53 protein-coding genes (2 of these 53 cut by a window edge) are annotated in these 57,267 nt (G+C 68.3%); 26 read left to right on the top strand and 27 right to left on the bottom strand.

Annotation, left to right across the window (positions count from 1 at the left end):
• The 3 genes in view from ACFXMV_RS06540 to ACFXMV_RS06530 are tightly spaced (at most 3 nt apart) and all read left to right on the top strand, a layout consistent with a single transcriptional unit that may run on beyond the window.
• Positions 1-653: the 3' portion of a cysteine desulfurase gene (locus ACFXMV_RS06540; RefSeq protein WP_378499913.1), read on the top strand. Its footprint begins 643 nt before the window's first position; the window shows 653 of its 1,296 coding nt (coding positions 644-1,296); its start codon lies off the left edge, out of view; its stop codon occupies positions 651-653.
• Between the two features lie 3 nt (positions 654-656).
• Positions 657-1,166: a Fe-S cluster assembly sulfur transfer protein SufU gene (sufU, locus tag ACFXMV_RS06535; RefSeq protein ID WP_378499914.1), complete on the top strand. Its 510-nt coding sequence runs from the start codon at positions 657-659 to the stop codon at positions 1,164-1,166.
• Positions 1,163-1,585 carry a metal-sulfur cluster assembly factor gene (locus ACFXMV_RS06530; RefSeq protein ID WP_378502777.1) on the top strand — a complete coding sequence of 141 codons (423 nt, stop codon included), beginning with the start codon at positions 1,163-1,165 and terminating at the stop codon, positions 1,583-1,585. The genes sufU and ACFXMV_RS06530 overlap by 4 nt, the downstream gene beginning before the upstream one ends.
• Before the next feature lie 72 nt (positions 1,586-1,657).
• Here the strand turns inward: ACFXMV_RS06530 and ACFXMV_RS06525 are convergent, their stop codons facing one another.
• The 6 genes from ACFXMV_RS06525 to ACFXMV_RS06500 form a co-directional block, all read right to left on the bottom strand.
• On the bottom strand, positions 1,658-2,128 hold the full coding sequence (locus ACFXMV_RS06525) for a hypothetical protein (protein ID WP_378498874.1): 471 nt from the start codon (positions 2,126-2,128) through the stop codon (positions 1,658-1,660).
• A 158-nt stretch (positions 2,129-2,286) separates the two neighbouring features.
• Positions 2,287-2,661 carry a fumarate reductase subunit FrdD gene (frdD, locus tag ACFXMV_RS06520; protein WP_378498873.1) on the bottom strand — a complete coding sequence of 125 codons (375 nt, stop codon included), beginning with the start codon at positions 2,659-2,661 and terminating at the stop codon, positions 2,287-2,289.
• Positions 2,658-3,068, bottom strand: a complete 411-nt coding sequence (locus tag ACFXMV_RS06515) for a fumarate reductase subunit C (protein WP_378498872.1) — start codon at positions 3,066-3,068, stop codon at positions 2,658-2,660. Before ACFXMV_RS06515 ends, frdD begins: the two co-directional genes overlap by 4 nt.
• Positions 3,065-3,817, bottom strand: a complete 753-nt coding sequence (gene sdhB / locus ACFXMV_RS06510; RefSeq protein ID WP_378498871.1) for a succinate dehydrogenase iron-sulfur subunit — start codon at positions 3,815-3,817, stop codon at positions 3,065-3,067. Before sdhB ends, ACFXMV_RS06515 begins: the two co-directional genes overlap by 4 nt.
• 6 nt (positions 3,818-3,823) lie before the next feature.
• Positions 3,824-5,581, bottom strand: a complete 1,758-nt coding sequence (gene frdA / locus ACFXMV_RS06505; protein WP_378498870.1) for a fumarate reductase (quinol) flavoprotein subunit — start codon at positions 5,579-5,581, stop codon at positions 3,824-3,826.
• A gap of 3 nt (positions 5,582-5,584) precedes the next feature.
• Complete coding sequence (locus ACFXMV_RS06500; protein WP_378498869.1) at positions 5,585-5,818, bottom strand: hypothetical protein; 234 nt, start codon at positions 5,816-5,818, stop codon at positions 5,585-5,587.
• Between the two features lie 207 nt (positions 5,819-6,025).
• On the opposite strand from ACFXMV_RS06500, the gene ACFXMV_RS06495 reads away from it, so the two are divergent.
• The gene (locus ACFXMV_RS06495; protein ID WP_378502776.1) at positions 6,026-7,126 is read left to right on the top strand and encodes an NAD(P)-dependent alcohol dehydrogenase; all 1,101 of its coding nucleotides are present in this window, start codon (positions 6,026-6,028) and stop codon (positions 7,124-7,126) included.
• 25 nt (positions 7,127-7,151) lie between these two features.
• Positions 7,152-7,619, top strand: coding sequence for a DUF4334 domain-containing protein (locus ACFXMV_RS06490; RefSeq protein WP_378498867.1), 468 nt, complete (start codon positions 7,152-7,154; stop codon positions 7,617-7,619).
• Between the two features lie 22 nt (positions 7,620-7,641).
• Here the strand turns inward: ACFXMV_RS06490 and ACFXMV_RS06485 are convergent, their stop codons facing one another.
• Positions 7,642-8,529 (bottom strand): Ku protein, encoded by an 888-nt coding sequence (locus ACFXMV_RS06485; protein ID WP_378498866.1) that lies wholly within the window; start codon positions 8,527-8,529, stop codon positions 7,642-7,644.
• Between the two features lie 65 nt (positions 8,530-8,594).
• On the opposite strand from ACFXMV_RS06485, the gene ligD reads away from it, so the two are divergent.
• Complete coding sequence (gene ligD, locus ACFXMV_RS06480; RefSeq protein ID WP_378498865.1) at positions 8,595-10,505, top strand: non-homologous end-joining DNA ligase; 1,911 nt, start codon at positions 8,595-8,597, stop codon at positions 10,503-10,505.
• Here the strand turns inward: ligD and ACFXMV_RS06475 are convergent.
• Positions 10,502-11,206: a TioE family transcriptional regulator gene (locus tag ACFXMV_RS06475; protein WP_378498864.1), complete on the bottom strand. Its 705-nt coding sequence runs from the start codon at positions 11,204-11,206 to the stop codon at positions 10,502-10,504. The two genes, ligD and ACFXMV_RS06475, sit on opposite strands and share 4 nt — an antisense overlap.
• 114 nt (positions 11,207-11,320) lie before the next feature.
• Between ACFXMV_RS06475 and ACFXMV_RS06470 the strand changes: the two genes are divergently transcribed.
• A complete protein-coding gene (locus tag ACFXMV_RS06470) occupies positions 11,321-12,532 on the top strand; it encodes an erythromycin esterase family protein (protein ID WP_378498863.1) in 1,212 nt (403 codons plus the stop codon).
• Positions 12,533-12,555: 23 nt separating this feature from the next.
• On the opposite strand, the gene ACFXMV_RS06465 is transcribed toward ACFXMV_RS06470, so the two are convergent.
• Complete coding sequence (locus tag ACFXMV_RS06465; protein ID WP_378498862.1) at positions 12,556-12,954, bottom strand: hypothetical protein; 399 nt, start codon at positions 12,952-12,954, stop codon at positions 12,556-12,558.
• A gap of 188 nt (positions 12,955-13,142) precedes the next feature.
• On the opposite strand from ACFXMV_RS06465, the gene ACFXMV_RS06460 reads away from it, so the two are divergent.
• Positions 13,143-13,952: a metal-dependent hydrolase gene (locus tag ACFXMV_RS06460; RefSeq protein ID WP_378498861.1), complete on the top strand. Its 810-nt coding sequence runs from the start codon at positions 13,143-13,145 to the stop codon at positions 13,950-13,952.
• Here the strand turns inward: ACFXMV_RS06460 and ACFXMV_RS06455 are convergent.
• Both ACFXMV_RS06455 and ACFXMV_RS06450 read right to left on the bottom strand, forming a co-directional pair.
• Complete coding sequence (locus ACFXMV_RS06455) at positions 13,915-15,078, bottom strand: lycopene cyclase family protein (protein WP_378498860.1); 1,164 nt, start codon at positions 15,076-15,078, stop codon at positions 13,915-13,917. The genes ACFXMV_RS06460 and ACFXMV_RS06455 overlap by 38 nt on opposite strands.
• 41 nt (positions 15,079-15,119) lie before the next feature.
• Positions 15,120-15,890: an SDR family oxidoreductase gene (locus ACFXMV_RS06450; RefSeq protein WP_378498859.1), complete on the bottom strand. Its 771-nt coding sequence runs from the start codon at positions 15,888-15,890 to the stop codon at positions 15,120-15,122.
• A gap of 138 nt (positions 15,891-16,028) precedes the next feature.
• Between ACFXMV_RS06450 and ACFXMV_RS06445 the strand changes: the two genes are divergently transcribed.
• Both ACFXMV_RS06445 and ACFXMV_RS06440 read left to right on the top strand, forming a co-directional pair.
• Positions 16,029-17,660 (top strand): ABC-F family ATP-binding cassette domain-containing protein, encoded by a 1,632-nt coding sequence (locus ACFXMV_RS06445; protein WP_378498858.1) that lies wholly within the window; start codon positions 16,029-16,031, stop codon positions 17,658-17,660.
• 82 nt (positions 17,661-17,742) lie between these two features.
• Positions 17,743-17,967 (top strand): helix-turn-helix domain-containing protein, encoded by a 225-nt coding sequence (locus tag ACFXMV_RS06440; RefSeq protein WP_378498857.1) that lies wholly within the window; start codon positions 17,743-17,745, stop codon positions 17,965-17,967.
• 13 nt (positions 17,968-17,980) lie between these two features.
• Here the strand turns inward: ACFXMV_RS06440 and ACFXMV_RS06435 are convergent, their stop codons facing one another.
• Positions 17,981-18,547: a TetR/AcrR family transcriptional regulator gene (locus ACFXMV_RS06435; RefSeq protein WP_378498856.1), complete on the bottom strand. Its 567-nt coding sequence runs from the start codon at positions 18,545-18,547 to the stop codon at positions 17,981-17,983.
• 172 nt (positions 18,548-18,719) lie between these two features.
• Positions 18,720-21,524 carry an aconitate hydratase AcnA gene (acnA, locus tag ACFXMV_RS06430; protein WP_378502775.1) on the bottom strand — a complete coding sequence of 935 codons (2,805 nt, stop codon included), beginning with the start codon at positions 21,522-21,524 and terminating at the stop codon, positions 18,720-18,722.
• Between the two features lie 361 nt (positions 21,525-21,885).
• Between acnA and ACFXMV_RS06425 the strand changes: the two genes are divergently transcribed.
• From ACFXMV_RS06425 to ACFXMV_RS06390, 8 genes are all read left to right on the top strand, one after another.
• Positions 21,886-22,392 carry a DUF6676 family protein gene (locus tag ACFXMV_RS06425; protein WP_378498978.1) on the top strand — a complete coding sequence of 169 codons (507 nt, stop codon included), beginning with the start codon at positions 21,886-21,888 and terminating at the stop codon, positions 22,390-22,392.
• 414 nt (positions 22,393-22,806) lie between these two features.
• Entirely contained in the window at positions 22,807-24,321 is a 1,515-nt protein-coding gene (locus tag ACFXMV_RS06420) for an NlpC/P60 family protein (protein ID WP_378498979.1), read from the top strand.
• A gap of 63 nt (positions 24,322-24,384) precedes the next feature.
• The gene (locus ACFXMV_RS06415; protein WP_378498977.1) at positions 24,385-25,518 is read left to right on the top strand and encodes an AAA family ATPase; all 1,134 of its coding nucleotides are present in this window, start codon (positions 24,385-24,387) and stop codon (positions 25,516-25,518) included.
• Positions 25,515-26,483: a DUF58 domain-containing protein gene (locus ACFXMV_RS06410; RefSeq protein ID WP_378498976.1), complete on the top strand. Its 969-nt coding sequence runs from the start codon at positions 25,515-25,517 to the stop codon at positions 26,481-26,483. Before ACFXMV_RS06415 ends, ACFXMV_RS06410 begins: the two co-directional genes overlap by 4 nt.
• A complete protein-coding gene (locus ACFXMV_RS06405; RefSeq protein ID WP_378498975.1) occupies positions 26,480-27,460 on the top strand; it encodes a VWA domain-containing protein in 981 nt (326 codons plus the stop codon). Before ACFXMV_RS06410 ends, ACFXMV_RS06405 begins: the two co-directional genes overlap by 4 nt.
• A 60-nt stretch (positions 27,461-27,520) precedes the next feature.
• Entirely contained in the window at positions 27,521-28,258 is a 738-nt protein-coding gene (gene fabG1, locus ACFXMV_RS06400) for a 3-oxoacyl-ACP reductase FabG1 (RefSeq protein WP_378498974.1), read from the top strand.
• Positions 28,259-28,310: 52 nt separating this feature from the next.
• Positions 28,311-29,144 carry an NADH-dependent enoyl-ACP reductase InhA gene (gene inhA / locus ACFXMV_RS06395; protein WP_378502774.1) on the top strand — a complete coding sequence of 278 codons (834 nt, stop codon included), beginning with the start codon at positions 28,311-28,313 and terminating at the stop codon, positions 29,142-29,144.
• Between the two features lie 4 nt (positions 29,145-29,148).
• On the top strand, positions 29,149-30,195 hold the full coding sequence (locus ACFXMV_RS06390) for a ferrochelatase (RefSeq protein WP_378498972.1): 1,047 nt from the start codon (positions 29,149-29,151) through the stop codon (positions 30,193-30,195).
• 35 nt (positions 30,196-30,230) lie between these two features.
• Here ACFXMV_RS06390 and ACFXMV_RS06385 read toward each other — a convergent pair whose 3' ends face one another.
• Both ACFXMV_RS06385 and dapA read right to left on the bottom strand, forming a co-directional pair.
• Positions 30,231-31,784, bottom strand: a complete 1,554-nt coding sequence (locus ACFXMV_RS06385; protein WP_378498971.1) for a hypothetical protein — start codon at positions 31,782-31,784, stop codon at positions 30,231-30,233.
• A gap of 184 nt (positions 31,785-31,968) precedes the next feature.
• Entirely contained in the window at positions 31,969-32,862 is an 894-nt protein-coding gene (gene dapA, locus ACFXMV_RS06380; RefSeq protein WP_378498970.1) for a 4-hydroxy-tetrahydrodipicolinate synthase, read from the bottom strand.
• Between the two features lie 70 nt (positions 32,863-32,932).
• On the opposite strand from dapA, the gene ACFXMV_RS06375 reads away from it, so the two are divergent.
• The gene (locus tag ACFXMV_RS06375) at positions 32,933-33,853 is read left to right on the top strand and encodes a LysR family transcriptional regulator (protein WP_378498969.1); all 921 of its coding nucleotides are present in this window, start codon (positions 32,933-32,935) and stop codon (positions 33,851-33,853) included.
• On the opposite strand, the gene ACFXMV_RS06370 is transcribed toward ACFXMV_RS06375, so the two are convergent.
• Entirely contained in the window at positions 33,850-34,230 is a 381-nt protein-coding gene (locus ACFXMV_RS06370; protein WP_378498968.1) for a VOC family protein, read from the bottom strand. The genes ACFXMV_RS06375 and ACFXMV_RS06370 overlap by 4 nt on opposite strands.
• A gap of 94 nt (positions 34,231-34,324) precedes the next feature.
• Positions 34,325-35,137: a hypothetical protein gene (locus tag ACFXMV_RS06365; protein ID WP_378498967.1), complete on the bottom strand. Its 813-nt coding sequence runs from the start codon at positions 35,135-35,137 to the stop codon at positions 34,325-34,327.
• 67 nt (positions 35,138-35,204) lie between these two features.
• On the opposite strand from ACFXMV_RS06365, the gene ACFXMV_RS06360 reads away from it, so the two are divergent.
• The 4 genes from ACFXMV_RS06360 to ACFXMV_RS06345 all read left to right on the top strand — a co-directional run bounded on the left by ACFXMV_RS06360 (position 35,205) and on the right by ACFXMV_RS06345 (position 40,315).
• On the top strand, positions 35,205-36,035 hold the full coding sequence (locus ACFXMV_RS06360; protein ID WP_378498966.1) for a DUF3097 domain-containing protein: 831 nt from the start codon (positions 35,205-35,207) through the stop codon (positions 36,033-36,035).
• Positions 36,036-36,058: 23 nt separating this feature from the next.
• Positions 36,059-36,490 (top strand): NfeD family protein, encoded by a 432-nt coding sequence (locus ACFXMV_RS06355; RefSeq protein WP_378498965.1) that lies wholly within the window; start codon positions 36,059-36,061, stop codon positions 36,488-36,490.
• Complete coding sequence (locus ACFXMV_RS06350; RefSeq protein WP_378498964.1) at positions 36,491-37,672, top strand: SPFH domain-containing protein; 1,182 nt, start codon at positions 36,491-36,493, stop codon at positions 37,670-37,672.
• Between the two features lie 102 nt (positions 37,673-37,774).
• Positions 37,775-40,315 carry an NB-ARC domain-containing protein gene (locus tag ACFXMV_RS06345; RefSeq protein ID WP_378502773.1) on the top strand — a complete coding sequence of 847 codons (2,541 nt, stop codon included), beginning with the start codon at positions 37,775-37,777 and terminating at the stop codon, positions 40,313-40,315.
• A gap of 213 nt (positions 40,316-40,528) precedes the next feature.
• Here ACFXMV_RS06345 and ACFXMV_RS06340 read toward each other — a convergent pair whose 3' ends face one another.
• From ACFXMV_RS06340 to ACFXMV_RS06325, 4 genes are read right to left on the bottom strand one after another with little or no spacing between them, the layout of a single operon-like run.
• A complete protein-coding gene (locus ACFXMV_RS06340) occupies positions 40,529-41,068 on the bottom strand; it encodes a hypothetical protein (RefSeq protein WP_378502202.1) in 540 nt (179 codons plus the stop codon).
• Positions 41,065-41,646 (bottom strand): hypothetical protein, encoded by a 582-nt coding sequence (locus ACFXMV_RS06335; protein WP_378502203.1) that lies wholly within the window; start codon positions 41,644-41,646, stop codon positions 41,065-41,067. The genes ACFXMV_RS06340 and ACFXMV_RS06335 overlap by 4 nt, the downstream gene beginning before the upstream one ends.
• A gap of 60 nt (positions 41,647-41,706) precedes the next feature.
• Entirely contained in the window at positions 41,707-42,384 is a 678-nt protein-coding gene (locus ACFXMV_RS06330; RefSeq protein WP_378502772.1) for a TVP38/TMEM64 family protein, read from the bottom strand.
• Positions 42,365-43,249, bottom strand: coding sequence for a PaaI family thioesterase (locus ACFXMV_RS06325; protein ID WP_378501770.1), 885 nt, complete (start codon positions 43,247-43,249; stop codon positions 42,365-42,367). Before ACFXMV_RS06325 ends, ACFXMV_RS06330 begins: the two co-directional genes overlap by 20 nt.
• A 124-nt stretch (positions 43,250-43,373) precedes the next feature.
• Here ACFXMV_RS06325 and mutA point away from each other — a divergent pair, with 124 nt between their 5' ends.
• The 3 genes from mutA to meaB are packed head-to-tail and all read left to right on the top strand — an operon-like array spanning position 43,374 to position 48,524.
• Positions 43,374-45,257: a methylmalonyl-CoA mutase small subunit gene (gene mutA, locus ACFXMV_RS06320; protein WP_378501771.1), complete on the top strand. Its 1,884-nt coding sequence runs from the start codon at positions 43,374-43,376 to the stop codon at positions 45,255-45,257.
• Complete coding sequence (gene scpA, locus ACFXMV_RS06315; protein WP_378502771.1) at positions 45,254-47,542, top strand: methylmalonyl-CoA mutase; 2,289 nt, start codon at positions 45,254-45,256, stop codon at positions 47,540-47,542. The genes mutA and scpA overlap by 4 nt, the downstream gene beginning before the upstream one ends.
• Positions 47,532-48,524: a methylmalonyl Co-A mutase-associated GTPase MeaB gene (meaB, locus tag ACFXMV_RS06310; RefSeq protein WP_378502770.1), complete on the top strand. Its 993-nt coding sequence runs from the start codon at positions 47,532-47,534 to the stop codon at positions 48,522-48,524. Before scpA ends, meaB begins: the two co-directional genes overlap by 11 nt.
• Positions 48,525-48,585: 61 nt before the next feature.
• Here the strand turns inward: meaB and ACFXMV_RS06305 are convergent, their stop codons facing one another.
• The 6 genes from ACFXMV_RS06305 to ACFXMV_RS06280 all read right to left on the bottom strand — a co-directional run.
• Entirely contained in the window at positions 48,586-49,356 is a 771-nt protein-coding gene (locus tag ACFXMV_RS06305; RefSeq protein WP_378502769.1) for a BPL-N domain-containing protein, read from the bottom strand.
• The gene (locus ACFXMV_RS06300) at positions 49,353-50,600 is read right to left on the bottom strand and encodes a heparan-alpha-glucosaminide N-acetyltransferase domain-containing protein (protein WP_378499421.1); all 1,248 of its coding nucleotides are present in this window, start codon (positions 50,598-50,600) and stop codon (positions 49,353-49,355) included. The genes ACFXMV_RS06305 and ACFXMV_RS06300 overlap by 4 nt, the downstream gene beginning before the upstream one ends.
• Before the next feature lies 1 nt (position 50,601).
• Positions 50,602-51,279: a BPL-N domain-containing protein gene (locus tag ACFXMV_RS06295; RefSeq protein ID WP_378499420.1), complete on the bottom strand. Its 678-nt coding sequence runs from the start codon at positions 51,277-51,279 to the stop codon at positions 50,602-50,604.
• Positions 51,276-55,277 (bottom strand): Pls/PosA family non-ribosomal peptide synthetase, encoded by a 4,002-nt coding sequence (locus ACFXMV_RS06290; protein ID WP_378502768.1) that lies wholly within the window; start codon positions 55,275-55,277, stop codon positions 51,276-51,278. The genes ACFXMV_RS06295 and ACFXMV_RS06290 overlap by 4 nt, the downstream gene beginning before the upstream one ends.
• 105 nt (positions 55,278-55,382) lie before the next feature.
• Positions 55,383-56,156, bottom strand: coding sequence for a BPL-N domain-containing protein (locus ACFXMV_RS06285; RefSeq protein WP_378499418.1), 774 nt, complete (start codon positions 56,154-56,156; stop codon positions 55,383-55,385).
• Positions 56,157-56,253: 97 nt separating this feature from the next.
• On the bottom strand, positions 56,254-57,267 hold the 3' portion of the coding sequence (locus ACFXMV_RS06280) for a nucleoside hydrolase (protein ID WP_378499417.1). 48 nt of this gene lie beyond the right edge of the window; 1,014 of the gene's 1,062 nt are visible here — the last part of the coding sequence; its start codon lies off the right edge, out of view — the gene reads right to left on this strand; its stop codon occupies positions 56,254-56,256.

Here is a 57,267-nt window from a genome sequence, read left to right as displayed (position 1 = left end):
TGCCGGTCGACTTCCATGCGCTCGACGTGGACTACGCGGCGTTCTCCGGGCACAAGATGCTCGGGCCGTCCGGCGTCGGCGTGCTCTACGGCAAGCGTGAGCTGCTCGCGTCGATGCCGCCGTTCATCACCGGCGGCTCGATGATCGAGACCGTCACCATGGAGGCGACCACGTACGCGCCGCCGCCGCAGCGTTTCGAGGCGGGCGTGCCGATGACCTCGCAGGTCGTCGCGCTCGGGGCGGCCGTGCACTACCTGAACGAGCTCGGCATGGACTCGGTCGCGGCGCACGAGCACGAGCTGACGGCACTGGCGCTCGAACAGCTCAGTGCCATCGAGGGGGTACGGATCATCGGTCCGGCCACCCCCGAGAACCGGGGCGGCGCTGTGTCGTTCGTGGTGGACGGCATCCACGCGCACGACCTCGGCCAGATTCTCGACGACGAGGGCATCGCGATCCGGGTCGGGCACCACTGCGCCTGGCCGCTGCATCGGCATTTCGGTGTCGCGGCGACCGCGCGCGCGTCGTTCGCGGTGTACAACACCGTCGACGAGGTGTACGCGCTGGCGGCGGCGATCCGTCGGGCGCAGGACTTCTTCGGTACGCACCCCTCGCCGGGTGGTACCGACGACTCGATCGACGGGGCGTCGTAGACCATGCGGATGGAGCAGATGTACCAGGAGGTCATCCTGGATCACTACAAGCATCCGCACGGCCGGGGGTTACGGGAGCCGTTCGGTGCCGAGGTGCATCACGTCAACCCGACCTGCGGCGACGAGGTGACGCTGCGGGTGGCGTTGACCGAGGACGGCCGGGTGGCGGACATCTCGTACGACGGTCAGGGCTGCTCGATCAGCCAGGCGTCGACGTCGGTGCTCACCGATCAGGTGGTCGGGCTGAGCGTGCTGGACGCCCTCGCGACGGTGGACTCGTTCGACGAGATGATCACCAGCCGCGGCAACATCGAAGGCGACGAAGACGTTCTGGGCGACGGAATCGCCTTCGCAGGCGTCTCGAAGTACCCGGCCCGCGTGAAGTGCGCGTTGCTGGGATGGATGGCATTCAAGGATGCCGTTGTTCAAATAGTTGACGGCGCCGACGTTGCGCCGACAAAGAATGTCATCGGCACCGTTGTGCCGGTCCAGACCGGAGGATCGACATCATGACCGAGACCCAGGCAACCGCCGAGTCCACCGAGGTCCAGGCCGTCGCGGAGGCGCAGGCCCCCGCCGTCGAGGAGCAGGCCGTGGTTGAGCTGACCCCGGACCAGCAGGCCGTGGTGGACGAACTCGAGGAGGCGATGCGCGACGTGGTCGACCCCGAGCTCGGGATCAACGTGGTCGACCTCGGACTCGTCTACGGCATCAGCGTCGACGCCGAGGACGTGGCCACCGTCGACATGACCCTGACCTCCGCGGCCTGCCCGCTGACCGATGTCATCGAGGAGCAGGCGCGCGGCGCGCTGGTCAAGAGCGGCCTCGTCAACGACCTGAAGATCAACTGGGTCTGGATGCCGCCGTGGGGCCCGGACAAGATCACCGAGGACGGCCGCGATCAGCTCCGCGCACTCGGCTTCACCGTCTGACCCGATCGCACAGAAAAAGGCGCCGGACCCGTTGAATTGGGTCCGGCGCCTTTCCTTGTGGTCACTACTGGATCAGTTGACGCGCACCGTTCCGGTGCAGGCCGTGGTGGGAATGGCCCACAGCGCGTTGCGGTTGACCGCGCTCCTGGTGATCTCGACCTCGCCGGGGCCGCTGTTCATCCGGAGGTTGACCGCGTTGCCGAGCGCGATCGGTGTGGTGCCCGCGAGCGTGCCCCTGGCCCCGGTCGTCTTGTTGTGCCAGTCGAGCCGGGCGTCGGACAGGTACGGCCCCGCGAAGAACCCCACCACGCTCGACACGTCGGCGAGGGTGACGGTGCCGGTGCCCGGCCCGTCCTGATAGAAGAATGCCCGGCTGGCGATGTAGGGCTGGTCGACGATGTACGGGCTCAGGCCGAAGCAGGTGCTCATGGGAACTTCCACCGTCTGCGCCGCTGCCGATCCCGCGCCGGCCGCGAGGCCCCCCGCGACTGCGGCCGAGACGATGGCCGTGGTCGCCATGCGTCGAAAGGTCTTGCCGTTCATATGCGTTTCTCCCCTGTTTGACGAAATCAACGGTTCCAGAGCATGCCGGGGCGCCGAGTCGATCGGGGACGCCGACACCCGGATATCGAAAGAAACCGACAATTCGTTACGTGGAAGGCCGGAAAGGTATGGGGCCGGGACCGCGATGCCGCGACCACTCAGCCTCTGATCAGCAGATACGCGGCCACAATCGACGCCGCTGCCGCGCCGCCGTAGCAGAACACGGCGATGACGCCCCTGCCGCGGGCGAGCCGCAGTCCGTGCTGGAGGGTGAAGCGGAATCGGTGCGCCGCGTGCAGCAGTGCCAGCGCGCAGAGGCCTATCAGCACCACCACCGTCAGCGGGTGACGCAGCACCGCGTGCAGGTGGTCGTACTCGGGTGCGGCGACCGCGCCGAGCGGGATCGCGACGCCGAACAACAGCAACAGCACGGGAATCAACAGTGCGGCGACCATCCCGCCCGCACTGAACAGCAGCCACGCCAGCGGCTCGGCGGTTGCCCCGCCGCGACCCCTCCGGTGCGCGGTCGTCATCGCAGGATCACCCAGGCCGCGATCGCCGAGCACACGGCCCACAGCGCGTAGTGCGCCCCGGCCACCGCGACCGGCGGGATCTGCCGACCGCGCAGTCGGACCACCATCGCCTTGGGCGCCAGGTTGAACCACGTCACCGCGTGCAGCAGCACGAAGGCAAGCGCAAGGACGTTGAGCGTGATCACCCACGGGCGGGCGCTCCAGTCGAGGAAGTCCCGGTAGGCCCCTGGGCCGGAGCCGACGGCGTCGACCAGCATCAGCAGGAAGACCACGAACCACGCTATGAAGACGCAGGACAGCTCGCGCAACATGAACAGCAGGTACGACCTGCGCCGCAGCCACCACAGCCGGGGGACCGGCTGCCGGTAGGGGCGGACCGGAACGGTGCCTGTGCCTGCGGAGGTCATCGTGCGCCCCTGGGCAGCAGGAACTCCTTGAGTGAGCGCGTGGCCGCGGTCAGCTTGTAGCGCTGGATCGCGCCGGCGGGATCGACGCCCTTGGGGCACGCGACGCTGCACTCGCCGACGAGGGTGCAGGCCCAGGCGCCCTCCGCGGAGGCGAGCACATCGCGACGGTCCTCGGCGCCCTCGTCCCGCGAGTCCAGGTTGTAGCGCTGACCCAACGCGATGGCGGCGGGGCCGAGGAAGGTGGGTTCGAGCGCGTACACCGGGCAGGCCGAGTAGCAGAGCATGCAGTTGATGCACATGCTGTACCGCTGATAGGCCTCCATCTGCTCCGGTGTCTGCAGGTACTCGCCGTCATCGGGTTGTTCGGCGTCCTCCGAGCGGATCAGCCAGGGCTTGACCTTGGGCAGCTTCGCCATGAAGTCGGTGATGTCGACGACGAGGTCGCGGATCACCGGGAAGTTCCGCATCGGCTCGACCCGGATCGATCCGGGGGCGTAGTCGGTCAGGAACGTCGAGCACGCCAGCCTGGGCTCGCCGTTGACGGTCATGCCGCAGCTGCCGCAGATGCCCATTCGGCAGGACCATCGGTAGGACAGCGTGCCGTCCAGCCGGTCCTTGATGTGGTTGAGTCCGTCGAGGATCGTCCACTCCTTGCGCAGCGGTACCCGATAGCACTGTGGCGCAGGCGAGTCCTCCTGCTCAGGCCGGTAGCGCGTGACCTCGACGTCGATCGTGTCGTGGTCGGGCATCACAGCTCACCTCCCGTAGACCCGTCGGCCGGGGGGCCAGCGGGTGATCGTCACCGGCAGGTACGAGACGCGGTGCTCGCCGCCCGGCTGCCGGTGAATCAGCGAATGCGCCAGGTAGTTCTCGTCGTCGCGGCCAGGGAAGTCGGTGCGCTGATGAGCACCACGGGACTCCTGCCGTCGCAGGGCGCTGCCGACGATGCACTCGGCGACATCCAACATTCCCGAAAGTTCCAGGGTGGCGATCAGCTCGGTGTTGAAGGTCCGGCTGTGGTCGTCGATGACGGCGTAGGCGTAGCGCTGCTGCAACTCCCGGATCCTGTCGATCGCGGTCCGGAGGGTGCCCTCGTCCCGATAGATGCCCGCACCGGCCTCCATCGCTTCCTGCATACCGGTTCGGATGTCGGCGATCCGCTCGGGCTTGTGGCCGCCCGCGCCGTCGTGGCGGGCGAGTTCGCGTTCGAGCCTGCGCTTTTCGTCGCGTCCCTGCGCCTCGAGCGCCGCGGTGGGGCCGGATCCGCCGGACTCCCGCACGTGCGCCGCCGCGGCCTGCCCGGCCCGCGCGCCGAACACCAGCAGTTCCGGCAGCGAGTTCGAGCCGAGCCGGTTGGCCCCGTTGATGCTGACGCAGGCGACCTCGCCCGCGGCGTACAGGCCCGCCATGTCGGTGGCGCCGTGGATGTCGGTGTGGATCCCGCCCATCATGTAGTGCACGACCGGGCGCACCGGGACGAGTTCGTGGACCGGGTCGATGTTTTGGTAACTCGCGCAGAGCTCGCGCACGAACGGCAGCTTGGCGTCGATGAGCTCGGCGCCGAGGTGCCGCAGGTCCAGATGGACGATCGGCCCGTCGGGGGTGTCGATCGTCCGGCCCTTCTCCTGCTCGTGCACGAAGGCCTGGGAGAGCCGGTCGCGTGGCCCCAGCTCCATGCTCCGGAGGACCGGTCCCGGTGTGGGTGTGCCGAGGTCGTAGTCCTGCAGGTAGCGGTAGCCGTCCTTGTTGATCAGCCAACCGCCCTCGGCGCGGGCGGCCTCGGTGATCAGGATGCCGGTGAAGGGCAGTCCGGTCGGGTGGTACTGGACGAACTCCATGTCCTTCAGCCCGGCACCCGCCCGGTAGGCCAACGCCATCCCGTCGCCGGTCTTGATGGTGGCGTTCGTGGTGAACGGGAAGACCCGGCCGCAGCCCCCGGTGCAGACGATGACGGCGTCGGCCAGGATCGTCTCGATCCGTCCGGTCGCCAGTTCGATGGCCACCACACCACGCACCCGGCCGTCGTCGACCAGCAGCGTGGTGGCGAACCACTCGTCGTATCGGACGATGTCCGAGTAGGACAGCGCCGTCTGAAAGAGCGTGTGCAGCAGGTGAAACCCGGTCTTGTCTGCGGCGAACCAGGTGCGCTTGTTCTTCATGCCGCCGAACGCGCGAACCGCAATGTGCCCGTCCGGTTGCCTGCTCCAGGGGCAACCCCAATGCTCCAGCCGGAGTAGCTCTTTCGGGGCCTCCGCGATGAAGGCCTCGACGGCGTCCTGGTCGGCGAGCCAATCGCTGCCCGACACCGTGTCGTAGGCGTGCTCGTCCAGGGTGTCGTCAGCTGCGACGACCGCGGCGGCGCCACCCTCCGCGGACACCGTGTGGCTGCGCATCGGGTAGACCTTCGACACGATCGCCACGCTCAGAGTCGGATCGCTCTCCGCGATGGCGATGGCCGCGCGCAGTCCGGCACCGCCACCGCCCACGATGACGACTGAGTGGAAGGCGGTCATCGCTCAGGCCTCGTGGTTGCCGCTGTGCTCATCGGTCAGGACCTTGCCGTCATGCCGAATCGTCTTGATGCGGACGGAACCGTCGTGGTACTCGTGGCGAATCACGCGGCACCCGCACGCGTAGGTGCGGTCGTCGATGCGCAGGCCCTCGTCGTCGTTCTCCTGGTGTCGTCGCCCGGCTTCGAGGTGCCCGCAGGGGGCCTTCTCGGCGGCGAACGGTGAACTCGTACTGACCATCGCCCACCTCCGTGTTCGGCGGACGGCCACACCGACGTTCGGTCTCCTCGGCCGGATCGTCGGGCCAGGCGCCAACAAGCTGTGTGATCTAGTTCACAGGGAACGATACGCCGATTCGCCCTTGGCGGATTCCGTCGAGCGGGGGACTCGGTCTACTGTGCCCAGGTAAGTTAACCAAAATTCGCATCACGGACGGGGGGAAGGCAGTTGGATCATCCGGCGAGCGCAGCGGTTCTCACGGCGTACGGCGAACCCGTCGAGATCAGGCAGATCCAGCCCGGTGTCCTGCGGGACCAGGAGATCCTGGTCCGGATGGCGGGCGTCGGCATCTGTCACACCGACCTGACGGCTGCCGCGGGGGCTGTGCCCTTCCCGTTGCCCGCGGTTCTCGGTCACGAGGGCGCCGGTGTGGTCGAGTCGGTCGGCCCCGGTGTCGACGCGCTCCGCCCCGGCGACCACGTCGTGCTCAGCTTCGCGTCGTGCCGGGCCTGCCGAAACTGCATCGCCGGTCATCCCGCGTACTGCACGCATTTCGCGGAGCTCAACTACTCGGGGCGTCGGCGCGACGGCAGCACCACCCTGCGCTCCGGATCCGAGGACGTGCACGGCGGCTGGTTCGGGCAGTCCTCGTTCGCGACGCATGCCGTCGCGAGCGCCGCGGGCGCGGTCAAGGTTCCGGCCGACCTCCCGCTCGCGCTGCTCGGGCCGCTCGGCTGCGGCATCCAGACCGGCGCAGGCGCGCTGCTGCGGGTGCTGCGGCCCCGGCCGGGGTCCTCGGTGATCGTCTTCGGTGCGGGGGCGGTCGGGTTGGGTTCGGTGCTGGCCGCGGTCGTCGCCGGGTGCTCGGCGATCGTCGTGGTCGACCCGGTGCCGGGTCGCCGGGAGCTGGCGCTGCGGCTCGGCGCCACCGCCGCGCTGGACAGCGCGACCCAGGGGATCGGCCGCGAACTGCGGGGACTCACCGGCGGCGGCGCCGACCACAGCGTGGACACCGTCAGCACCGAGGAGGTGCTGAACCTGGCGGTGTCGACGCTCCGCTCGCCCGGCAGCTGCGCCACCGTCGGGCTGCGGGGGCAACGCAATCCGGTCATGCTCGACCAGTCGAGCCTGCTGATGGGGCGCAGCGTCACCGGCGTGATCGAGGGCGACGTCGACCCGCAGACGTTCATTCCCGAGCTGATCGAGCTGTGGCGGGCCGGCCGGTTCCCCTTCGACCAGATGATCACGACGCTCCCGTTCCAGGAGATCGGGGCGGCTCTCGCCGCGGCGGCGAGCGGTGCCGTGGTCAAGCCGGTGCTCACCTTCTGAAAAGCCGCTCGACGAAGGAAAAGCCGTGACCGGTCAGCCGAGGTTCTTTGAACTGCTCGAGAGCGAGGGACCCGTGGACCCGCGCGCCCTCGACGAGGTGTGGGCCGCCCTGCCGACCGTGCACATCGACGAGCTGTCGGGCCGGTGGCGGGGGAGCGGCTTCCAGACGGGTCATCGCACCGGCCGACTGCTCGCCAAGTCCGGTTGGTACGGCAAGAACTTCGGATCGCGATTCGATGTGCAACCGATGCTGTGCCTCGGGGCGGACGGCGTCCTGTACTCCGACCTCGAGGCAGGCAAGGGCGAGGCGAGCCTGTGGATGGTCGAGTTCCGGGGCGAGTGCACCGCGACGATGATCTACGACGGGATGCCGGTCTTCGACCATTTCAAGCGTGTCGACGAGCGGACCCTGATGGGCATCATGAACGGCAAGGCGGTGCTCGACGGCGGTGAGCACTTCTACTTCGCCCTGATGAGGGACGAATCAAGCTGATACTGATGCGGGACGAGCCGAGCTAGCCGGTCTTCCTGGCGGGGGCCCGTTTGGCCGGTGCCTTCTTGGCCGCGGCCTTCTTCGCGGGCTTGGCCTTCGGGGATTCCTCCGCCGTCGTGGCCTTGCCCGACTTCGCCGCGTCGACGCTGCGCTGCAGTGCGGCGACGAGGTCCACCACCTCGGCGTCCTCCCTGTGCGCGGTGACCTCCTCCGGCGGGGTGACCTTCTTGCCGCCGTTCTTGATCGCCTCGTCGAGCATCTTCTGCAGCTGGATCTGGTACTCGTCGGTGTACGAGTCGGGCTCGAAGTCCTCGGACATGGACTCCACCAACGACTTTGCCATCGTCAGTTCCTTGTCCGTCGGAGCGGTCGCCTTGTCGAGGGTGTCGAACTCGGCCGCCCGCACCTCGTCGGGCCAGAGCAGCGTCTGGATCACCAGCACGCCGTCGCGCACCCGGAGGGCGGCGAGCCGGGTGCGCTGGCGCAGCGTGAAGTGCACCAGCGCGGTGCGGTCGCTGTCCCGCAGGGTCGAGGCGAGCAGTTGGTACGCCTTGGGTGAGGCGGAGTCCGGCTCCAGGTAGTAGCTCTTCTCGAACAGGATCGGATCGATCTGTTCGGAGGGCACGAACTGAAGGACCGGGATCTCGTGCTTCTCGGCGGCGGGCAGTTCGTCGAAGTCCTCGTCGGTGAGGATCACCTGCGTGCCGTCCTCGGATTGGTACGCCTTGTCGATGTCGGCGAACTGGATGGTTTTGCCGCATTCCGAGCAGACCCGGTGGTATTTGATGCGGCCGCCATCGGCGCCGTGGACCTGATGGAACTTGATGTCATGGTCCTCGGTCGCGGTGTAGACCTTCACCGGGACGTTCACGAGCCCGAACGCGATGGAGCCTTTCCAAATAGACCGCATGAAACCATGATGGTGCACAGAACGGGATCAGGCCAGGGATGTACCCGAAACTGGGTGGGCGGAAGATGACTCACAACACCGCGGTGATGGTGGAGGGAAAGCGCCTGTCCCTGACCAATCTGGACAAGGTTCTCTACCCCGCGACGGGCACCACCAAGGCGGAGGTCCTGCAGTACTTCACCACGGTCGGTCCGCTGATGGTGCCGCTGCTCGCCGGCCGTCCCGTGACGAGAAAGCGCTGGCCGGACGGGACGTCCGCGACGCCGTTCTTCCAGAAGAACGTCGACGCGTCGACCCCGGACTGGGTGGATCGCCGGACCATGACGCACACCTCCAAGACGATCACCTATCCGATCGTGGACGATCTGGCGGCGCTGGTGTACTTCGCGCAGTCGGGCTCGCTCGAGTTCCATGTACCGCAATGGAGATTCGGTGCGGGTGGCGAGCCGATGGACCCGGATCGGTTGGTGATCGACCTCGACCCTGGTCCGGGCGTGACCCTCGAGGAGTGCGCCGAGGTGGCACTGCGGGTTCGCGATCGGCTCGCGGACCGGGGTCTCGGCGCGCTGCCGGTGACCAGCGGCAGCAAGGGAATACACCTCTACGCGGGGGTCGGGGAGGGGTGGACGGCGGCGCGGTGTGTGGAGCTGGCGAAGAAGATCGCCGTCGAACTGGAACGGGAGACGCCGAAGTCGGTGATCTCCAGGATGGCCAGGGCCGAGCGGGCAGGAAAGGTGTTCGTGGACTGGAGCCAGAACTCGGCGTCGAAGACGACGGTGTCGCCGTACTCACTCCGAGGCACCGCCGAGCCGAACGTGGCTGCCCCGCGAACCTGGGAGGAGCTGACCGGTCCGGGGCTGCGGCAGTTGGACTTCCGTGAGGTGCTCGAGCGCATCGCAGGCGCTGCGCAGCCCGGGATTCCGCCCGCGCCGGAACCCGAGCGGACGGGTGCCTCCCGGCGATCCCGCGGCGCCACCTCCGACGAGTTCACGCCGATGCTGGCGTCCGCTGCGACCGTCGAAGACTTCGCCACGCGGGCCGATCCCGAGGTGTGGGCCCTGGAGCCGAAGTTGGACGGCATCCGCGCCCTGGTGCACTTCGACCACGACCCCGACAGCGGGCTGTCCACCGTGCGGCTGGTCAGCCGCAACGGGCTGGACCTCACCGCCGGCTACCCCGAGCTGCTAACCGTTCCCGAAGGGCTGCACGGTCATTCGGGAGTGCTGGACGGGGAGGTCGTGGTCCTGGGCGACGACGGCGCGCCCAGCTTCGGACGGCTGCAGCAGCGGATGGGCCTGACCAAGCCGCGCGACGTGCGGGCGGCGGCCGAAAAGAATCCGGTGCTCCTGGAGATCTTCGATGTCCTGCAGCTCGACGGGACATCCCTGCGCGCCAAGGTGTATCGGGACCGGCGCCTGGTGCTCGATGCGATCCGCCTGGACTTCGACGCAACCTGGCGGGTGCTCGCACTGGCCCCGGCCGACCTCGGCGAGGCTCTCGAGTCCAGTCGAACGGCCCGCATGGAGGGGCTGGTGGCCAAGCGCTGGGATTCGACCTACCGAGGCGGTCGGTCCGCGTCCTGGCTCAAGCTCAAGCATTTCTCGGACCTCGAGGTGGTGGTGGGTGGCTGGCAGCCGGGGGAGGGCCGTCGGTCCAAGGGCATCGGGTCGCTGCTGCTCGGTGTGCCGGACGGTTCCGGACGACTCCGGTACCTGGGCAAGGTCGGAACAGGGTTCAGCGACGCCGCACTGGCGCGGCTGGCAGCGCTGATGGGGGACTCGTCCGTGGATGTGTCGCCGTTCCACGACACGGTTCCCGCGGCGGACGCGCGGACCGCCCATTGGGTGCGTCCGGAACTCGTTGGGGAGGTGCGGTACTCGGAGCTCACCGGCGATGGACGGCTTCGGCACCCGAGCTGGCGCGGGCTGCGGCCGGATAAGAGCCCCGACCAGCTGACGGAGCCGAAACAGGATTAGCCACACCGCGCCTGATCGAGCATGGTGAGGTAGGAATCGAGCTGGGCCGCGCCTGCGAGAAGGTTGCGGCTGCGTGTGGTCAGCCGCCCCTGCCAGGAGTCGAGGAAGGCGGTCAACGCGTCCGCCCCGCCCGCTTCGCGCAGCGACTCGATGAACTGGGCGACCTGGCGCAGCGGGTAGCCGCCCCGGCGCAGCTGCCGAGCGATCTCGGCGTCGCGCACGCAATCCGGCCCGTACTCGCGATAGCCCGTTGCCCGGTCGCGTTCGGGGCGCAGGATGCCCTCGGTCTCCCATGTGCGCAGCGTCGCCGGGTGCACGCCGAGTCGGCGCGCGAGTTCGCCCACGGTCAGCGGTGGGCCGATGACAGGGGTCGGTGTCGTGGCGGACAGGCTGCCGAGGGCCGCGGCGACCTCGGTGCGGGTGTCGCGTTCGGCGAGCAGCGCGACGTGCGCGGCGTCGATGAGCCGGTAGGCGGACTCGGTGTCGCCGCGGTTGGTCGCGCGCATGATCCCCATCGCCTGCTGGTGCCCGAGGCCACCGCGCAACGCGAGAAAGGCGCGCAGGGCCTGCGCGTGTAGGGCCGTGTAGCGCCGGTAGCCGGTCTCGCTGCGCTCGGTCGGCGGGAGGATGCCCGCGTCGTCGTAGTTGCGGATCGCCTGGGCGGACAAACCGTGTTCCCTGGCGAGGTCGATGGGTCGCACCGGTGCACCTCCGATTGAGACTTTGGCTCTGTCAACCCAGGCAAATCCCGCTCAACCCTCACTCGAATCTTCAACGATACTGTCGATAGCGGTTCAATTCCGGAAGGGGTGTTCATGTCTACTGCCACGTCACTGCGTGAGATCGGCCGCCAACTCGACGACCCGGCAAGCCTGGGCCGTGCCGTCGACGACCTGCTCGCCGCGCGGACCGAGCCGCCTGCCCTGCTCGCGCTCGGCGAGCCGACCCACGGGATCGAGGCGTTTCCGCTGCTGCGCAACGAGCTCCTCGCCCACCTCGTCGAACGGGGATACCGGTCGATCGTGCTGGAGATCGACATGTTCGCGGCGTCCGTTGTCGACGACTACGTCAACGGTGCGAGCGCGGATATCGATACGGTGCTCGCGACCGGGTTCAGCCACCGCTTCGGTGGCGTCCCGGGCAACCGCGAACTCGTCGAATGGTTGCGCGCGCACAATGCCGACCGGGCGCCGCAGGATCGGGTTCGCTTCCACGGCTTCGACTCACCGGGCGATCAGACCGACATACCGAGCCCGCGGCCTGCACTGTCCGCGGTCGAGGGCTACCTGCCCGCGCCGCTTCGGCCGGAGTCGGCACGCGATCTGGAGGCGTTGCTCGGCGACGATGCCGACTGGACCAACCAGGCCGCCATGTACGAGGCCTCCATCGGCGACTCCGATCGCGCTCGCGCCCTGCGTATCGTCGCCGACGACCTTGCCAGCGCGTTGCGCCGGGCGGCGCCCGGCCTGCGGGCAGCCGACCCGACCGGCTACGACCACGCCCTCGCGCACGCGCGCACGGCCAAGGGACTGCTGCGCTATCACGCCGCGATGGCCATTTCCGGGCCCGATCGCATCGGGACCCTGCTCGGCCTGCGGGCCGAGATGATGGCCGAGAACCTGCTCGCGATCGTTGCGCAAGAGCAGCGACGCGGGCCCAGTCTGGTGTTCGCGCACAACGTCCACCTGCAGCGCGCGCCGTCCAGCATGCAGGCCGGCAAGGGTGAGGTGAACTGGTGCAGCGCGGGCTCGATCGTGGGGCTCGACCTGGGCGAGCGCTATGTGTTCATCGCAACCGATGCCAACCCGGCCAGCGATCCGGGCACGCTCCAGGGCGTGCTGGCCGAGGCGACGGCCCGACGCGCCCTGTTCCCGGCGCAGGCCCTGCGCGCCGCGCTCGACCCGTCGATCGGCGCTGGCACACCGATCGTGCCCGGTCACATCCCGCTTGGCCCGGCAGACTTGGACGGCGCCGACGCGGTCATCTTCGTCGCCGACACCGACGGAAATCGGCATCAGTACTGGTAGCCGACGGGATTCTCAACGACTGGTCACAAATCGTCTGGAATACAGGCTAACAGCGGCTCGCCGGTGAGCAGCCTGCACAGCAAATCAAACGGAGCCAAGGCCACAGCGTTCGCGAGGTCGGTCGATCCGGAGTTTTGGCCAGGGGCTGCGTGGAAGAAGTTGCTGCTGCCGGAATCGGCGACATCAGCCGGACTTTCGAGGTTGACGGGCGCGGCCGATGCCGAAGCCACGGTGCCGAGGGCGATGGTTGCGCTGGCCAACGCAACGATGATTGAACGCTTCAAGATGATCCTGTCCGCTAGTGCTGTTTCGACGCCGAGCGACGTCGTGGAAACGATATATGTGCTCGTCCGGTTGGTGCCTGATTCGATCGCATCGGTGGCATCGAGAATCCCGTTGTCCCGGTGTCGGTTTCTCTGCATAGTGATCGCTTTCGCGAGCCCTGAGTTCTCGTGGTTCAGTCGGATGGTCCGGCGGCAAGCCTGCCGACCTGGTTCCCCACCTGCTCGTAACCGCTCCAGCCACAACCATGTCGGGGAGGCTTGCTAGTTTTGGGTGGGCTGCTCCGTCGGGCACTGCTCGACGGTTGCTGCGAAAGGCGTTCTCTTCCATGGTGATGGGTGCCACCCATGCTGTCTCCGGTGCGGTTGCGGGTCTGCTTGCCGCGCAGGTTCTTCCGCCAGAGTGGGGCGGACCGACCTCGACCGCGGAGATGTTCACCTTCGCCGGGGTGTGTGCGGGCGCCGCGCTGCTGCCCGACCTCGACACGGCACAGTCCACGGTCGCGAGGTCGTTCGGCCCGGTCAGCCAGCTGTTCGCCCGCGGTATCGACGAGGCCTCGCTGTGGTACTACCGGCTCACCCGCGGCCGACGCGATCCCAAACGTCGCGGTGGGCACCGGACCCTCACGCACACAGCGTTGTTCGCGATCGCGCTGAGCGTGGGCGTCTCGGCGCTGGTGATCGAGTTCGGACGCCCCGCGATCGTCGGCACCCTGTTCGTCACCCTCGGCCTGGCACTGCGCGGGCTGGCGGGGAGTTGGGCAAAGCGCAACGGCTGGATCGCGGTCACCGTCGTCGCCGGGGTGCTCTCGGCGTTCACCTGGACCTGGTATCCGGACGAGGTGGGCTCGAGGGCTCTCGGCGTCGCGGTCGGTCTCGGATGTGCGGTGCACTGCCTCGGCGACGCGATCACCAAGGAGGGCGTCCCCTTCCTGGCGCCCCTGCTGCCCTGGGGTCGCAGGCGCTGGTGGGAACTGCGCCTGCCGTCGTTTCTCTCGATCCGGGCGGGCGGCACGGTCGAACGGGTGGTGCTCGGCCCACTGCTCACCGTCGCGGCGGTTGGTTTGGCGGCATGGGCGATCGACGGCGTCCCCGGCGCGGTCACCGAAGTGGTGGCAGAAATCCGCGCACGGGGCTGACCCTCGGCAGCAGCGCACCCGCCAGTGTTCGCCGAACCCGGCTCGGGGCGCGGCGGAACACCGCGGCCATCGCCGCGCTCACCGCCAACGGGTCGGCCCGCGCGGAGAGATAGGCGCGCTGACGGCCCGCGGGGAGGTCGAAGAACGCCTCGAAGAAGTCCCCGGTCAGCGGCGGCGGCAGCCGAAGCAGAGCGCGCAACCCGACCTCGCGCAGCCCGCGCACCGCCCGGGCCGACGGCGGCCACAGCGCGGCCATCGGGTCGCCGCCCGCGACGATCGCACGCGCCACCTCGTCGGCCGCGGACAGCGATGCGGCGACGCTGTACCCGGTGCCGGGGTGCATGAGTCCGGCCCGCGCCCCGAACGCGGCCACCTCGGCTGCGCCGCGCGGGACCTGAACGGGAAACCGCACCCGTTCGCGGTCGGCGTGGGCGGACACCGGCACGCCGCGCGCGTGCAGCCGGGCCTCGAGGCGTCTGCGCAGCACCGCCTGGGACAGCGCCGGCCTGCCCGCCAGGCAGGTCTCCTCCAGCAGCATCCGGTCGCCGCCGAGCGGCACGGCGTAGAGGAACGACCGGGGCTCGTCGGGCGGGGCGCCGTTGTCGGTGCGCCAGTCCATGAACCATGCCTCGCCGTCCGCGACCACCGGACTCGCGGCTTCGCCCGACACCACGACTCCGTACGCGGTCTGCTCGGCCAGTCCGTGAGTGTGCCCGGCGCCGCGCGCATCGATCACCTGCCTGGCGCGTATCCGGGTGCCGTCCTGGAGGATCACCCGGTCGGTCTCGACGGTCGCGGCGGTACCGGCGAGCACCCGGGCGCCGCCGAGATCCAGCGCGGCCAGCAGCCCGTCGTTGTCGAACACGCAGTACGGCCGGCTCAGCACCCGCTCCCGGGTGGTCCACACCCGAGGCCGCTCGACCAGGGCAGCGATCACCGCTTCCCGGTCGAGCCAGGCAGGCAACTCGTCGGACCACGCCGCGTAGGTGGGCGTCCAGCGTCGGTCCGGGTGCGGATCGACGGCGATGACGTCGAGCCCGGCTGCCGCAGCCCGGTGGGCCAGCACCCGCCCGGCAGGCCCCAGCCCGACCACCACGAGGTCGGCTGCCGGTTCGCTGGTCGTCACCCTCGACCCCTTCTCGCACTCGGCTACATCGAAACGCTCGGCTACATCGAACCCGTCGAGAGCAGGCCGCCGTCCACGCGGACCGTCTCGCCGGTGATCCAGGACGCCGCGTCCGAGACCAGGAACCCGACCAGGTTCGCGACGTCCTCAGGCGAGCCGAGTCGCTTCATCGGATAGCCGGCGGCGGCCTGGTCCTCACCGGCCGCGACCAGTGCGGCCGCGAACTGCGTCTTCACGATGCCGGGCGCGACCGCATTCACCCGGATCTTCGGGCCGAGCTGCCAGGCCAGTTCCTCGGTCAGGCGGATCAGCGCCGCCTTGGAGGCCCCGTACGCGGCGATCACCCCGGTCGAGCGCAGGCCGCCGACGCTGGCGAGGTTGACCACCGCGCCGCCGTGCTCGCCCATCCAGGCCTTGTGCGCCTGCTGGATGTAGCCGAGCGCGGCGACGACGTTCACGTCGAAGATCTTCCGGACCGCGTCGAGATCGGCGTCCATCAGCGAACCGAAGACCGGGTTGATGCCGGTGTTGTTGACCAGGATGTCGAGCGAGCCGAGCTCGGCGACGGTGCGGCTGACGGCGTCGGCCCGCGCATCGGCGTCTCCGGCGTTACCCGCGATGGTCAGCACCTCGGCGCCGGCCACTGCGGACCGCAGCTCCTGCGCGGCCGCCTCCAGCGGCTCCGGCTTGCGTGCGGTGATGGCAACCTTGGCGCCGCGCGCCAGGAATTCGGCGGCGATGGCCTTGCCGATGCCACGGCTCGCGCCCGTGACCAGCGCCGTCTTTCCCTGCAGATCATTCGCGAGAGTCATCCGGGCAACGTTAGCCGAATCACAACGGCGTGCAACTCTCGGCGGGAATGTCACGGTAAAGTGGAGCGTTCTTGTGTCTCGTGTGCCGTCGGCGTTTGCCCGGATTCGCGATTCTTCCGTGTCATTGAGGAGTTCTTGTTGATTACCGCCACCGACCTCGAAGTTCGTGCCGGTGTGCGGACCCTCCTCTCCGCGCCCGGCCCCGCGCTGCGCGTGCAGGCGGGCGACCGGATCGGTCTGGTCGGCCGTAACGGCGCCGGGAAGACCACGACGCTGCGCATCCTCGCGGGCGAGGGCGAGCCGTACGCAGGCGCGGTGATCCGCACCGGCGACCTCGGGTACCTCCCGCAGGACCCCAAGGAGGGCGACCTCAGCGTGCTCGCCAAGGACCGGGTGCTCTCCGCCCGCGGCCTGGACACCATCCTCCGGGACATGGAGAAGCAGCAGACGCTGATGGCCGAGTTGGTCGACGGCGCCGAGCTGGACAAGGCCGTCCGCAAGTACGGAGCGCTCGAGGACCGGTTCTCCTCGCTCGGTGGCTACGTTGCCGAGAGCGAGGCCGCCCGGATCTGCAACAGCCTCGGGCTGGCCGACCGGATCCTCGCCCAGCCGCTGCGCACCCTGTCCGGTGGTCAGCGTCGCCGCGTCGAGCTGGCCCGCATCCTGTTCGCCGCCTCGGACGGCAGCGGCGGCCGGTCGGACACCACGCTGCTGCTCGACGAGCCCACCAACCACCTCGACGCCGACTCGATCACCTGGCTGCGCGGATTCCTGCAGAACCACGACGGCGGGCTCATCGTGATCAGCCACGACGTCGAGCTCCTCGGCGACGTCGTGAACCGGGTCTGGTTCCTGGACGCGGTCCGCGGCGAGGCCGACATCTACAACATGAACTGGAAGAAGTACCTCGACGCCCGCGCCACCGACGAGCAGCGTCGGCGCCGCGAGCGCGCCAACGCCGAGAAGAAGGCGGGGGCGCTGCGGGTGCAGGCCGCCAAGCTCGGCGCCAAGGCGACGAAGGCGACCGCCGCGCAGAACATGGCGAAGCGCGCGGACAAGCTGATGGCCGCCCTCGACGAAGTCCGGGTCTCCGACAAGGTCGCGCACATCCGCTTCCCGGAGCCCGCGGCCTGTGGCAAGACGCCGCTGATGGCGAAGAACCTGACCAAAATGTACGGCTCGCTGGAGATCTTCGCAGGCGTCGACCTGGCCATCGACCGCGGTAGCCGGGTGGTCGTGCTCGGTCTCAACGGCGCGGGCAAGACGACGCTGCTGCGCATCCTCGCGGGCACCGAGCAGGCCAATGCGGGCGAGCTGGAGCCCGGACACGGGCTCAAGGTCGGCTACTTCGCGCAGGAACACGACACCCTCGACGACGACGCCACCGTGTGGGAGAACATCCGGCATGCGGCTCCGGACACGGGGGAGCAGGAGCTGCGCTCGCTGCTCGGCGCGTTCATGTTCACCGGTCCGCAGCTCGAGCAGCCGGCAGGCACCCTCTCCGGCGGTGAGAAGACCCGCCTCGCGTTGGCCGGGCTGGTGTCCTCGGCGGCCAACGTGCTGCTGCTCGACGAGCCGACGAACAACCTGGACCCGATCTCGCGCGAGCAGGTGCTCGACGCGCTCCGCAGCTACAAGGGTGCGGTCGTGCTGGTCACCCACGACCCCGGTGCCGCGGAGGCGCTGAACCCGGAGCGGGTCATCCTGCTGCCCGACGGCCAGGAGGACCACTGGTCGCAGGAGTACCTGGAACTGATCCAGCTGGCCTGATCGTTGCCGCGGCGCGTCGCGGGTGGCTAGCCTGAGAGTGTCCGCTCACGGATTCGTGCGCACTCCACTATGGAGGACGGTCATGGCCGAGCTCTCGCGACTGCCCAAGGGCGCCCGGGTGTCAGGGGGTGCACGGGAGGCCCTGCAAACAGAGTTGCGCGTGCGCTATCAGTCGGGCACCAGCATCCGGACGCTCGCGGACGCCACCGGCCGCTCCTACGGCTTCATCCGGGCCCTGTTGACGGAGGCGGGGGTGACGCTGCGGGGCCGCGGCGGCGCGAACCGCCGCGGCCGCTTGTCGCATTAGCCGCCGAATTGCCTCAGCCTCGGCGCCGGACAGATTCCTCCACCAGGTCGAGCACCGCGGACAGATTCTCGCCCGCATGACCCGACGCGATCCGGGCGATGAGACCGTCGAGGACCAGGTCCAGGTAGCCGACCAGCACGTCGGTCGGTAGATCATCGCGCAGCCGGCCAGCCGACTTCTGCCGTTCGAGCCGGTTGATCGTCGCCTCGGTCAGTTCCGCGCTGCGCTGCGACCAGCCCCGCGCGAACTCCGGGTCGGTCCGCAGCCGGCGCGCGATCTCGAGCCGGGTGCCGAGCCAGTTGAACTGGTCGGGCTGGGCCAGCATGTCCCGCATGACCTGGACCAGGCCCTGGTTGGCTGCGACGTCGGCCATCCGCATGGCGTCCTCGTGCGCGAGCGCGAGGAACAGGCCGTCCTTGTCCTTGAAGTGGTGGAAGATCGCACCCCGGGAGAGGCCGGTCGTCTCCTCGAGGCGGCGCACGGTGGCACCGTCGTAGCCGTACTCCGCGAAGCAGCGGCGGGCGCCGTCGAGGATCTCGCTCCGCCGTGCGGCGAGGTGGTCTTCGCTGACCTTAGGCACAGGCACCCTCCTTCGTCGTGTGCCTGTGAGTGTTTTCGGCCCTTCGCGACAGAGGTAACCGAATGCACAAAGCGCGCACGACCACTTCCAGCGGACGTCACCGACCGGCGTTGGTGGTCGTGCGCGCTTTGTGCCCCGTCAGGGGCCGAAAACACTCACAGGCGCGTAGCGCCTAGGACTTGATCATGTTGCGGAGCACGTACTGCAGGATGCCGCCGTTGCGGTAGTAGTCCGCCTCGCCGGGGGTGTCGATGCGGACGACTCCGTCGAAGACGACCTTCTCGCCGTTCTCGCGAGTGGCCGTGACCTTCATGGTCTTCGGGGTGACGCCCTCGTTGAGCTTGGTGATGCCCTCGATGTCGAAGGTCTCGGTGCCGTCGAGCTTCAGCGACGCGGCGGACTCGCCTGCCGGGAACTGAAGCGGGACAACGCCCATGCCGATGAGGTTGGAGCGGTGGATGCGCTCGAACGACTCGGTGATGACGGCCTTGACGCCGAGCAGGCTGGTGCCCTTGGCGGCCCAGTCACGCGACGATCCGGAGCCGTACTCCTTGCCGCCAAGCACGACCAGCGGGATGCCCGCGGCCTGGTAGTTCTGCGAGGCGTCGTAGATGAAGGCCTGCGGGCCGCCGTCCTGGGTGAAGTCGCGGGTGTAGCCGCCCGAGACGTCGTCGAGGAGCTGGTTGCGCAGCCGGATGTTCGCGAACGTGCCGCGGATCATCACCTCGTGGTTACCGCGACGCGAGCCGAGCGAGTTGTAGTCCTTGCGCTCCACACCGTTGGCATCGAGGTACTGCGCGGCCGGGGTGCCGGGCTTGATCGGTCCCGCCGGGCTGATGTGGTCGGTGGTGACCGAGTCGCCGAGCAGCGCGAGCACCCGGGCGCCCGTGATGTCGGTGACCGGCGTCGGGTCCTTCGGCATCCCGTCGAAGTACGGCGCCTTGCGGACGTAGGTCGACTTCTCGTCCCACGCGAAGGTGTCGCCCTCGGGAGTGGACAGGTTCTGCCAGCGCTCGTCGCCCTTGAAGACGTTGGCGTAGGACTTGACGAACATCTCCTGGCTGATCGAGGAGGTGATCGTGTCCTCGATCTCCTTGGTGGAGGGCCAGATGTCCTTCAGGAAGACGTCGTTGCCGTCCTGGTCCTGTCCGAGGGCGTCGGTCTCGAAGTCGAAGTCCATCGTGCCTGCGAGGGCATACGCGATGACCAGCGGCGGCGAGGCCAGGTAGTTCATCTTCACGTCGGGGGAGATGCGACCCTCGAAGTTGCGGTTGCCGGACAGGACCGCGGTGACCGACAGGTCGTTGTCGTTGATCGCGGCCGAGATGTTCTCCGGCAGCGGACCGGTGTTGCCGATGCAGGTGGTGCAGCCGTAACCGCCGACGAAGAAGCCGAGCTTCTCCAGGTACGGCCACAGGCCGGCCTTCTCGTAGTAGTCGGTGACGACCTGCGAGCCGGGTGCCATGTTGGTCTTCACCCACGGCTTGGTCGCCAGGCCCTTCTCGACCGCGTTGCGGGCGAGCAGTGCGGCGCCGAGCATGACCGACGGGTTCGAGGTGTTGGTGCAGGAGGTGATGCCCGCGACCACGACGGCGCCGTGGTCGAGCACGAACTCGCCCTGCTCCGGCGTGGTGACGCGCACCGGCTTGGAGGGGCGGCCCTCGGCGCCGTTCGCGGCCGACGCCACGGCGCCCGCGGCGTCATCGGCGAAGGAGAGCGCGGCGGGATCGGACGCGGGGAAGGACTCCTCGACGGCCTCGTCCAGCTGGCTGTGGTCGGCCGCGACGTGATCCTCCACGTAGGTGTGGATGTCCCTGCGGAACGCGGACTTCGAGTCCGACAGCAGGATGCGGTCCTGCGGACGCTTCGGTCCGGCGATGGACGGAACGACGGTCGACAGGTCGAGCTCGAGGTACTCCGAGTACACCGGCTCCTTGTCGGCGTCGTGCCACATGCCCTGTTCCTTGGCGTACGCCTCGACGAGCGCGAGCTGCTCCTCGCTGCGGCCGGTCAGGCGCAGGTAGTTGACCGTTTCCTCGTCAATCGGGAAGATCGCGGCGGTGGAGCCGAACTCGGGGCTCATGTTGCCAAGGGTGGCGCGGTTGGCCAGCGGCACCTCGGCGACGCCCTTGCCGTAGAACTCGACGAACTTGCCGACGACGCCGTGCTTGCGCAGCATGTCGGTGACGGTGAGCACGACGTCGGTCGCGGTCACGCCCGGCTTGATCTCACCGGTCAGCTTGAAGCCGACGACGCGCGGGATCAGCATGGAGACCGGCTGGCCGAGCATCGCGGCCTCGGCCTCGATGCCGCCGACGCCCCAGCCGAGCACGCCGAGGCCGTTGACCATCGTGGTGTGCGAGTCGGTACCGACGCAGGTGTCGGGGTAGGCCTGGCCGTTGCGGGTCATGACGGTGGGCGCCAGGTACTCGATGTTGACCTGGTGCACGATGCCCATGCCCGGGGGGACGACCTTGAAGTCGTCGAACGCGCCCTGGCCCCAGCGCAGGAACTGGTAACGCTCGCCGTTGCGCTGGTACTCGAGCTCGACGTTGCGCTCGAGGGCGTCGGCCCGGCCGAAGACGTCGAGGATGACCGAGTGGTCGATGACCATGTCGGCCGGGGAGAGCGGGTTGACCTTGTTGGGGTCGCCGCCGAGGGTGGCGACGGCCTCACGCATGGTGGCGAGGTCGACGACACAGGGCACGCCGGTGAAGTCCTGCATGATCACTCGGGCGGGGGTGAACTGGATCTCTACATTGGGCTCGGCCGAGGGATCCCAGTTCGCGATGGCGCGAATGTGATCGGCGGTGATGTTGGCACCGTCCTCGGTGCGCAGCAGGTTCTCCGCGAGAACCTTCAGCGCGTAGGGCAGCTTCTCGGTGCCGGGCACGCTCGAGAGTCGGAAGATCTCATACGAGTTGTCTCCGACCTCAAGGGTTCCCTTGGCGCCAAACGAATCAGTACTGGTGGTCACGTCAGCTCCACTCATCTTTGAGGTTCGCCGTCGACGGGGCTGTGTCGACGGCTGAAGCGAAGCGCATCGCGGCGAACCAATCGGTCGCGCCGAGCGCATCGCGGCAAGTCTAACAGTACGCTTGTCCTGTGAGAATTTCGGGCATTCGCGTCGGGCACGTCGCACCCGGATCAGGCACCTGTCGATTCTTGTCGACCGCCCATGCGTGCGCAACGCGGCGACGGTGAGATTTCGCCGCGCGGCGACGGGTGTCACGTAATGTGCATCGGGTCAGCCGCGATGGTCCCGATACCGTCGTTTCCGAAAGTTCCTCATTCCCTCGACCCGATCCGGATGAAAGATGCCTGCTGCACTCAACTCTGTGTTTCTTCCGGTCCTGGCCGACGTGCCGCCCGATGTCAGCATCGACGAGATCCTGACCGACCTCGCCGACGACGGGGTGTCGGCGCCTGCGGGTGATGTCGACGGGCTCAAGGGTGTCGTCGCGCGGGCCGAGCGCGACGGGGTCGAGTTGAGCGTGGTGGTGCTCGCGGAGAATCCGTTCCGGGATTCGCAACTGCGCGATATCGCGACCGAGGTGGGGCAGCAGGAGGGTGGCACCGTGCTGGTGCTCAGTCCGAGCTGGGTGGGCACGTACAGCGACACGCTCAGCCGGGTCACCGTCGAGGATGCGCAGGACAAGGCGTACACCGGTAACGCGGTGGCCTCGGCCGACAACTTCCTCGGCGCGATCACTCGGCCGGACCCGCCGTACGGACTCATCACGGCCGCACTTGTCCTACTCGTCGGCGGCGTCGCCGCGGTGAGCTACTGGGTGCGCTCGCGCCGTTCGTCAGATCCCGTCGACCGCGACGTCGACGCCCGCTAGCACGATCTATTCGGGACGGCCGGACGGGCCGCCTCTCGGACAATTCGTCCGTCGCCAGAAATCCCAACTCCGCGAATATCTTTCGCAACACGGCCGGCAAACGCGCTGTTCACATCGCCCAAAGGGCGGACGTGCCAGTGTTTTTCTTGTGACTAGAGTTCCGCTAGTGGACATTGTGTCGTACGATACTTTTGGCACTTATGGGGAAGAAGTGTCGCTTTGAGCAGCATTGCCACGGGAGTGGCGCGAGTGTGACGATTCACTGCTGATCGTCGACTGCTGCCCGGGTTTGCGCGGCTTCCCCGTGCGGGTACGACCAGGCCGAGAGCTGATGTGTCCGGCCTGGTGGCAGAACCGAGGGAGAGACCTGTGAGGCGAAGGGCACCGCGCCGCAGTGCACAACTGCTCATCGGGATGGCCATCGTGGCGTCGCTGGTCACGGGAACCCCGGGGCTGGCCGCCGCAGTGCCGCCCCCACCGCCCAATCCGAGCGAATCCGAGCTGCAGCAGGCCGGCCAGGGTGTCGATGAACGCGTCGGTCAGGTCAGCGCCCTGATCAACGAGGTGGCCGCGGCCGATCAGCAGTTGCGCGCGCTCGACGATGCCGTCGCGATCAAACGCGAACTGGTGAACAAGGCGCTGGTCGATCTGCAGATGTCCCGCGATGCGGCCGCTGCCGCCGCCGGTGCGGTCGGCATCAGCCAGCAGGCCCTGCGGGATGCGGGCGCCCAGATCGAGTTGGCGCAGACCAGGTTCGACGAGTTCGCAGCCAGAACGTACAAGCAGGGCACCGGTCTCGCGTCCTTCGCGTCCTTCCTGGGATCCCAGGGGCCGAGTGATGTACTCGACCGCGCCCAGGTGATGAAAATCCTCGCCACCAACAAGAATTCGGTGATGGACGCGCTGCAACGCGCGAGAACCGAAGAGGCCAACAAGGATTCGTCCACCCGCGAGGCAAAGCAGCAGGCCGATGCTGCCGCCACGGCCGCCGAGGCCCGCAAGTCCGACGCCGAGACCGCCATCTCCGTCGCCAGATCGGCGCTCGCGGAGCAATCGGGCAAGAAGGCCGCGATCGAGGCGCAGAGGTCGTCCGCGGAGTCCGCGCTCGCGGCCGCCCGTGAGAACGTCTCCGGGCTGCAGAGCCAGCGTCAGGCCTTCGTCAACTGGGACACCCAGCGCGCCGCCGAGCAGGCCGCGATCGCCGCAGCGGCGGCCGCCGCGAGGGAGGTCGCCGCAGCGGCGGCAGCCCGCGTGGCCGCGAACCAGGCGGCGAAGGACCGGGCCCGCGAGCTCGCCACGGGAGCGCGCCCGCACACGCAGATCGAGGACGACTCGTCGACCGAATACGTCACCGAGGACTCCGGCACCGTCGAATCGGGCACCGAGGAGCCCGAGGGTGCGGAGTCGGAGGAGTCGGAGGCCGAGGAGTTCGAAACCGAGGAGTCGGCGCCGGTCACCACGAAGCCGGTCAAGCCGAAGCCGAGCAAACCGAAACCGGCCGTCACCGGCAGCGCCGCTGTCGAGACCGTGATCGACCGTGGAATGTCTCAGCTCGGCCTCCCCTACGCGTGGGGCGGTGGCGACGAGAACGGCCCGACCCTCGGCATCCGGGACGGCGGGGTGGCCGACAGCTACGGCGACTTCAACAAGGTCGGATTCGACTGCTCCGGTCTGATGATCTACGCGTTCGCCGGTGTCGGTATTTCATTGCCGCACTACACCGGCTACCAGTACACGGCGGGCGAGCAGGTGCCGGCTTCGGAGATGAAGCGCGGCGACATGATCTTCTATGGACCCAACGCCAGCCAGCACGTCGGGCTGTACCTTGGCAATGGGGAGATGCTGGAGGCGCCGCAGTCCGGCTCCATCGTCAAGGTGTCGCCGGTGCGCTGGGACGGCATGACCCCGTTCGTGGTCCGTTTGGTGTAGCGACCCGATCGTCACCGGGACACGGAGGCGGATCGAGGCGATCGATGTGAAAGCGGTGGATTCTTGGTGACCTCAGCTGACGGGGCGACCGGCAGTACGGACGTGGCGATCCTCGAGAAGGTGATCTACGAGGTCAAACGGGTCATCGTCGGTCAAGACCGGCTGGTGGAGCGCATTCTGGTCGGACTCCTCGCGAAGGGGCACGTGCTGCTCGAGGGAGTGCCAGGCGTCGCCAAGACGCTCGCGGTCGAAACCTTCGCCACCGTCGTCGGCGGATCGTTCTCCCGGGTGCAGTTCACCCCGGACCTGGTGCCCACCGACCTGGTCGGCACCCGGATCTACCGGCAGGGCCGGGAGGAGTTCGACACCGAGCTCGGTCCGGTTGTCGCGAACTTCGTGCTCGCCGACGAGATCAACCGGGCGCCCGCGAAGGTCCAGTCGGCGTTGCTCGAGGTGATGGCCGAGCGGCACGTCACCATCGGCGGCAAGACGTTCCCCATGCCGGAGCCGTTCCTGGTGATGGCCACCCAGAACCCGATCGAGAGCGAGGGCGTCTACCAGCTGCCCGAGGCGCAGCGCGACCGCTTCCTGTTCAAGATCCTCGTGGACTACCCGTCCGTCGAGGAGGAGCGCGAGATCGTCTACCGGATGGGTGTGGCGGCCCCCGAGCCGAAGCCGATCCTCGACCCGGCCGAGCTGATCCGCCTGCAGAAGGCCGCGAGCGCGGTCTTCGTCCACCACGCCCTCGTCGACTACGTGGTCCGCGTCATCTCCGCCACCCGCACCCCGGGTGACCTGGGCCTGACCGATGTCGCCGGCTGGATCGCGTACGGCGCCTCGCCGCGTGCGACGCTCGGGATCATCGCCGCCTCGCGCGCCCTCGCGCTGATCCGTGGCCGTGACTACGTGGTGCCGCAGGACGTGCTCGAGGTGATCCCGGACGTGCTCCGGCACCGCCTGGTGCTCTCCTACGACGCCCTCGCGGACGACGTCTCGCCCGACGACGTCATCACCAGGGTGTTGCAGAGCGTCGGGCTCCCGCAGGTCGCGGCCCAGCCGGTCGCCCCGCCGGTGCACGCGCCGAACGGCATGGTTGCCCCGCAGGCGTCCCCGCAGGCGTCCCCGCAGGCGAACGGCACGCCGCAGCAACCGGCCGTCGCCGACCCGACCGCGTCGGTCGGTGGCCAGCAGCGGTGAGCGCCCCGGTTCACGGTGACGGCGGAGCGTTGCCCTCGTTCCGATCGGGCGAGCTGCGCAACCCGGAGCTGTCCGCGGCGCTGCGCACCCTCGAGCTGACGGTGCGCAGGCGGCTCGACGGCGTCCTGCACGGTGAACACCTGGGACTGATCCCGGGTCCTGGTACCGAGTCGGGCGATGCCCGCGAGTACCAGCCCGGCGACGACGTCCGGCAGATGGACTGGTCGGTGACTGCCAGGACCACGCACCCGCACGTGCGGGAGTCGGTCGCCGATCGTGAACTCGAGACGTGGTTGGTGGTGGACCTGTCCGCCAGCCTGGACTTCGGGACCACCGGCGCCGAGAAGCGCGACCTCGCGGTGGCAGCCGCGGCGGCCGTCGCGCACCTCACCAGCGGGGGCGGCAACCGGATCGGCGCCATCGTCGCGACAGGGGAGCGGACCGTGCGTATCCCCGCCCGCGGCGGCAGGCTGCACGCGCAGGCGATGCTCCGGAAGATCGCGACCACCCCGCATGCCCCCGACGGGGTGCGGGGCGACCTGCGCGGCGCGATCGAGTCGCTGCGCCGTCCCCAGCGTCGACGGGGTCTGGCTGTCGTGATCAGTGATTTCCTCGGTCCGATCGACTGGGAGCGGTCGATGCGGGCGGTGTCCGGCCGTCACGACCTGCTGGGAGTCGAGGTGCTCGACCCGCGTGACCTGGAACTGCCGGACGTCGGCGACGTGGTGCTGCACGATCCCGAGTCCGGCCGGACCAGGGAGTTCCACACCAGCCCTGGACTGCGCGCCGACTTCGCGGCCGCTGCCCAGGCGCACCGGCGCGCGGTCGAGCACACCCTGCGCGGCTGCGGGGCGCCCGTCCTTGCGTTGCGTACCGACCGGGACTGGATCGCGGACGTCGTTCGCTTCGTGGCGTCGCGCAGGCACAGCTATGGTGCTCGGGTGAATCGGGTGCCGCGCCAGTGAGCTTCTCGCAGTTCGCGTCTCCGTTGTGGTTGGCCTTTCTGGTCGTGGTGGCCGCGCTGGCGGGCGCGTACGTACTCGTCCAGCGGACACGGCACAAGCACCTGCTCCGGTTCTCCAATCTCGAACTCCTGGAGAAGGTCGCGCCGTCGCGGCCGGGCCGCTACCGGCACGTGCCGACCGCGCTGGTGTTGTGCGGGCTGGTGCTGCTGACGGTGGCGCTCGCAGGCCCGACGTCGGAGAAGCGGGTGCCGCGCAACCGGGCCACCGTGATCATGGTGATCGACGTATCCCTGTCGATGAAGGCCACCGACGTGGAGCCGACCCGGTTCGACGCAGCCAAGGCCGCGGCCAAGGACTTCGCGGACGGACTGACGCCGGGGATCAACCTGGGGCTCGTCGCGTTCGCGGGCACCGCCTCGGTGCTGGTCTCGCCGACCATCAATCGGGAAGAGACCAAGACCGCGATCGACCACCTGAAGCTGAGTGAACGGACGGCGACGGGCGAGGCCATCTTCACCTCGCTGCAGTCGATCGAAACGCTCGGCGCCGTCCTCGGCGGCGGAGACCAGGCGCCGCCCGCCCGGATCGTGCTGCTCTCCGACGGCAAGCAGACCGTTCCCGACGATCCGAATGCCCCGCGCGGCGGCTACACCGCGGCCCAGCAGGCGAAGGAGAAGGGTGTGCCGATCTCGACGATCTCGTTCGGCACCACCTACGGCACGGTCGACATCGAGGGTGACCGGATCCCGGTTCCCGTCGACGACCCGTCGCTGCGCGAGATCGCGAATCTCTCCGGCGGCAGCTTCTTCACGGCGTCCAGCCTCGAGGAGTTGCGCAAGGTCTACGACACCCTCGAGGAGCAGATCGGGTTCGAGACAACCAGGGGCGACGCCAGCAGACCCTGGCTCGTGCTCGGGGTGCTGTGCACCGCGGCCGGCCTCGCGGCGGCTTTGGTTCTGCGCCAACGCCTGCCATGACCCGTCACAATTTCACCGACCAACGCCAACGCGGCGTACCCGAACAGATAGGTTGATCGCATGTCGAACCCCCCTGCGTCCACCACCCCAGTCCCGTCCCGTTCCGTGCTCGTGACCGGAGGCAACCGCGGCATCGGCCTCGCGGTGGCCCAGCGTCTCGCCGCCGACGGTCACAAGGTGGCCGTCACGCACCGCGGTTCCGGGGTGCCGGAGGGGCTGTTCGGCGTGAAGTGCGACGTCACCGACGCGGAGTCGGTGGACCGGGCGTTCTCCGAGGTCGAGGCGCACCAGGGACCGGTGGAGGTGCTCGTCGCGAACGCGGGCATCACTGACGACACGCTGCTCATGCGGATGACCGAGGAGCAGTTCACCCGTGTCATCGACGCCAACCTGACCGGCGCCTTCCGCTGCGCCAAGCGCGCCAACCGGGCCATGCTCAAGGGTCGCTGGGGCCGGATGATCTTCCTGGGCAGCGTGGTCGCCCTTGGCGGTGGCCCCGGTCAGATCAACTATGCGTCTTCGAAGGCAGGCGTCATCGGCATGGCGCGCTCGATCACCCGTGAGCTGGGGTCGCGCTCGATCACCTCCAATGTGGTGGCGCCTGGCTTCATCGAGACCGACATGACCGCGGACCTGTCGGACGACCTGCGCGCGAAGGCGAAGGAGTTCATCCCGCTGCAGCGCCTTGGCAAGGCCGAGGACGTGGCCGCCGTGGTCAGCTTCCTCGCCTCCGAGGACTCCGCCTACGTCTCCGGTGCGGTCATCCCCGTCGACGGCGGCATGGGCATGGGCCACTAGGTCCGCTCGAAACATCACGCACGCAACGACTTTCATTCACAGGAGTAGAAACATGGGCGGACTGCTCGAAGGCAAGACCATCCTCGTCACCGGCATCATCACCGATGCGTCGATCGCATTCCACACCGCGAAGGTCGCACAGGAGCAGGGCGCCAAGGTGATCATTACCGGCATCCCTGAGCGGCTGCGGCTTATCGACCGGATCGCCAAGCGTCTGCCGCAGGAAGTGCCGCCGGCAATCCCGTTGGACGTGACCGACGAGGAGTCCCTCGGCGCGCTCGCCGACAAGGTCAGTGAGCTGGCCCCCGAGGGGGTCGACGGTGTCGTCCACTCGATCGCCTTCGCGCCCAGGACCCTGATGGGACCCGACGCCCTGCCGTTCCTCGAGGGCCCCGGACCCGACGTCGCCAAGGCATTCGAGATCTCCGCGTGGAGCTACGCCTCCCTCGCGCGCGCCGTGTTGCCGGTCATGAACGAGCGCGGCTCGATCGTCGGAATGGACTTCGATCCGCGGACCGCGATGCCGGACTACAACTGGATGGGTGTGGCCAAGGCTGCGCTGGAGTCGGTGAACCGCTACGTCGCACGGGAAGTGGGCTACGCCAAGAAGATCCGCTCCAACCTGGTGGCGGCGGGACCGATCAAGACGCTCGCGGCCAAGGCGATCTCGGGAACGGCGACCGACGACGCCAAGAAGCTGAACATGCTGAACGACTACTGGGACGGCGCATCGCCCATCGGCTGGAACGTCGATGAGCCGGGCGTCGTGGGTACCAGCGTCTGCGCGGTGCTGTCGGACTTCCTGCCTGCCACCACCGGTTCGATCATCTACGTCGACGGCGGCGCAAGCCACAACACTTGGTTCCCTGAGAACTTCATGGGCTGACGCGGTGTACGACGCCCTCCTGCTGCTGTCCTTCGGCGGGCCCGAGAAGCCCGACGACGTCCGCCCGTTCCTGGAGAACGTGACCAGGGGCAGGGGAGTGCCGCCCGAACGCCTCGACGAGGTGGTCGAGCACTACCTGCATTTCGGTGGGGTGTCGCCGATCAATCGGCTGAACCGCGACATCATCGCCGCGGTCGAGGCCGAGTTCGCCGCTGCGGGAATCGAATTGCCGATCTACTTCGGCAATCGTAACTGGCATCCGATGGCCGAGGACACCGTCGCTCGCATGCGCGACGACGGTGTCCGTTCGGCGCTGGTGTTCCCCACCTCGGCGTGGGGTGGGTACTCCGGGTGCAGGCAGTATCACGAGGACATCGAGCGGGCGAGGGCCGCGGTCGGGGTGGACGCGCCGACCCTGGTGAAGCTACGCCAGTACTACGACCATCCGCTGCTGGTGGCGGCGTTCGGTGACGCGATCAGCGCGGCGCGGGAACAGCTTCCGGAGCCCCATCGCGCGGTCGCCCGACTGGTGTTCACCGCGCACTCCGTTCCCGTGTCCGCCGACGCCTCCGCGGGGCCGCCCGCCGACGGTGGTCGCCTCTACAGCAGGCAGGTTGCCGAGGCCGCGCGGCTGTGTGCGTCGGCAGCCGGGGTGGGCGACTACGACCTGGTCTGGCAGTCCCGGTCCGGCCCGCCGCAGGTGCCGTGGCTCGAGCCGGACATCTGCGATCACCTCGACGCCCTCGCCGCGGCAGGCACGGAGGCCGTCATCGTCTGCCCGGTGGGTTTCGTCTCCGACCACCTCGAGGTGATCTGGGACCTGGACACCGAGGCCAAAGACAGGGCCGCCGAGCTCGGGCTGGGCTACGTCCGAGTCGGCACGCCTGGCACCGATCCCCGTTTCGCGCAGCTGGTTTCGGCGCTCGTGGGGGAGCAGCTGGAAGGCCGTGCCCCGCAGCGGCTCGGCACCGAACCGCTGTACGGGGCGGGCGCGAACGGCGCCCTGTGCGCCTCGCGATGCTGCGAACCGGCGGGACGGCCAAGCCGCTGACCGGTCGGCCACTGGCTGGCACTGAGAAGTCCGCGTCACCCTGCCCTGGCGGTAAGCAGCACCGCGCTCGCGGCGTCGGCGCCGAGGCGGTACTCGCCGCCGACAGCCGGAACGGACTCCGCCGCGGCAGGAGTGAACGTGCCGTCCGCCGCCACCGCGGCCCCGGCGAAGGTGGTGCCGTCCGTGGACTCCGGCGCGCCACCGGTGAGCCGCTGGGCGCTCGCCGTCCCGGACGCACCCTCGATCCTCACGGTGACGTCGGCGGCGGCGCCGCGCTCGAGGTTGTCGACCATGACCTTCACGGTGCCGTCGGACATGCGTACCGCCAGAGCGGAGACGTGCTTGCCGTCGGAATCGACGGTGGTGGGCAGGATCTGACCGCCCACGAGCTGGCTGACGGCGAGCGCGGCGTAATAGTTCGGGTTGGGCCGGGCCTGGCCGGCGGCGCGCGCGGCGTCGTCAGGGAAGCAGAAGAGCGGGTAGCTCTCGCAGTCGTTGGGTTGCATGTGCAGGTTGACTCCGGTGACGCCCTCGCGTGCGGCAGTCATCAGGTAGTCCACGGTCCACAGCGCCGCGCCGAAGGTGTTCGTCACTCCGGGCCGCCCTTCCTTGGCCACCGAGTTGGTTTCCGCCAGGCGCGGTTGCAAGCCGGCCTTCGCGGCCCTGCCGACGAGATTGCGGATGAACGACGTCTGCCGGTCCGAGGTGTCCCGGGACATCAGCTTGTCTGTCGTCGGCAGGCCGCCGAGGGCGTCGGAGCTGCCGCCGGACAGGCCGACGCGTGCGGTGTTGACGAAGGGGTAGTAGTGCTGGTTGAGGAAACGGCTCTCCGCCCCGAACCGGTCGATGTACGTGTCGAGCCACGGGCCGACCAGGCTGGCCGTGATGACCGGGTCGACCAGTGGACTGCCCAGTCCCGCGCCGGCGGTGTTGGGGCCCTCGACCACCACTCCGGGCGCGGCTGCGGCGATGGCATCACGGTACCTGCGGGCATCGTCCGCGTAGCTGCCCGGCAGGTACGGCTTGCGTTCGCCCGAGCCAAGGGCGGGGGCGAGGAGGTAGAAGTTGGGTTCGTTGCCGATCTGCACCGACCGCAAAGAGGACCCGATGCGGTCTCTGGCGGCGCGGACCTGGTCGGCGGCGGCCGCCGGGTCGAAGTGCGCGAGATTCACGCCCAGGTCGACGCTCCACCCAATGTCCTGGGCCAGCGCGCCCACCCTGGACAGGTCGTCCGGAGTGACCCGCTGGCCCTTGGCCCACGCCGGCAGCGGTGAGGTGGGGTCCGGTGTCCAGGCGGTGTTGTCCACCTGGTTCGCGCTGAACCGAAGGTTGCCGTGACCGAGGTTGCCGATCAGCGTCGAGACGTTCCCCGAACCCGGTGCCAGCCACAGCTCGTGCATCAGGTTGGCCTCGAAGGACAGACCCAGGAAATCGGCGGGGACGGTGCGACCTGGCTTGCTCGCGTCGACGACGACGGTCACCGCGGTGGGTGCTTCGGCGGCGGCGGGTCCCGCCGAAACGGCCAGCGGGAGGGTCGCGGCGATCAGGACGACTGCGGCGCGGCGGGGTCGATCGGTCTGCCTGGACATCGGGTGGAGGTCTCCTCGGCTACGTCGGTGCCGTGCCCGCGTCGCGGGGCCTCGGAACGTGTTCACTACGGACGGTTTCGCACGGTAGCCGTTCTCCTCCGGTCGCGAGCGTGGTTGGGCGTAAGCGATTGGGGCCGCCTACCTTCGCGGGATTGTTGGTGCGCGGAGCCGCGCAGGCCGGGCACTACGACGCCAGTCGAAGGCGTTGGAGCGCGCCGACAATCTCCCGGCGCTCACCAGCAGGCAGCAGCGGCAGTCGGACGTTCGGGGTGGATATCCGGCCCTGGGCATGCAGAACGGCCTTGATGACGGTGGGGTTGGGATCGCTCATGAGCGCGCATGCGGGCCCCACGAGTCGGTTCCCCAGTGCCCGTGCCTGCGTGGCTCTTCCGCTGCGCCATAGCTCAAACAGTTCGACGAACTCGGGCGCGCACACATTCGCGGTCGCCAGGATCGCTCCCGCCGCACCCAGCGCCAGCAGCGGCGAGACCAGCGCGTCTTCCCCGGCAAGGAACGCGAACGACGACGCCATCTCTGCGAGTAGCCGCGCGGTGTCGGTGTCCACCGAGCCGACCGCCTGCTTGATGCCGACAATCTGCGGATGCTCCGACAGGCGCACAATGGACTCCCAGCCCAGGTGCTGGCCGGTGCGGTACGGAACGTTGTACATGATCAGCGGGAGCGGGCTGCGCTCGGCGACATACTCGAAGTGCGCCACGACCCCTGCCTCGGACGGGCGTGTGTAGTACGGGACCACGACCAGTGCACCCGCGACATCGGCCTCCGTGTTCAGCTCCTCGATGGCGCGCACGGTGCCTGCCGTGTCGTTGGAGCCTGCCCCGACCATCAGTGGGACACCGTGTTCGCGGCACACCCTGCTGCAGATCTGTACGACAACTCGGCGTTCCCGTGGGCTCAGCGTGGACGGCTCCGCGGTGGTGCCCAACGCGACGATCCCGGCCGCTCCCTCCTCGATCACGTTGTGTGCGAGGCGTTCCAGGTCGGTGACCGCGAGGTCGCCACCGTCCGTGAAGGGCGTGACGAGTGGGACGAAGATTCCTGACGGGTGGAAGGTCATGCGCCAAGTCTCACCGCCGACCTAGCCAAGATCCAGTTACCATTTGTGACGTTTTACGTAAGCTGATCTGATGCTCGATCTTCGCAAGCTCAGACTCCTACGCGAGCTCGCCCATCGAGGCACCATTGCGGCGGTCGCGGAGGCACTCTCGTACACGCCCTCGGCGGTGTCGCAACAGATCGCGGCCCTCGAACGCGAGGCCGGTCGGACGCTGTTGACGCGGACGGGGCGCCGGGTGAGCCTCACGCCGGCCGCGGCGGTGCTCGTCGAGCACACCGAGGTGCTTCTCGCCGACCTGGAACGAGCGGAAGCCGCGCTCGCCGCGACCGAGACCGGCCTGTCGGGAACGGTTCGTCTGGGGGCATTTCCTACCGCGCTGCGGACGGTCGTGCTCCCCGCAATGCTGGCAATCGGCCGCGCCGAACGGGACTTGGAGGTGACGGTGACCGAGGTCGATCCCGCCGCCGTACCCGATCTGCTTCGCGGAGGTCAGCTGGACATCGCGTTGGTTCATGAATATGACAACGTCCCCTCCGCGATGGGGCCGGGCATCGAGCTCGAGCCGATTCTGGATGAGGTCGTCTACCTGGCCTCGTCCGCGGCGCCGGAAGCGGCCGACATGGCGGTGGTCCGCAGCCACGCGGGAAGCCGCTGGATCGTGGGCAACCCCGGCACTCTCTGCCACACCATGGCCGTGCGCACCTGTCAGTCCCAAGGCTTCGAACCGCGGATAGCCCATCGGGTCGATGACTTCGCGACGGTCCTCCGACTCGTCGCTGCGGGAGCAGGCGTGGCCTTGGTTCCCCAGCTCGGGGCGACCGACGTCCCGGCAGGGGTGGTGCTCACGGCCCTTCCGATCGGCAGGCGGACCCGGATCGCCTACCGACACGGAAGTCGGTCCAGGCCGGCATTCGCCGCCGTGAATGCCGAACTGCATCGTGCTGCCCGGTCCTTTCGCGGCACCCGTCACGGACCAAGCGGCAACCTCTAGCCGGAGATCTGTTGCAGGGTCCAGCTGTTGCCGTCCGGGTCGGTGAATCCGGCGTACGACACGGTCGGCTTGCCGGGGGCGCCCATCTCCTCGACCTCACCCATCTCCACGCCGCGGTCTGCGAGTTCGGCTCGCGCGCCGTGGATGTCGTCGACGACAAGGTGCAGGCCCTTCACCGAACCGGGGTGGGTGTCGACGATGCCGATGCCGAAACAGATGGAGCAGGCCGACCCGGGCGGGGTCAGCTGCACGACGCGGAACTGATCACCCGCGCTGTGGTCGTGGTCGAGGGTGAAACCGGCCTTGTCGATGTAGAAGGCCTTCGCGTGATCGACGTCGGCGACGGGAAGCGGCACGAGCTGGAGTTTCAGGTCCACGATTGTCTGTCCTCTCCTCGGTTGCATGGGAACGCCACCGAGGATCTTCCTCCCGGGCGGGTGCTGCCGCAGGGTGAACGGCGGGTCGGACTCGCTACACCCGAGGACTCGACGCGCGGACGGTCGCTGCGACCGCGCCGAGCCGCGCGGCCCTGATCGCCGACCACAGTGGTCGCAGGGTCTCCTCCCGCGCGGCCGCGCCCGCCGCGGTCTGCGCACGGACACCGCCCTCGCCTGCCACCGTGAGGATCGCGGCCACCTGGTCGGCGGTGTCGAAGATGCGCAGCGCGCGAGCCGGGGTGGATTCCGGGTAGCTGTGGTGCGAGAACTCCTCGAGAGTCTCAGCGATCCGGGCGCGGGGGTCGCCGTCGTCGGCGGAGAACCCGCCTCGCATCGAGGTGAGAGTCTCGGCGGCGTCGCGGACAGCCCGGCGCATCTCGAACTCGGCCTCACCGAGCCCGATCTGTTCCACGGCCTGCGGGATGGCCGGGACCGGAAACACGGTCCAGCGCAGCACATCCGGACCCTCCACGGTCGGCACGATGCCGACTCCGGGCCTGCCAGGCACGCCGATCAGGATGCCCTCCTCGGCGTGGATGGCTGCGCCGGCGAAGTCGGTTCCGGTGGGCAGCCCGCGAACATCGCCAGGCGCGGGCAACACGAGGGTGAGCTGCGTGTCCGGGTCTAGGGCGCTGAGCTGGCGGGCAATGCGGAGCAACACGATCGGCCCGTTGTCCTGGAGTTGCGGCCAAGGCAGCTCCCACCGCAGCGCGGCCTCGGCGTCGGCCGCGCCGATCAGGTGCATGGGCGCCCAGGACTGCACGGCGTCGATGACGTCGTCCGGGGAGCTGGAGCCGGCGAGCCAGGATGCGGCCCACACGGTCAGGGTGGTGCTGGGACAGGACACGGTATTCCAGCATATGTCGGCGTGGCGGGCGGCGACGAACCAATCCGGTGTCCTAGCGTTGGCGCCCGTGAGTGCACGCGACATGTACGGCGGAAACATCTTCTCCGGCCACACCCGCAGTCGGGCGCCCGAGTATCCGAAGGTCCCCGCCGACAGGGGGCTGGTGGTCGAAGACGCGGCGACCGGGTACTGCGGCGCCGTGGTCGGTATGGAGAAGACCTACGACGGTGACTTCGTCCGGCTCGAGGACGGTCGCGGGCAAACCCGGCTGTTCGCGATGCGGACAGCTGCCTTCCTGATCGACGGTAAGACCGTCACGCTGATCAGGCCGACCGCGGCGAAGAAGCCCGCAGCCGCCACCAGGTCCGCCTCCGGGTCGACCAGGGTCGAGGGCCTGAAGGCGCGCACCGCCCTGCCGAGCCGGATCTGGGTGGAGGGCATTCACGACGCGGCGCTCGTCGAGCGGGTCTGGGGCCATGACCTGCGGGTCGAGGGCGTCGTCGTCGAGCATCTGGAGGGACTGGACAACCTCACCGACCGGCTGGCCGAGTTCGAACCCGGACCTGGCCGCCGGGTCGGTGTGCTCGCCGACCACCTCGTCGAGGGCTCGAAGGAGTCTCGGATGACGCAGAACCTGGGACCGCACGTGCTGGTGACCGGGCATCCGTACATCGACGTGTGGGAGGCGGTGCGACCCAAGGCGGTGGGCATCGCGGCCTGGCCGAAGATCCCGCGCGGGCAGGACTGGAAGACGGGCATCTGCCGCGAGCTGGGCTGGGGCACCCCGCAGGACGGGTGGCGCCGCGTCTACGGCGCCGTGTCCAGCTTCCGCGACCTCGAGGCGCCGCTGATCGGCGCGGTCGAGCGGCTGGTCGATTTCGTCACCGCCGCCGACTGAGTGAACTCTGGTTAGATGGTGTTGTGGCAGCATTGATCTGGCTGATAGCAGGAGTATTGCTGGCCGCCGCCGAGGTGATGACGGGTGACTTCTTCCTCCTCATGCTGGCCGGCGGGGCCCTCACAGCGGCCGGGTTCAGTGCGGTCACCGATGTGCCGGTGTGGATCGACGCGGTGGTGTTCGGCGTCGTCTCACTCGCGCTCGTGCTTGGGGTCCGGCCCGCGTTGTTGCGCCGCTTCGCGAAGCCGCCGCTGCTGTCGACCAATGCAGAGGCGCTGCCGGGCAAGCGCGCGCTGGTACTCGAGGAGGTCGCCGAGCACGCGGGCCAGATCAAGCTCGACGGCGAGGTGTGGACCGCGCGTCCGCTCGACAGCTCCGAGGTGTACCCGCCCGGAACGACAGTGACCGTGATGGAGATCGACGGCGCGACCGCCGTCGTATGGAGGGGACCGTAGATGGCCGCACTGATTGTTCTCGCCGTGATCGTCGTGCTGGTGGTGATCGTGGTGGCGAAGTCCGTCGCCCTGGTCCCGCAGGCGGAGGCGGCCGTCATCGAGCGGCTCGGCCGCTACGTCAAGACGGTGTCCGGTCAGCTCACCTTCCTGGTCCCGTTCGTGGACAGGATCCGCGCCAAGGTGGACCTGCGCGAGCGGGTGGTGTCCTTCGCGCCGCAGCCGGTGATCACCCAGGACAACCTCACGCTGAACATCGACACCGTCGTCTACTTCCAGGTGACCAATCCGCAGGCCGCGGTGTACGAGATCAACAACTACATCGTCGGCGTGGAGCAGCTCACCACCACGACGCTGCGCAACGTGGTCGGCGGCATGACGCTGGAGGAGACGCTCACCTCGCGCGACTCGATCAACGGACAACTCCGCGGAGTGCTCGACGAGGCCACCGGGCGCTGGGGGCTGCGGGTCGCCCGCGTCGAGCTCAAGAGCATCGATCCGCCGCCGTCGATCCAGGAGTCGATGGAGAAGCAGATGAAGGCGGACCGCGAGAAGCGGGCCACCATCCTCACCGCCGAGGGGCATCGCGAATCCGCGATCAAGACCGCCGAGGGCGACAAGCAGAGCCGGATCCTCGCGGCCGAGGGCGCGAAGCAGGCCTCGATCCTCACCGCGGAGGGCGAGCGGCAGTCCCGCATCCTGCGCGCACAGGGTGAGCGGGCCGCGAAGTACCTACAGGCACAGGGGCAGGCGAAGGCGATCGAGAAGGTGTTCGCAGCCATCAAGGCGGGCAAGCCCACGCCGGAACTGCTTGCCTACCAATATCTTCAGACCCTGCCGCAGATGGCCCAGGGGGACGCGAACAAGGTGTGGCTGGTGCCGAGCGACTTCGGCGACGCGCTCAAGGGTTTCGCGCGGACCCTCGGCGCGCCCGGCGAGGACGGCGTGTTCCGATACGAGCCCAGCAAGGGCGAGGAGGATCTGTCCAAGCCGGAGGACGATTCGGCTGAGGTCGCCGACTGGTTCGAGACGAAGTCCGACCCGGCCGTCGCGCGCGCGGTCGCCGCGGCGGAAGCGGTTGCGCGCCAACCGGTTGACACCTCGCTGGTGCCCGAGCGCTCACTCGAACAGCCGGAGACCCCGCAGTTGATGAGGTCAGAGGCACCGGGAGAACAGTTGCCTTAGCAGGGAGTTTGCGTTGGTCCAACGGGGTCACCCTGTCGGTGGGGGTCACGCATCGCTGGGAATAGGACGCAGTTCGTCGGCAGAGGTGCTAGCGTGCATCGAGTGTCGAGTATTTCGAGCCGAATTGCGTATGTTGTCCTCGCGGGGATTGAAGACGAGTTCCGGGCAATTGTAGATAACTACGTGGGGGATGAGGCCCCGGCTGCAATTCTTGGTGACTCTCTTATGGAGAACGCCATGGAACGCAGGCGTCGCGACGGAATGATGACGAATCCGCACAGTATCGGGCAGTTGCTCCCATACTTGGATTTCCAAGATGGCTATGATCTTGCCAATAGGATTGGAGATCGGCTTCCTTCAGAGCTGTCGGTTGGTCTTCGCAAGCTTGCTCAGCAGGTCGCGCAGGTGGTTGCCGTCAGAAATAGGGTTGCTCATAATCGGCCGCTTGAGGTTGATGACTTGGCGCTAGTCCTCGATCTCTCCAAGGACCTGATTGGATTGGGCGGATGGGATTGGGGAAAGTTAACCGCAACTCGTACCGAAATTCGGGATGATCCCGGGTATATATTTCGCGTATCGGCGAGCTTGATTATTGATCCAGATACCGCCGTCGCGAACAATCTTCCTGCGCCAGACTTTGATGAGACGTCGCTCCTCGGTCGGAAGGAAGAGCGTCGGAAGCTTCTGAAAGCTCTTAGGGGTGCGTGGCCGGTAATATCAATCCTGGGGGATGGCGGTATTGGAAAGACTGCACTCGCACTCCAGGTCTGCTACGACATTGTTGAGCAGTCGGACTGCCCCTTCGAGGCTGTAGTCTGGGTATCTGCAAAGAATGCGCAGTTGACTTCGACTGAAATCGTTCGAATTGAGTCTGCGGTGGAGGATTCGCTCGGTCTCTTCGCTAGTGCCACGGCTGAACTCGGAGGTTCCGGTAGTTCTGAGAACGCCATCGACGAACTGATTGGGGTTCTGGAGAGTTTTCCTACCTTGCTGGTTTTGGATAATGTGGAAACAGTACTCGATGAATCGTTTCCAAGATTTCTGCGCGAGATTCCAACAGGTAGTAAGGTGCTCATTACCTCTCGAATCGGGGTAAAGACGGAGAATCCATTCAAGTTGTCCGGCCTGTCAGAAGACGATGCGGCTAATCTGATGCGCATACTTGCGAGGTCGCGAGGATTTGATCTGTCGGCGATTGCAACACCCGGAGATCTGACGGTTTGGGCTAAGCGTATGAACTGTCACCCGGCCTACATCAAATGGTTCATTTCCGGGTTGCAGGCGGGGCAAATGCCGGAAAAGTTGCTCAATGATAATGGTCTGGTTTTGGACTTCTGTATGTCCAATGTGTTCGACTATCTTAGCGCGACGGCAAAGGCCGCTCTAAGTGCAATGCTGGTCGTTCCTGGGTCGCATACGATGGCTGAGCTGGCATTTCTTACCGAACTGGATTCTGCGACGATTCAACAGGTTGTTCTGGATCTCACGACTACCAATTTCGTGACTCAGGTACGAAGTGGCGCATCCGGTACCGCACTCGAGTTAAGTGACTTCGCTCGTTCATATCTGCGTCGAACCCTCAGCGTCGACCCGATCGAGCGTAGGGCAATCACCGATAAGCAAAAGCAGCTATACGTGTTGGGCGGTGGCTTGCAGGCTGCTCACGCTCTGGATCCTTACGCTACCGATACCATTGATATTCGGGGTGCTGGCGACTATTCGGCGGCCAAGCAATTGCGAGATGCACTTGATCTGGCTTCGCAGGGAAAGGTGGATGAGGGTCTTCAATTGTGCTTCGAGGCGGCTGAGTTGGCACCGGGATATCATGAAGCAGCCCGGGTGGAAGCTTGTCTTCACGAACTCGCAATCAATTTTGGAGAAGCCTTCGAGTCATATTCGCGCGCTAGAGATCTTGCGCCCGAAGATTCACATATCGCGTACTTCTTCGGAAATTTTCTGGTCAAATCTGGATTTGATCCAGCCTTCGGAATTCGTGAACTGCAGCGAGCTGTGAATATCGATCCAAATTCTTCACATTTGCAGCTTGCAATTGCGGATGCGCATCTCGAGGTAGGTGACTTTCGGCTTGCGATGGATGCGGCGGCCTACGCCGTGACTGCCTCTGGTGCGAGTGCAGGACGAAGGGATAGTGTCTATGTGCTCTGGCGTGCCTGTGCGCTACAGATTCGGGAGTTGGTATCGAATCAGGATTGGGCGCAGGTCGCTGAGGATATGGAATTTGCGCTATTGTCCTGCGCGGATATTCATGATGACGAATTTGTGACAGCGACCCTTGATCTCATGCTGTGGGTCCAGGACTCATCCATGGCGGGGGCATTGGAGTCGTCAGATAATTTCATCGCAAAACGAATAGTCGGGCTGGTGGGCCAGATTCGGGCGAAACGTGAAGACGCCGATTCTGCGCATGTGGACAGGCGAGTTGGATATGTGGAGAGTTTGGCCGCTGACCGGGGTTTCGGGTTCCTGCGTTCGGGGGAATCTCGATTTTTCTTTCACGCACGTAGTTTGTGGGATCGTAGGCAGTTCGATGATTTGGTCCTCAACTCTGTTCTTGTATTCACGCCAGGGGCACTTCCGGCGTCTGGAAATCCTGAGGCATCATCGGTCGATTGGGTAGGATAATCAGAGTAGGAGGAATTGCTCGCATCATCTGATGCCGACTTCGGGATCCTATGCAACTCGAATTGGATATCCCGGATGGTGGCCCAGCGGTCTTGGTCGCGACACTTGGCGGGGAAACTTGACTTTTCGTCGAGTTTTTGCGGATTGTACCGCTGCGGCGGATTGGGATTGGCTGTAGGCAGATATTCAGTGCCGCACTAGGCGGCGATGCCTTTAGGTGATGAGCGCCTTTGCGACCCCGCACACCGCGACCGACCACAGCACGCTGGTGAAGGTGCCGATGATGAACTGTTCGGACGCGTGGGGTTCGCGCAGTTCCGGGTAACGCGCCAGGCCCTTGACCGCGAGCACGACCGCAAGGCCCTCGGGCCAGCCGGCCAGGATCGACACCGCGACGGCCGCGCGTTCGAGTACGCCGATGATCCGGCCGCCGCGCAGTGGTCCCTCACCGACGACGCGAGGAGCGGGCATGACCTTGTCCGGCGTGGGCCCCGCGTCGTCCTGACGCTTGGCGATGCGAAATGCGGCGCGCACCAACGGCGCTCCGCCGGTAGCTGCGGCCAGCACGGCGAGCACCAGGGTGGCGCCCAGCGCGAACCCCTTGACCGGATCGCTCGCTGCGGCGGCGAGCGCGGCGCCGCCGAGAGCGAGCGTCGCGACGGTCGGGCTGATCCACAGCCGGATCCGGCCGCTCGCCAGCGCGACGGGGGACAGGGCGGCGAGACCGAGCAGGATCAGGGCCAGTGTGGTCATCGAGCAGCCTCCTGGAGCAGTCGCTGGGCGAGGGTGCGTCCGGCGGTCTCCGCCTGCCATCCGGCCACGGCCAACCGTTGCGAGATGGCCTGTTTGCTGATGCCGAGCCGCTGCGCGGCCTGCGCTTGGGTGAGGCCGTCCCGCATCGCGGCCACCGCGTCCCGGCCCTGCTCGGAGCGCCTCGACACCAGCAGCGCCACCAGCATCAGCGCGGTTTCCGCGTCGGCGGCGGCCGCCGGGTCCGGGCCGGTGACGGCGATCGAGCCGGGCAGGTTCTTGGCGCGGTCGACCGCGTCGCGGGCCGCCTCGAAGGCCTGCCCGCGGCCTGCGCGCGTGCTGGCGGGCAGGGGGCTCTCGACGGGGCCGAGGCCTATCCCGACGCTCCAGTGGCCGCGTGCCGCCAACTCGAGCGCGAGATCCACGACGGCGTCGGCCCGGTCCGCGATGGCCTGCACCTCGTCGCCCGCGGTGCGTTCGAACGGGCGAACCAGCGGTGCGTCGGCGAACTCCCGCAGTACCGGATCGACGCGGTCGACGTCGCGGCGGCTGGCCCGCTGGTCGACCGTCATGACGAACATTGGTCAAGGTTAGAAACTGGATTGATCAAAGTCAAGGATCATCACTTGACTGTTAATAATCTAGTCTGCAACCTTGACGTCGTTCGGTTCGGCCGCGGCGGGCACTCCCAGTCGCGCGTCGACCACCAGGCCCAGTACCCCGACGGCGATGCAGACCCCGGACACCACGAGGAGTGCCGGGTTGGTATCGCCGCCGATGGCGTTGCCGAGCACCACCACGCCGACGGTGCCGGGCAGCACCCCGGCCAGGGTGGCGAGCAGGTACGGCAGGAGCCGGACGGACGACACGCCGCTGCAGTAGTTGACCACCGAGAACGGAACCGGGGCGATCAGCCGGAGCGAGCCGACGGCCAGCCAGCCGCGGCGGGCGAGTCGGTCGTCGATGGACTGGATCGCCGGGTGCGTCATCCGGGACGCGAACGCGTCGCGGCCGACGGCACGCACCAGCAGGAGCGCCAGCACCGCGCTGACGGTGGTCGCCGCGACGGCGATCAGGATCCCGGTCGCGGCGCCGAACAGCACGCCCGCGCTGAGGGTGAAGAAGGTGCGCGGGATCGGGGCGACCGTGATGAGGGCATGCGCCGCGAAGAACGCGAGCGGGAACGCGGGACCGATGGACCGCGCCCATTCCCGGACCTGCTCGACGGACGGGTGCGGGACGATCAGCGCGGCGGCCAACAGCGCCGCGAGGATCAGCAGCGCCGCGATCAGCTTTGGATCACGAAGGCGCCTGGTCACGTTCGCCAAGGATACCCGTGGCGCCGTGGGTTGCCGGATCGTCCGGCGTGGCGCGACGGCAGGTGACGGTCGCGACCCCGTATTCGCGTCCGTCGGCGTCCGTGCAGGTGACGCGCGTCACGACCACCCGGCGCCCGGCCCGCAGCACCTCGGCCTCGAAGACGGCAGGGCGGTCGAGCGGCACGGTCCGGAAGAAGTTGATCCGCAGCGAACTGGTGTCCATTGCTCTCGTGGACCCGGCGCCAGCGGACCCGGCCGCGGCCGCATTACCCGCCAGGTCGTACGCGCAGGCCTGTACGCCGCCGTGCATGGCGCCGATCGAGTTCGCCAGCGACCGGTTCGGCGGCACTGTCAGCCGCGCCCCTCGGTCGGTCCGCTCGAGGCTGCCGCCGATCATCTCCAGCGGCGGTATCGGCGCAGGCCCGGACTCGTCGAGGGGTTCGAGCGGCAGATCGGTGCGGGACGGGTCGACGTCATCGATGAAGTTGCCCCAGGCGGTGCCGGTCGCGACCAGCCCGCCCGCGGCGTCGAACACCCGCACCGAGCTCATCCCGCCGTCCTCGCCGAGGGTCTCGAGCCTGCCCTCCGCGGTCAGCCGCGGTCCGGCCCAGCCGGTCGGGCGGACGAAGTCGACGGACAGGTCGGCGCTGACCAGTCCGGCCCGTTCGCCGCGACGCTCGAACATGGTGAAGCCGAGGCAGTCGTCGAGCAGCACCCCGAGGGCCGCGGTCCGGCCGTGCGAGACGGGCGTGCCCAGGTCCATCGTCATCCGGTTCACATCTCCGGCGCGGGTCGCCGGACTGACCCGGAACAGGGCCTGCGGCGTTGTCCGCTCGGCGCCCGTCCGGACGTTCGCAATGCTCATGGCTGGAGGTTACCGAACGGTAGGTGATCCAGGCGATAGTGCCCGAAAGCGTGCGGCTAGCATCACAGAAACAATGACTGTGTCCGAATATGGAGAGGAAGCAGACACCGTGTCACAAGCTCCTGTGTCTCACGCTTCACAGGCCGAGGACGCTGCGCGCGACTACGCGAAGTGGCAGAAGGCTGTGGCCGCGGTGCTGGCGAAGGCCCGTAAGGTCGACGTGGCTGAATTGCCCGCCGAGCCGGAACGGCTGCTCGACACCACCACCTACGACGGTGTGACCATCGCACCCCTGTACACGCGGCGCGACGAGAACCCCGAAACCGCACTCCCGGGTGTGTTCCCCTTCATCCGAGGCCGCGACGCCCACCGTGACGTGAACCGCGGCTGGCTCGTCAGCGCCAGTTTCGGTGCAGGAGAAGCGGATCCGAAGGCGGTCAACCAGACGATCCTGGATGGGCTCGACAACGGCATCAGCGCGATCTGGCTCAGCGCAGGCGGCGCCAATGTGCCCGCAGCGGCGGTCGGTCAGGCCCTGGACGGAGTGCTGCTCGACCTCGCGCCGCTGACCCTCGATGCGGGCGCCGAGACGGCCACCGCGGCGGAGGCGGTGCTCACCCTGCTCGACGAGCGCGCGGCCGCGGGTGACGGCGTCACGGATCGCTCCTCGGTCACCATCAGCCTCGGTGCCGCGCCGCTGACCAGTGGCTTCTCCGGTCGCGGCGACGTCGACCTCGCCGCCGCGGTCGCGCTGGCACAGGCCGCGGCCGGCCGGGACGAGACGGTTCGCGCGATCACCGTCGACGGCACCGCGTTCCACAACGCCGGAGCGGGCGACGCCGAGGAGCTCGGTGCGTCCATCGCGGCCGGACTGGAGTACCTGCGCGCCCTCAGTGGTGCGGGTATCACGATCTCGGCGGCTCTTGGCCAGATCGAGTTCCGGTTCTCCGCCACCGACGATCAGTTCCAGACCATCGCGAAGTTCCGCGCGGCGCGGCAGCTCTGGGCCCGCATCGCGCAGGTCTGCGGCGCCTCCGAGTTCGGCGGTGCGCCGCAGCACGCCGTCACCTCCGCCGCCATGATGACCCAGCGTGACCCGTGGGTGAACATGCTCCGCACCACGCTCGCCGCGTTCGGTGCGGGTGTCGGCGGGGCCGACGCGGTGACCGTGCTGCCCTTCGACGTGGCGGTGCCCGAGGGCGCGCTGGAGACGTCGAAGTCGTTCGCGGCCCGCATCGCCCGCAACACGCAGCTGCTGCTGCTCGAGGAGTCCCACCTCGGCCGGGTGCTCGATCCCGGCGCCGGATCCTGGTACGTCGAGGACCTCACCGCCGCCATCGCGGCAGGCGCGTGGGAGTTCTTCCAGCAGATCGAGGCCGACGGTGGCTACGCGGCGGCCATCGAGTCGGGTCTGATCGCCGACCGGGTCGCGGTCACCCGCGCCGCCAGGGAATCCGACATCGCCCACCGCAAGACCGCGCTGACCGGTGTCAACGAGTTCCCGAACCTCGACGAGAAGCCGTTGCCCCTCGATGCCGAGTCGCCGCTGGCCGACGTCGCCCGCTACGCGGCGGCCTTCGAGGCGTTGCGGGACCGGTCGGACAAGTACCTGGCGGACAACGGTTCCCGGCCGAGGGTGTTCCTCGCCGCGCTCGGACCCGTCGCCGAGCACAACGGCCGCACCACCTTCGCGTCGAACCTGCTCGCGTCCGGCGGCATCGAGGCGGTGAACCCGGGCACGCTGGATCTGGCCACCGTGGCAGGCATCGTGCGCGAGGCGAGCACCACGGTCGCAGTGCTCTGCGGCACGGACAAGCGCTATGTCGCGGACGGTGTGCCGGCGGTGGACGCGTTGCGCGCCGCAGGCATCAGTACGGTGCTGCTGGCCGGTCCGGAGAAGACCTTTGCCGAGGCGGAAGGCCAGGACCGTCCCGACGGATTCCTCACCGCCCGCATTGATGCAGTGTCGGCCCTGTCCGATCTGCTCGACACCCTGGGAGTGAAATGACCACCCGCGAGGACTCGGCGAGCGGAGCGACGGGGAATCGCGTCCGCCACGTGATCGGCAGCTTCGCCGACGTGCCGCTGACGGACCCGGATTTCCCCGCGCCGCAGGCGCCGACAGCCGAGCAGGTTGCCGCGCACGTCGCCGAGGCGGCGGCCGCGAACAACTACACCGCCGAGCAGGTGGTGTGGTCGACCCCCGAGGGCATCGACGTCAAGCCGGTCTACACCCAGGCCGATCGCGACGCGGCCGAGGCGCAGGGCTACCCGATCGACAGCTTCCCGGGCGCGGCGCCGTTCCTGCGCGGGCCCTACCCGACGATGTACGTCAACCAGCCGTGGACGATCCGTCAGTACGCCGGCTTCTCCACCGCGGCCGAGTCGAACGCCTTCTACCGCCGCAACCTCGCGGCCGGGCAGAAGGGGCTGTCGGTCGCCTTCGACCTGGCGACCCATCGCGGCTACGACTCCGACCATCCGCGCGTCCAGGGTGACGTCGGCATGGCCGGTGTGGCAATCGATTCCATCCTCGACATGCGTCAGCTGTTCGACGGAATCGACCTGTCGCAGGTGTCGGTGTCGATGACGATGAACGGCGCTGTGCTGCCGATCCTCGCGCTCTACGTTGCCGCGGCGGCAGAGCAGGGCGTCACGCCGGACAAGCTGGCCGGAACCATTCAGAACGACATTCTGAAGGAGTTCATGGTTCGCAACACCTACATCTATCCGCCCAAGCCGTCCATGCGGATCATCTCCGACATCTTCGCGTACGCCAGCGCCGAGATGCCGAAGTACAACTCGATCTCCATCTCCGGCTACCACATTCAGGAAGCCGGCGCGACGGCCGACCTCGAGTTGGCCTACACGCTTGCCGACGGGGTCGAGTACATCCGGGCCGGGCTCGCCGCAGGCATGGACATCGACGCCTTCGCGCCGCGACTGTCCTTCTTCTGGGCGATCGGCATGAACTTCTTCATGGAGGTCGCGAAGCTTCGTGCCGGCCGCCTGCTGTGGGCCGAACTGGTTGCCAAGTTCGATCCCAAGAGCAGCAAGTCGCTGTCGCTGCGCACGCATTCGCAGACCTCGGGCTGGTCGCTGACCGCGCAGGACGTGTTCAACAACGTCGGTCGTACCTGCGTCGAGGCGATGGCCGCGACCCAGGGGCACACCCAGTCGCTGCACACGAACGCACTCGACGAGGCGATCGCGCTGCCGACCGACTTCTCGGCTCGTATCGCCCGCAACACCCAGCTACTGCTGCAGCAGGAGTCGGGCACCACCCGGCCGATCGACCCGTGGGGCGGCTCGCACTACGTCGAGTGGCTGACCAACGAGCTCGCGAACCGTGCCCGCGCGCACATCGCCGAGGTCGAGGCGGCGGGCGGCATGGCGCAGGCCATCGGCGAGGGCATCCCGAAGCTCCGCATCGAGGAGGCCGCGGCTCGCACCCAGGCCCGCATCGACTCCGGTCGCCAGCCGCTGATCGGCGTCAACAAGTACGTGCCGGACGAGCCGGACAGCATCGAGGTGCTCAAGGTCGACAACTCGAAGGTGCGTGCCGAGCAGCTCGCCAAGCTCGAGCGGTTGCGGGCCGAACGGGATGAGGAGGCGACGCAGGCAGCGCTTGCGAACCTCACCCGGGCCGCCGCAAGCGCCGAGGGCGGCATGGAGAACAACCTGCTCGCGCTCGCCGTCGACGCGGCCCGCGCCATGGCGACGGTCGGGGAGATCTCCGACGCGCTGGAGAAGGTGTACGGGCGTCACCAGGCCGAGATCCGGACCATCAGTGGTGTGTACCGGGACGAGGCCGGAAAGGCGGAGAACATCGCCACCGCAACGGAACTCGTCGAAGCCTTCGCCGAGGCGGAGGGCCGTCGCCCCCGCATCCTGGTCGCCAAGATGGGGCAGGACGGACACGACCGAGGACAGAAGGTGATCGCCACGGCGTTCGCGGACCTCGGATTCGACGTCGACGTGGGACCGCTGTTCCAGACCCCCGACGAGGTGGCCAACCAGGCCGCCGATGCCGACGTGCACGTGGTCGGTGTCTCCTCCCTGGCCGCCGGGCACCTCACGCTGGTGCCCGCGCTCCGGGAGGCGCTCGCCGCGGTTGGCCGACCCGACATCATGGTCGTGGTCGGTGGTGTCATCCCGCCCGGCGACTTCGACGAGCTGTACCAGGCCGGTGCGGCCGCGATCTTCCCGCCGGGCACGGTGATCGCCGATGCGGCCACCGGTCTGCTGGAGAAGCTGGCCACGCAACTGGGGCACGATCTGAGTGCCAGCTGAGCGGCCTGCCCTCGATCTGACGGCTCTCGGCGATGCTGTGCTCGCGAACGAGCGCGCGCAGCTCGCCAAGGCCATCACCCTGGTCGAGTCGACCAGGGCCGACCACCGGGAGCAGGCGCAGCAGTTGCTGCTGCGCCTGCTCCCGCACGCGGGCGGCGCGATCCGCGTCGGCATCACCGGCGTTCCCGGGGTGGGCAAGTCGACCACCATCGAGGCCCTCGGCATGCACCTGCTCGAGCTGGGACACAAGGTGGCGGTGCTGGCCGTCGACCCGTCCTCGACCCGCACCGGCGGTTCGATCCTGGGCGACAAGACGCGGATGCAGCGGCTGTCGGTGGAACCGAACGCCTTCATCCGGCCGTCCCCGACCTCGGGGACGCTCGGCGGCGTGGCGAAGGCCACCCGGGAGACCATCGTGCTGCTCGAGGCCGCAGGCTACGACGTGATCCTGGTCGAGACCGTCGGCGTCGGCCAGTCCGAGGTGACGGTGGCGAACATGGTGGACACCTTCACCTTCCTCACCCTCGCCCGCACCGGTGATCAGCTGCAGGGCATCAAGAAGGGCGTACTCGAGCTCGCCGACATCGTCACGGTGAACAAGGCCGACGGCAAGCATCAGATCGAGGCCAAGGCCGCCGCGCGTGAGCTCGCAGGCGCCCTGCGGCTCATCTACCCGCACGACGCGCTGTGGAAGCCGCCGGTGCTGACCATGAGCGCACTGGAAAATGTTGGGGTGGACAAGTTCTGGGACACGGTGCTCCTGCACCGCAAGGTGCTCGGCGACGCGGGGGAGCTGGAGGCCAAGCGTCATCAGCAGCAGGTGGACTGGACCTGGTCGATGGTGCACGACCAGCTGCTGCGCCGGCTCGAGACCGACACCCAGGTCAAGGCGATCCGGCAGGGCGTCGAGCAGCGGGTGCGCGACGGCTCCCTGACAGCGGCGCTGGCCGCGCACCAGATCCTGGATGCGTTCGACACATAGCGGCTACGCCGCCTGTGCGTGATTTGTACCCCTCGAGGGGTACAAATCACGCACAGGCGCGTCAGCGCTGCAGGGTGGTCGCGACCAGGTCGTGACCGAGGTCGAACTCGATCCCGTCGGGGTTGCTGAGCCCGGGGCCGGTGTACCAGGTGCTGTCCGCCTCCGGGTGCGGGCCGACCACCCCCACCCGGCCCGCGCCGTACCCGGCGATCATCGCGGCGACAGCCCCTGTCTGGTACCGCGCGAGGACCGTGTCGCCGCTGCCGGGAGTGAACAGCGGGCCGTCCTGGAAGAACATGTGCCGTCGCTCATCGCGCCAGTCGATCTCGAGGACGGTGCTGTCCGTGTCGTCGACCTCGGCGTCTTCGGTGTCGATGTACCGGCCGACTTCCCCTGCGAGGAGACCGAATCCGTGATCGGCGCCCGCCAGGTAGGCGCCAAGGCAGAATCCGAGGTAGTTGCCGCCGCCGCGGACGAATGCGCGGATGTCGTCGGTGTGCGCGCGCATCCGGCGCCATGCCGGACCGACCGTGCCGCCGCCGGGCTGCGCATAGACGACCGCATGGGACAGCGATTCCGCGGTGAGTTGGACCTGTTCGTCCGGCCCGCAGAACACGGCCCGCAGCGGTGATGGCGCGGTCTCGAGCAGGTGCGCGACGGCCTCGGGGCAGCCGGGGCTGGCCGCGGGGCCGCGGTACACCAGTGCCAGTGGCCGGTCGTCCGGTCGTTCCCGGAGCAGGCCGTAGCCGGTGAGGCCGGCCGCGAGTCCGATGGATCCCGCCCCGATCAGGAACCCGCGCCTGCCGACCGGCCTGGTCCACACCCTGCTCACGCGGCCGGCCCGACGTCGTTGCCGCCGCGGTTCACACGGTTCTCGGTGTACCGGCGGACCCGGGTGGTCACGGCGGTCACCAGGCCCTCGAGCGGTCCCCGGCCTGCGGTGGCGTGCCAGGCGAGGGCGAGGGCCGACATCGTCACCACCTGGCGGACATAGCCGGAGACCGGCTCGTACATGTCGAAGTCCGAGTTCACGAACATGATGTGCCCGACGTAGACGGTGAGCGACAGCGTGCCCACCGCGGCGAGCGGTGCGTACACCACCCGGATCACGCCGGACCAGAACGGCTGTGCGACATGGCCGAGCAGCAGCGCGGCCCCGAGGACCGCGAGGGAACTGCCGATCGTCGCCATCAGGTCGAGCGGAGTCCCGGTGTGGGGGCCGTTGACCGCGAGCCACCACCAGGTGCCGGTGGGCACGGTGCCGTCGGCGCCGAAGATCAGTATCTCGGTCACGGTCTCCGCCTCGGCGGCCCGTTGGATGCTCGCGAATCCGCCGAAGGCGTGCAGCGCCGCCCAGGACAACGCGGCCGAACAGATCATCAGCGCCGTCCCGGTGGCGAGCAGGCGCGTCGCGGTCCGCATCGAGGACAGCGTCAGCCTGCCGACCACCAGTCCCGTGCTCAGGTATGCCATCCAGACGACGGCCGGATATTCGCCGGTGAGGGTGAGGGTCCACAGCACGTCCAGCGGCTGCCGGAGGACCGCGCTGAAGGACAGCTGCTCGAGAATCGGATCGGGCAACCCGGTACGAACCGCGTGGCTCAACACCGGTGCCAGCACGCCCGTCGCGATCGCGACGCCGACAAGCGTCCGGGTGCCGAGGTAGATCAGCGGCACCGCAAGGACGAACATCACCGCGTAGTAGGTCAGGATCACGGTGCCGTACTCGGGATCGGTGTATCCGAGTAGCAGTCCGATCAGTCCGATCACCACGGCCCTTGCGAGCAGGGAGGCCGCGATGCCCGTCGAGCGCGCGCCCCGCTTCCGTTGCCTGCGTCCGGAGATGAACGCGATGCTGACGCCCGCGAGCACCGCGAAGATCGCCGCGGAGCGCCCGGCGGCGAGCGAGAACGTCCAGGTGGGGCGGCCGGAGTCGGTGATGCTTTCGAGAGAGTGCACGGCCACCATCCCGAGGATCGCGAGTCCGCGGGTGACGTCGACACCGATCAGTCGGGACGAAGGCCCGCGTCCGGGCCTGGCGGGGGCGGCGGGTGCGTGGTCGACTCTGTGACTCATGTCAGCGCATCACGGCATCGATGAGGTCGAGCCCGGCGGACAGTCCGGTGTCGGCGGGCGCGCGCAGACCTGAGTCGGCGAACCAGGAGTCGTCCGCCTCCGGGTGCGGACCCACCACCCCGACACGGCCCATGCCGAAAGGTGCTGTCATCGCAGCGATCTCTCCGTTCGGGTACAACGCGATCACGTCCAGGCCCTCGGCGCTGCGTGTCACGTCGAACAACGGGCCGTCCTGAAAGTAGAGCGGGCGATCGACGCCGCGCCACCGCACATCGACGACGGTGGCCCCGGTGCCGCGCACGGTGGCCCGCTCTGACGCGATGTACTGGTCGGTGTCACCGGGAATCAGGGCGAATCCCGGCGTCGCGCCCGCCAGGTAGCCGCCCAGACAGAACCCGAGGTAGCGACCACCACCCGCCACGTAGTCACGGACGGTGTGGCGGTGCCTGCGCAAGCGGCGCCAGGCAGGCGTAAGAGTCGCCCCGCCCGGTTGGGCGTAGATCGCCGCGGCGCGAAGGACATCCGGGGTGATCGCGAGATCCTCCCGCGGGCCGACGAAACGGACGTCGAAATCCCATCGGCTGCGACCCAGCAACGCGGCCACCGACTCCGGGCAGCCGGGCAGCGTCGCCCCGCCGCGGTAGACGAGGGCCAACGGTCGCGCGGATCCGTGCCTCACGGGCGCACAGCCTGTGCGGGAATGCCGTGCCATCGCGAGTTCGGAGGCAGCTGCTCGCCCTTCATCAGCAGCGAGAGCGCGTCGAGCTCCGCGCCCTCTCCGACCGACGCGTCGTAGAGGACGATCGATCGGGTGCCGACGGTTGCCCTGTTACCGACCGTCACCGTGGACATCTTCATCACCCGGTCCTCGAAGAGATGCGTCTGCAACGAGACTCCCGTGCCGATGGTGGCGTCGTCGCCGATGTGCACCAGGTCGAATTCGGTGAGGTAGGTGGTGCCGATCCACGCGCGCTTGCCGATGTCGGCGCCGAAGCTGCGCAGGGCCGAGGCGAGGAACGGGGTTCCCGTCAGCTGGCTCAGCAGCACGGGAACCGCGGCGGCCTCGTACATGCCGGTGGCGAATTCGGACCGGCGGACGAACGTCGCCCACAGTGGCTCGACCCGGGGGCGGTAGACGCCGACCATGTTCCGCTTCACCGCCGACACGTACAGAACTACTCCCAACGCGGTGCCGACCGCGAGCAGGGGAGCGGAGACGATGGTCACCGTCATCGACGTGCTTCGGGCGATCAGCGAGAGTCCCAGCAGGTACACGTACAGGCTGACGCCGACCACGGTGGGAGGCAGCGTGATCCGGAAGAACTCGATCCACAGGCGATGCGCGATCAGCCGCCGTGTGGGGCGGAACGTCTCCGCCTCCGCGTACTCGCCGCTGTCTTGGCGCGTGGGCAGATAGATCGCAGGAGAACCCAGCCACGACGAGCTGGGGGGGATGCCCTCGACCGGAGGGACCGTGAGCACCCCGACCAGTGAACCGTCCCCGGTCCTGGTGCCGCTTGGCAGGACGGCGGCGTTGCCCACGAACGCGCGGGTACCGACCTCGGTCCGTTCGAAGGACATCCGGCCGTTGCAGAACGTGGACCCACCGAGCGTGGCCATGTCCGCCACGAAACTCTCCGCGCCGATGGTCAGCAGGTCGGGGTCGATGTGCGCGGCCGTCGAGACCTCGGCGCCCCGGCCCACGCGCGCGCCGAGCAGGCGCAACCACGGCGCGGTGTAGAGAGTGGCGTAGAGGGAGTTGATGTAGTTCAGGCTCATCTCGAACAACTTGTCCGCGAACCACTTCCGGATGCCGAGGCCCGAGTTGGCATCGTGCAGGCCCGGCGGCAGGTTCGGCAGGACCAGGCGCTTGCCCCCGGCGACGGCCAGGCAGACCGCGAGCACGTAGACGGGCCCGGACACGAGCGTGGCGAGGAGCCCGGCGATCATCCCGAACTCGAGCAGCACCGCCCAGACGAGGACCAGGCTGGGCACGATGGTGGCGATCGCGATCAGCTCGAGCGCGGCGAGAGCGCCGAGGATGGTGATCAGGAGTCCGGTGGACCAGCGGGGTCCCGGCCCGCGGCGAACCATGGCCTCGACGGTGGTGTCGAGCGCGGCCACCTCGGTCGGCGGCGACCCGATCCACCGCTGGCCGTCCGGAACCTGCCGCCCCCGGCTGAGCACGGACTGCTCCCCGAGCAGGGAACCGGTGCCGACGGTCGCGCCTGGTTCGAGGGCGCAGTTGGCGGCGACGAAGCTGTGTGCCCCGATCGTCACCGGCTCCACCAGCACCCAGCCGTCCACGACGTGCCACGGCCGGATGTCGGTGTTGTAGCCGATGGAGGCGCCGTCGCCGATGGTGACCAGGGCCGGATAGGGCACCGCGCTGGTGCCGATGTGACAGTCGCGGCCCACCGTGGCGCCGAGCGCACGGAGGAACGGTGCCATCACGGGAGACCCGCTGAGGACCGGCATCGGCGAGAGCATGATCAGGTGCTCGACCATCCACAGCCGCAGGTAGGTGACGCCCCACAGCGGATAGTTCCCCGGCCGGATCCCCGCGCTGAGCGGGCGTGCCAGCACCACCGGCAGCACCCACCGGACCAGGAGATAGGTGGGAACGGTCGCGATGAGCAGATCCACGAGCGCCGCGACGGACGGCTGCCCGTGATGCAGGCGGTAGACGATCGCCACCGGCAGCGTGACGACCAGCAGGACGAAGAGCAGGAACAGGGCCTGCACGGTGCCTGCACCCGCCACCCGCCTGCCCGACGCCGACTGCGGTGGGCGGGCCTCGACCGGCGGTGCCGGCGGCGGGTTCGTGGGCCCAGACGTTCCGAGATGGGCGGCCAGCGCGCGAACGCTCGGATGCTCGTAGATGTCCCGGATACCGAGGCCGGCGTCGACCCCGCGCTCGCGCAGCAGCGAGGCCAACTGGGCGGCTGCGAGGGAGTGCCCGCCGAGGTCGGTGAAGAAGTTGGCGTCGACCGAGAGGTCGTCGACCTCGAGTCCGAGCAGCTCGGCCCACAACGCCCGCAGCTGGTGCTCGCGTTCCGACGACGGCGCGACGACCGGCCCCGTCGCAACGGCCAGCCGGCGGCCGCTCGGCGCGGGCAGCCGGGCGCGGTCCACCTTGCCGCTCGGCATCATCGGCAACTCGTCGACCACGTCGACGAAGGTCGGCACCATGTAATCCGGCAGCCGCGAGTGGGCCTCGGCGTGCAGGCGTTCGATCAGCTCGGCGTGATCGCCCGGCTGAGCCTCCGACCGTAGGACCATGAACGCGGCGAGCTGCTCGATGCCTGCCACCGACACCAGCGCGACCACGCTGCTCGCCACCGCCGGGTCCTCGAGCAGGACGCTCTCGATCTCTCCCAGGTCCACCCGGTGGCCGCGGATCTTCACCTCGCTGTCCGCCCGGCCCAGGTACTCGATCTCGCCGTCGTCGGTGATCCTGCCGAGGTCGCCGGTCCGGTACAGCCTGCCGGTGCCTCCGGCGAAGGGATGCGAGAGAAAACGCTCCGCGGTGAGGTCGGGGCGGCCGACGTAACCGCGAGCGACGCCGGGGCCGCCGATGCAGATCTCGCCGACCTCGCCGTCGGCCACGGGGTACCGCTCCTCGTCGAGGATCACCACGGAGTACGTGGGGAGGGGGCGACCGATCGTCACCGGCCGTCCTGGCACCAGCTCACACCAGGTGGCGGTGACGGTTGCCTCGGTCGGGCCGTAGGTGTTCAGGATCCGACGGCCGGGGCGGCCCCACCGCTCGACGAGTTCGCGTGGGCAGGCCTCGCCGCCAACCATGATGCTCCGGAGCCCGGGGAGCTCGCGGGGGATGGTCGCCAGCAAGGTCGGCACGCAGTAGAGGACGGTGACCGCGCGCTGGTCGAGGAAATCGGCGAGCTCGCCGCCGAGGCGCCGGGAGTCGGTCGGGCCTGCGACGATCGTCGCACCGACCGCCCATGTCGGCCAGATCTCCTCGATGGAGAAGTCGAAGGAAATGGTCATGCCCTGATAGACACGGTCGGTGGGCCGGACGTCGTAGACCGTTGGCACGATGTCGAGGAAGTTGCAGATGCTCGACTGCGCCACCTCGACGCCCTTGGGACGTCCGGTGGAGCCGGAGGTGTAGATGATGTAGGCGGCCGGATCCCGGTGTGCGACCTCGAGTTCCAGGCGGCCGGTCGGCTGGGCGGCCACGTCCGCTGCCGACGTGTCGAGCTCGAACCACGCGACCGTGCCGAGTGACGCGAGGGCCTGGGCGAATGCGCTGGAGGTCAGCACCAGATCGACGCCCGCGTCCGCGGTGATGTACCCGATCCGCTCGGCGGGAGAGGCCGGGTCGATCGGCACGAACGCGGCGCCCGCCTTGAGCACGGCGAGAAGGGCGATGTACGTCTCGGGCGAGCGTTCGAGGAGGATCGCCACCCGCGCACCGACTCCCGCGCCGGAGACGGTCAGCTGGTGGGCCAGTTGGTTGGCGCGGCGTTCGAGCAGCTCATAGGTCAGTAGGTCGGATCCGCACTCGAGGGCGATGGCCCACGGAGTCCGATCGCAGGCGTCCTCGAAGACATGGTTGAGCCGCCGCAGCCGGTGCGGCGAGAAAGCGTCGATGCCGCGATCGATATCTTCGGGTAGAACCCAGGGCAGGGGGCGTCCGTGTTCTCCCCGCAATGCTTACCCCCACTTGACAGCCGCGCTCGGCGACCATGACCTCAACAAGCGGATATCGAAGCACGGGTTGGGCAAATGCTGATCACAAAGTAGGGGACGTCACATCTAGCGGGGCCCGTAAACCGTTGTCTCGATGAGGTCGTGGCCCAACTCGGGGTGGATCGCATCCGTCGGGTCGAGCCCCTCGTCGGTGAACCAACTCGAGTCCGCCTCGGGGTGCGGGCCGACCACGCCGACCCGGCCGTTTCCGTAGCCGGTGACCAGCGCCGCGGGCTGCCCACCGAGGTAGGTGGCGATGACGTTCGCGTTGTTCACCGGGTTGAGTGCGAATGCCGGGCCGTCCTGGAAGTACATGACGCGATCGATGCCGCGCCACCGCACCGTGATCCGTGTCGACGCAGTGGACTTCACGGTCGCATTGGACGCGGTGATGTACTGCCAGGTGTCGCCCGGCAGCAGGTTGAACCCGGGCGTCGCGCCCGCGAGGTACCCGCCAAGGCAGAAGCCGAGGTAGCTGCCGCCCCCCGCGACCCACGAGCGAATGGTGTCCGCGTACTGGCCCATCGTCGACCATGCGGAGCTCAGGCTGCTCCCGCCCGGTTGCGCGTAGACCGCCGCGCCACTGAGGACGCTGGGGGTGATCTTCAGCTTCTCCCTTGGCCCGACGAAGGCGGTGCGGAACGGGCGCGGCGCGCTCTGCAACAGGGCCGCGACGGATTCGGGACACCCCGGTAGGGATGCCGGGCCCCGGTACACAAGCGCCAATGGTTGGGTCTGTGTTGGCGATACCGACTGCGCGCTCGCGACGGCGAGTGTCGGCAATTGGGTCAGCACGCCCGCTGCGGCAGCGCCGATGAGAAACCGTCGTCGATCGATCATTTCAGACCTTTCGCTCGCCACCGCTCCCTGCCCGGTGTGAGCCCGACGCTACAACGTGACCGATGTCACGCCGGGGACCTTTTCGCCTGTGTCGGAGTCATCGCACCGTCGCGGCGAAGCGGCCCACCCGGTCGATGAGGTGGTCGAAGAACGCGACCGGGTCGGTGCCGACGGCGATGTCCGCGTTCGGTTCTCGGCCCCACATGCCGGTCCAGTCGGCGACGGTGGTGCCGCGGGTGAGGGTGCCAGCGAGTTCGACGTCCACGGTCGCCTGCCGGGTCACGGCCAGGCCGGGGTTCAGCGCGAGGGCTGCCGCGAACGGGTCGTGCATGTGCGCGAGGAAACCCTGGCCGTGGTCCCGATGGAATTCGAGGTAGAACCGCACCGCGTCCGACAGGTGGCGCACGACGGGATTCGATGTGCCCGAGCGGGTGCCGGGCGGATCCTGTTCGGTGATGAGCTCCGCGGGGTCGCTGCCCGCGACCTCGGCGAGACGGCGCAGGTGCCCCGGGCGCATCTCGATCGTCTCGGTGACGTCGAGCGGGCAGATCAGTGGTCGGCGGTCGGCCGGAACCACGGAGAACGCGTCAAAGACCTCGTGGGCGGCCTCCGGGTCCACCGAGATGTTCCACTCGGAGGTCGGGGTGGTGTTGCCGGGATGGTTGAAGGCCCCGCCCATCACCACCAGGCGCCGGATCAGGTGCGGGAGTTCGGGTTCGAGCCGGAGCGCGAGGGCGAGGTTGGTGAGCGGTCCCGTGACCAGCCCGGTTACCTCGCCTGGACGCTCCCGCGCGATGTCGACCCAGGCCTGCGCGGAGCTACGAGACGATGGCCGACGCGGCGACGGCGGCAGCTCCGCGTAGCCGATGCCCTGCGGTCCGTGGGTGTCCTCGGTGGTGCGCAGGGGCTCCTTGAGCGGCGTCGGCGATCCCAGAGTGACCTCGATGTCCAGCCGTCCGCACAGATCCAGCCACGCCAGGTTGTTCGCGGCCACCTGCGCGACCGGCACGTTACCGCCGGTACTGGCGATGGTGAGGATGTCCGCTTCCGGGCTCGCGAGCAGGTACAGGAGCGCGAGCGAATCGTCGATGCCGGTGTCCACATCGAGGAT

This window comes from Rhodococcus sp. NPDC059179 (assembly GCF_042754885.1).
In the GTDB taxonomy this organism is placed as follows: Bacteria; Actinomycetota; Actinomycetes; order Mycobacteriales; family Mycobacteriaceae; genus Rhodococcus_G.
The sequence above is the reverse complement of the archived record's forward strand: the minus strand, read 5'-3'. Positions and strand labels throughout refer to the sequence as shown.

What these genes read in the sequence shown, in the direction of transcription:
- ACFXMV_RS06485 (WP_378498866.1), bottom strand. Translation starts at nt 8,529, where the DNA reads ATGCGGTCTATTTGGAAAGGCTCCATCGCGTTCGGGCTCGTGAACGTC.
- ACFXMV_RS06335 (WP_378502203.1), bottom strand. Translation starts at nt 41,646, where the DNA reads ATGTTCGTCATGACGGTCGACCAGCGGGCCAGCCGCCGCGACGTCGAC.
- sdhB (WP_378498871.1), bottom strand. Translation starts at nt 3,817, where the DNA reads ATGCCCGACCACGACACGATCGACGTCGAGGTCACGCGCTACCGGCCT.
- ACFXMV_RS06375 (WP_378498969.1), top strand. Translation starts at nt 32,933, where the DNA reads ATGCTCGATCTTCGCAAGCTCAGACTCCTACGCGAGCTCGCCCATCGA.
- ACFXMV_RS06325 (WP_378501770.1), bottom strand. Translation starts at nt 43,249, where the DNA reads ATGAGCATTGCGAACGTCCGGACGGGCGCCGAGCGGACAACGCCGCAG.
- ligD (WP_378498865.1), top strand. Translation starts at nt 8,595, where the DNA reads ATGACTCACAACACCGCGGTGATGGTGGAGGGAAAGCGCCTGTCCCTG.
- ACFXMV_RS06460 (WP_378498861.1), top strand. Translation starts at nt 13,143, where the DNA reads ATGGTGATGGGTGCCACCCATGCTGTCTCCGGTGCGGTTGCGGGTCTG.
- scpA (WP_378502771.1), top strand. Translation starts at nt 45,254, where the DNA reads ATGACCACCCGCGAGGACTCGGCGAGCGGAGCGACGGGGAATCGCGTC.
- ACFXMV_RS06515 (WP_378498872.1), bottom strand. Translation starts at nt 3,068, where the DNA reads ATGACCTCCGCAGGCACAGGCACCGTTCCGGTCCGCCCCTACCGGCAG.
- ACFXMV_RS06500 (WP_378498869.1), bottom strand. Translation starts at nt 5,818, where the DNA reads ATGGTCAGTACGAGTTCACCGTTCGCCGCCGAGAAGGCCCCCTGCGGG.
- ACFXMV_RS06450 (WP_378498859.1), bottom strand. Translation starts at nt 15,890, where the DNA reads ATGACTCTCGCGAATGATCTGCAGGGAAAGACGGCGCTGGTCACGGGC.
- ACFXMV_RS06470 (WP_378498863.1), top strand. Translation starts at nt 11,321, where the DNA reads ATGTCTACTGCCACGTCACTGCGTGAGATCGGCCGCCAACTCGACGAC.
- ACFXMV_RS06530 (WP_378502777.1), top strand. Translation starts at nt 1,163, where the DNA reads ATGACCGAGACCCAGGCAACCGCCGAGTCCACCGAGGTCCAGGCCGTC.
- ACFXMV_RS06465 (WP_378498862.1), bottom strand. Translation starts at nt 12,954, where the DNA reads ATGCAGAGAAACCGACACCGGGACAACGGGATTCTCGATGCCACCGAT.
- dapA (WP_378498970.1), bottom strand. Translation starts at nt 32,862, where the DNA reads ATGACCTTCCACCCGTCAGGAATCTTCGTCCCACTCGTCACGCCCTTC.
- ACFXMV_RS06525 (WP_378498874.1), bottom strand. Translation starts at nt 2,128, where the DNA reads ATGAACGGCAAGACCTTTCGACGCATGGCGACCACGGCCATCGTCTCG.
- inhA (WP_378502774.1), top strand. Translation starts at nt 28,311, where the DNA reads ATGGGCGGACTGCTCGAAGGCAAGACCATCCTCGTCACCGGCATCATC.
- ACFXMV_RS06385 (WP_378498971.1), bottom strand. Translation starts at nt 31,784, where the DNA reads ATGTCCAGGCAGACCGATCGACCCCGCCGCGCCGCAGTCGTCCTGATC.
- ACFXMV_RS06300 (WP_378499421.1), bottom strand. Translation starts at nt 50,600, where the DNA reads ATGAGTCACAGAGTCGACCACGCACCCGCCGCCCCCGCCAGGCCCGGA.
- ACFXMV_RS06285 (WP_378499418.1), bottom strand. Translation starts at nt 56,156, where the DNA reads ATGATCGATCGACGACGGTTTCTCATCGGCGCTGCCGCAGCGGGCGTG.
- ACFXMV_RS06420 (WP_378498979.1), top strand. Translation starts at nt 22,807, where the DNA reads ATGGCCATCGTGGCGTCGCTGGTCACGGGAACCCCGGGGCTGGCCGCC.
- frdD (WP_378498873.1), bottom strand. Translation starts at nt 2,661, where the DNA reads ATGACGACCGCGCACCGGAGGGGTCGCGGCGGGGCAACCGCCGAGCCG.
- ACFXMV_RS06340 (WP_378502202.1), bottom strand. Translation starts at nt 41,068, where the DNA reads ATGACCACACTGGCCCTGATCCTGCTCGGTCTCGCCGCCCTGTCCCCC.
- ACFXMV_RS06440 (WP_378498857.1), top strand. Translation starts at nt 17,743, where the DNA reads ATGGCCGAGCTCTCGCGACTGCCCAAGGGCGCCCGGGTGTCAGGGGGT.
- fabG1 (WP_378498974.1), top strand. Translation starts at nt 27,521, where the DNA reads ATGTCGAACCCCCCTGCGTCCACCACCCCAGTCCCGTCCCGTTCCGTG.
- sufU (WP_378499914.1), top strand. Translation starts at nt 657, where the DNA reads ATGCGGATGGAGCAGATGTACCAGGAGGTCATCCTGGATCACTACAAG.
- ACFXMV_RS06350 (WP_378498964.1), top strand. Translation starts at nt 36,491, where the DNA reads ATGGCCGCACTGATTGTTCTCGCCGTGATCGTCGTGCTGGTGGTGATC.
- frdA (WP_378498870.1), bottom strand. Translation starts at nt 5,581, where the DNA reads ATGACCGCCTTCCACTCAGTCGTCATCGTGGGCGGTGGCGGTGCCGGA.